This is a genomic window from Pelagibius sp. Alg239-R121 (assembly GCF_947331435.1).
Taxonomy (GTDB): Bacteria; Pseudomonadota; Alphaproteobacteria; order Kiloniellales; family Kiloniellaceae; genus Denitrobaculum.
On sequence record NZ_CAMZOF010000010.1, the window covers coordinates 230,685 to 285,539 of the forward strand.

At 55.9% G+C, this 54,855-nt stretch carries 60 protein-coding genes (2 of these 60 running past the window's edge); 24 read left to right on the forward strand and 36 right to left on the reverse strand.

Going from position 1 to position 54,855, the window contains the following annotated elements; all coding sequences use genetic code 11:
• The 3 genes from QMZ18_RS29075 to QMZ18_RS29085 all read left to right on the forward strand — a co-directional run.
• Window positions 1-438 carry the final stretch of a TAXI family TRAP transporter solute-binding subunit gene (locus QMZ18_RS29075; protein ID WP_282609907.1) on the forward strand. It extends 576 nt beyond the left edge of the window, so the window shows 438 of its 1,014 coding nt (coding positions 577-1,014); its start codon lies beyond the left edge, outside the window; its stop codon occupies window positions 436-438.
• A gap of 97 nt (window positions 439-535) precedes the next feature.
• The gene (locus QMZ18_RS29080) at window positions 536-2,572 is read left to right on the forward strand and encodes a TRAP transporter permease (protein WP_282609908.1); all 2,037 of its coding nucleotides are present in this window, start codon (window positions 536-538) and stop codon (window positions 2,570-2,572) included.
• A 140-nt stretch (window positions 2,573-2,712) separates the two neighbouring features.
• Window positions 2,713-3,177, forward strand: a complete 465-nt coding sequence (locus tag QMZ18_RS29085) for a cytochrome c (RefSeq protein ID WP_282609909.1) — start codon at window positions 2,713-2,715, stop codon at window positions 3,175-3,177.
• 81 nt (window positions 3,178-3,258) lie between these two features.
• Here the strand turns inward: QMZ18_RS29085 and QMZ18_RS29090 are convergent, their stop codons facing one another.
• The gene (locus tag QMZ18_RS29090) at window positions 3,259-3,948 is read right to left on the reverse strand and encodes a cytochrome b/b6 domain-containing protein (protein WP_282609910.1); all 690 of its coding nucleotides are present in this window, start codon (window positions 3,946-3,948) and stop codon (window positions 3,259-3,261) included.
• Between the two features lie 138 nt (window positions 3,949-4,086).
• A complete protein-coding gene (locus QMZ18_RS29095; RefSeq protein WP_282609911.1) occupies window positions 4,087-4,989 on the reverse strand; it encodes an EamA family transporter in 903 nt (300 codons plus the stop codon).
• Window positions 4,990-5,396: 407 nt separating this feature from the next.
• Between QMZ18_RS29095 and QMZ18_RS29100 the strand changes: the two genes are divergently transcribed.
• Complete coding sequence (locus QMZ18_RS29100) at window positions 5,397-6,152, forward strand: hypothetical protein (protein ID WP_282609912.1); 756 nt, start codon at window positions 5,397-5,399, stop codon at window positions 6,150-6,152.
• Between the two features lie 275 nt (window positions 6,153-6,427).
• On the opposite strand, the gene QMZ18_RS29105 is transcribed toward QMZ18_RS29100, so the two are convergent.
• The 5 genes from QMZ18_RS29105 to QMZ18_RS29125 form a co-directional block, all read right to left on the reverse strand.
• On the reverse strand, window positions 6,428-7,663 hold the full coding sequence (locus QMZ18_RS29105; protein WP_282609913.1) for a serine hydrolase: 1,236 nt from the start codon (window positions 7,661-7,663) through the stop codon (window positions 6,428-6,430).
• A 213-nt stretch (window positions 7,664-7,876) separates the two neighbouring features.
• Window positions 7,877-8,326: a PspC domain-containing protein gene (locus QMZ18_RS29110; RefSeq protein WP_282609914.1), complete on the reverse strand. Its 450-nt coding sequence runs from the start codon at window positions 8,324-8,326 to the stop codon at window positions 7,877-7,879.
• Window positions 8,323-8,556: an envelope stress response membrane protein PspB gene (gene pspB, locus QMZ18_RS29115; protein WP_282609915.1), complete on the reverse strand. Its 234-nt coding sequence runs from the start codon at window positions 8,554-8,556 to the stop codon at window positions 8,323-8,325. Before pspB ends, QMZ18_RS29110 begins: the two co-directional genes overlap by 4 nt.
• Before the next feature lie 5 nt (window positions 8,557-8,561).
• A complete protein-coding gene (gene pspA / locus QMZ18_RS29120) occupies window positions 8,562-9,242 on the reverse strand; it encodes a phage shock protein PspA (RefSeq protein ID WP_282609916.1) in 681 nt (226 codons plus the stop codon).
• A 77-nt stretch (window positions 9,243-9,319) separates the two neighbouring features.
• Window positions 9,320-9,526, reverse strand: coding sequence for a hypothetical protein (locus QMZ18_RS29125; RefSeq protein ID WP_282609917.1), 207 nt, complete (start codon window positions 9,524-9,526; stop codon window positions 9,320-9,322).
• A gap of 202 nt (window positions 9,527-9,728) precedes the next feature.
• On the opposite strand from QMZ18_RS29125, the gene pspF reads away from it, so the two are divergent.
• Both pspF and QMZ18_RS29135 read left to right on the forward strand, forming a co-directional pair.
• Entirely contained in the window at window positions 9,729-10,829 is a 1,101-nt protein-coding gene (gene pspF, locus QMZ18_RS29130) for a phage shock protein operon transcriptional activator (RefSeq protein ID WP_282609918.1), read from the forward strand.
• Window positions 10,830-10,980: 151 nt separating this feature from the next.
• Window positions 10,981-11,625, forward strand: a complete 645-nt coding sequence (locus QMZ18_RS29135; RefSeq protein ID WP_282609919.1) for a TetR/AcrR family transcriptional regulator — start codon at window positions 10,981-10,983, stop codon at window positions 11,623-11,625.
• A 15-nt stretch (window positions 11,626-11,640) separates the two neighbouring features.
• Here QMZ18_RS29135 and QMZ18_RS29140 read toward each other — a convergent pair whose 3' ends face one another.
• From QMZ18_RS29140 to QMZ18_RS29160, 5 genes are all read right to left on the reverse strand, one after another.
• Window positions 11,641-12,483: an NAD(P)-dependent oxidoreductase gene (locus QMZ18_RS29140; RefSeq protein ID WP_282609920.1), complete on the reverse strand. Its 843-nt coding sequence runs from the start codon at window positions 12,481-12,483 to the stop codon at window positions 11,641-11,643.
• A gap of 142 nt (window positions 12,484-12,625) precedes the next feature.
• The gene (gene nthA / locus QMZ18_RS29145) at window positions 12,626-13,297 is read right to left on the reverse strand and encodes a nitrile hydratase subunit alpha (protein ID WP_282609921.1); all 672 of its coding nucleotides are present in this window, start codon (window positions 13,295-13,297) and stop codon (window positions 12,626-12,628) included.
• A complete protein-coding gene (locus QMZ18_RS29150) occupies window positions 13,290-13,619 on the reverse strand; it encodes an SH3-like domain-containing protein (RefSeq protein WP_282609922.1) in 330 nt (109 codons plus the stop codon). The genes nthA and QMZ18_RS29150 overlap by 8 nt, the downstream gene beginning before the upstream one ends.
• A complete protein-coding gene (locus QMZ18_RS29155) occupies window positions 13,616-13,966 on the reverse strand; it encodes an SH3-like domain-containing protein (protein ID WP_282609923.1) in 351 nt (116 codons plus the stop codon). The genes QMZ18_RS29150 and QMZ18_RS29155 overlap by 4 nt, the downstream gene beginning before the upstream one ends.
• 362 nt (window positions 13,967-14,328) lie before the next feature.
• Complete coding sequence (locus QMZ18_RS29160) at window positions 14,329-14,979, reverse strand: hypothetical protein (RefSeq protein ID WP_282609925.1); 651 nt, start codon at window positions 14,977-14,979, stop codon at window positions 14,329-14,331.
• A gap of 387 nt (window positions 14,980-15,366) precedes the next feature.
• Here QMZ18_RS29160 and QMZ18_RS29165 point away from each other — a divergent pair, with 387 nt between their 5' ends.
• Complete coding sequence (locus QMZ18_RS29165; protein ID WP_282609926.1) at window positions 15,367-15,669, forward strand: SCP2 sterol-binding domain-containing protein; 303 nt, start codon at window positions 15,367-15,369, stop codon at window positions 15,667-15,669.
• 39 nt (window positions 15,670-15,708) lie between these two features.
• Here the strand turns inward: QMZ18_RS29165 and QMZ18_RS29170 are convergent, their stop codons facing one another.
• On the reverse strand, window positions 15,709-16,269 hold the full coding sequence (locus tag QMZ18_RS29170; RefSeq protein ID WP_282609927.1) for a DUF962 domain-containing protein: 561 nt from the start codon (window positions 16,267-16,269) through the stop codon (window positions 15,709-15,711).
• A 270-nt stretch (window positions 16,270-16,539) separates the two neighbouring features.
• On the opposite strand from QMZ18_RS29170, the gene QMZ18_RS29175 reads away from it, so the two are divergent.
• Both QMZ18_RS29175 and QMZ18_RS29180 read left to right on the forward strand, forming a co-directional pair.
• A complete protein-coding gene (locus QMZ18_RS29175; protein ID WP_282609928.1) occupies window positions 16,540-17,109 on the forward strand; it encodes a TetR/AcrR family transcriptional regulator in 570 nt (189 codons plus the stop codon).
• 146 nt (window positions 17,110-17,255) lie between these two features.
• Window positions 17,256-18,137: an SUMF1/EgtB/PvdO family nonheme iron enzyme gene (locus QMZ18_RS29180; RefSeq protein WP_282609929.1), complete on the forward strand. Its 882-nt coding sequence runs from the start codon at window positions 17,256-17,258 to the stop codon at window positions 18,135-18,137.
• Between the two features lie 10 nt (window positions 18,138-18,147).
• Here QMZ18_RS29180 and QMZ18_RS29185 read toward each other — a convergent pair whose 3' ends face one another.
• Both QMZ18_RS29185 and QMZ18_RS29190 read right to left on the reverse strand, forming a co-directional pair.
• A complete protein-coding gene (locus tag QMZ18_RS29185; RefSeq protein ID WP_282609930.1) occupies window positions 18,148-18,825 on the reverse strand; it encodes a glutathione S-transferase in 678 nt (225 codons plus the stop codon).
• A complete protein-coding gene (locus QMZ18_RS29190; RefSeq protein ID WP_282609931.1) occupies window positions 18,822-19,853 on the reverse strand; it encodes a rhodanese-related sulfurtransferase in 1,032 nt (343 codons plus the stop codon). Before QMZ18_RS29190 ends, QMZ18_RS29185 begins: the two co-directional genes overlap by 4 nt.
• A 362-nt stretch (window positions 19,854-20,215) precedes the next feature.
• On the opposite strand from QMZ18_RS29190, the gene QMZ18_RS29195 reads away from it, so the two are divergent.
• A complete protein-coding gene (locus QMZ18_RS29195) occupies window positions 20,216-21,838 on the forward strand; it encodes an ATP-binding protein (RefSeq protein WP_282609932.1) in 1,623 nt (540 codons plus the stop codon).
• 40 nt (window positions 21,839-21,878) lie between these two features.
• Here the strand turns inward: QMZ18_RS29195 and QMZ18_RS29200 are convergent, their stop codons facing one another.
• Window positions 21,879-22,334 (reverse strand): response regulator, encoded by a 456-nt coding sequence (locus tag QMZ18_RS29200; protein WP_282609933.1) that lies wholly within the window; start codon window positions 22,332-22,334, stop codon window positions 21,879-21,881.
• Window positions 22,335-22,550: 216 nt separating this feature from the next.
• Window positions 22,551-23,639 carry a lipid A deacylase LpxR family protein gene (locus QMZ18_RS29205; RefSeq protein WP_282609934.1) on the reverse strand — a complete coding sequence of 363 codons (1,089 nt, stop codon included), beginning with the start codon at window positions 23,637-23,639 and terminating at the stop codon, window positions 22,551-22,553.
• A gap of 458 nt (window positions 23,640-24,097) precedes the next feature.
• Here QMZ18_RS29205 and QMZ18_RS29210 point away from each other — a divergent pair, with 458 nt between their 5' ends.
• The 4 genes from QMZ18_RS29210 to QMZ18_RS29225 all read left to right on the forward strand — a co-directional run bounded on the left by QMZ18_RS29210 (window position 24,098) and on the right by QMZ18_RS29225 (window position 27,736).
• Entirely contained in the window at window positions 24,098-25,120 is a 1,023-nt protein-coding gene (locus tag QMZ18_RS29210) for an ABC transporter substrate-binding protein (RefSeq protein ID WP_322097399.1), read from the forward strand.
• A 49-nt stretch (window positions 25,121-25,169) separates the two neighbouring features.
• Entirely contained in the window at window positions 25,170-25,937 is a 768-nt protein-coding gene (locus QMZ18_RS29215; protein ID WP_282609935.1) for an ABC transporter ATP-binding protein, read from the forward strand.
• A complete protein-coding gene (locus QMZ18_RS29220) occupies window positions 25,930-26,739 on the forward strand; it encodes an ABC transporter permease (RefSeq protein ID WP_282609936.1) in 810 nt (269 codons plus the stop codon). Before QMZ18_RS29215 ends, QMZ18_RS29220 begins: the two co-directional genes overlap by 8 nt.
• Before the next feature lie 76 nt (window positions 26,740-26,815).
• Entirely contained in the window at window positions 26,816-27,736 is a 921-nt protein-coding gene (locus tag QMZ18_RS29225; RefSeq protein WP_282609937.1) for a trypsin-like peptidase domain-containing protein, read from the forward strand.
• Between the two features lie 60 nt (window positions 27,737-27,796).
• On the opposite strand, the gene QMZ18_RS29230 is transcribed toward QMZ18_RS29225, so the two are convergent.
• From QMZ18_RS29230 to QMZ18_RS29245, 4 genes are all read right to left on the reverse strand, one after another.
• Window positions 27,797-28,273, reverse strand: a complete 477-nt coding sequence (locus QMZ18_RS29230) for an RT0821/Lpp0805 family surface protein (protein WP_282609938.1) — start codon at window positions 28,271-28,273, stop codon at window positions 27,797-27,799.
• 163 nt (window positions 28,274-28,436) lie between these two features.
• A complete protein-coding gene (locus QMZ18_RS29235; protein ID WP_282609939.1) occupies window positions 28,437-29,864 on the reverse strand; it encodes a sensor histidine kinase in 1,428 nt (475 codons plus the stop codon).
• 4 nt (window positions 29,865-29,868) lie between these two features.
• Complete coding sequence (locus QMZ18_RS29240) at window positions 29,869-30,540, reverse strand: response regulator transcription factor (protein ID WP_282609940.1); 672 nt, start codon at window positions 30,538-30,540, stop codon at window positions 29,869-29,871.
• A gap of 42 nt (window positions 30,541-30,582) precedes the next feature.
• A complete protein-coding gene (locus tag QMZ18_RS29245; RefSeq protein WP_282609941.1) occupies window positions 30,583-30,903 on the reverse strand; it encodes a PepSY domain-containing protein in 321 nt (106 codons plus the stop codon).
• A 130-nt stretch (window positions 30,904-31,033) separates the two neighbouring features.
• Between QMZ18_RS29245 and QMZ18_RS29250 the strand changes: the two genes are divergently transcribed.
• Window positions 31,034-31,519, forward strand: a complete 486-nt coding sequence (locus QMZ18_RS29250; RefSeq protein ID WP_282609942.1) for a hypothetical protein — start codon at window positions 31,034-31,036, stop codon at window positions 31,517-31,519.
• A 123-nt stretch (window positions 31,520-31,642) separates the two neighbouring features.
• Here the strand turns inward: QMZ18_RS29250 and QMZ18_RS29255 are convergent, their stop codons facing one another.
• On the reverse strand, window positions 31,643-32,347 hold the full coding sequence (locus QMZ18_RS29255) for a GNAT family N-acetyltransferase (protein WP_282609943.1): 705 nt from the start codon (window positions 32,345-32,347) through the stop codon (window positions 31,643-31,645).
• A gap of 597 nt (window positions 32,348-32,944) precedes the next feature.
• Between QMZ18_RS29255 and QMZ18_RS29260 the strand changes: the two genes are divergently transcribed.
• A complete protein-coding gene (locus tag QMZ18_RS29260; RefSeq protein ID WP_282609944.1) occupies window positions 32,945-34,588 on the forward strand; it encodes a protoglobin domain-containing protein in 1,644 nt (547 codons plus the stop codon).
• A gap of 16 nt (window positions 34,589-34,604) precedes the next feature.
• Here QMZ18_RS29260 and QMZ18_RS29265 read toward each other — a convergent pair whose 3' ends face one another.
• The 3 genes from QMZ18_RS29265 to QMZ18_RS29275 form a co-directional block, all read right to left on the reverse strand.
• Window positions 34,605-35,795 carry a fatty acid desaturase gene (locus QMZ18_RS29265; RefSeq protein ID WP_282609945.1) on the reverse strand — a complete coding sequence of 397 codons (1,191 nt, stop codon included), beginning with the start codon at window positions 35,793-35,795 and terminating at the stop codon, window positions 34,605-34,607.
• 177 nt (window positions 35,796-35,972) lie between these two features.
• Entirely contained in the window at window positions 35,973-36,539 is a 567-nt protein-coding gene (locus tag QMZ18_RS29270; protein WP_282609946.1) for a TetR/AcrR family transcriptional regulator, read from the reverse strand.
• Window positions 36,540-36,708: 169 nt separating this feature from the next.
• Window positions 36,709-37,626 carry an SMP-30/gluconolactonase/LRE family protein gene (locus QMZ18_RS29275; protein ID WP_282609947.1) on the reverse strand — a complete coding sequence of 306 codons (918 nt, stop codon included), beginning with the start codon at window positions 37,624-37,626 and terminating at the stop codon, window positions 36,709-36,711.
• A 112-nt stretch (window positions 37,627-37,738) separates the two neighbouring features.
• Between QMZ18_RS29275 and QMZ18_RS29280 the strand changes: the two genes are divergently transcribed.
• Both QMZ18_RS29280 and QMZ18_RS29285 read left to right on the forward strand, forming a co-directional pair.
• The gene (locus tag QMZ18_RS29280) at window positions 37,739-38,095 is read left to right on the forward strand and encodes a helix-turn-helix domain-containing protein (RefSeq protein WP_282609948.1); all 357 of its coding nucleotides are present in this window, start codon (window positions 37,739-37,741) and stop codon (window positions 38,093-38,095) included.
• A gap of 76 nt (window positions 38,096-38,171) precedes the next feature.
• On the forward strand, window positions 38,172-38,609 hold the full coding sequence (locus QMZ18_RS29285) for a VOC family protein (RefSeq protein ID WP_282609949.1): 438 nt from the start codon (window positions 38,172-38,174) through the stop codon (window positions 38,607-38,609).
• A 6-nt stretch (window positions 38,610-38,615) separates the two neighbouring features.
• On the opposite strand, the gene QMZ18_RS29290 is transcribed toward QMZ18_RS29285, so the two are convergent.
• The 4 genes from QMZ18_RS29290 to QMZ18_RS29305 form a co-directional block, all read right to left on the reverse strand.
• The gene (locus tag QMZ18_RS29290) at window positions 38,616-39,104 is read right to left on the reverse strand and encodes a GNAT family N-acetyltransferase (protein WP_282609950.1); all 489 of its coding nucleotides are present in this window, start codon (window positions 39,102-39,104) and stop codon (window positions 38,616-38,618) included.
• 281 nt (window positions 39,105-39,385) lie between these two features.
• Entirely contained in the window at window positions 39,386-40,252 is an 867-nt protein-coding gene (locus QMZ18_RS29295) for a phytanoyl-CoA dioxygenase family protein (protein ID WP_282609951.1), read from the reverse strand.
• A 175-nt stretch (window positions 40,253-40,427) separates the two neighbouring features.
• On the reverse strand, window positions 40,428-41,450 hold the full coding sequence (locus QMZ18_RS29300) for a D-2-hydroxyacid dehydrogenase (protein ID WP_282609952.1): 1,023 nt from the start codon (window positions 41,448-41,450) through the stop codon (window positions 40,428-40,430).
• Window positions 41,451-41,491: 41 nt separating this feature from the next.
• Entirely contained in the window at window positions 41,492-42,877 is a 1,386-nt protein-coding gene (locus QMZ18_RS29305) for an aromatic ring-hydroxylating dioxygenase subunit alpha (RefSeq protein WP_282609953.1), read from the reverse strand.
• Between the two features lie 113 nt (window positions 42,878-42,990).
• Between QMZ18_RS29305 and gcvA the strand changes: the two genes are divergently transcribed.
• The gene (gene gcvA / locus QMZ18_RS29310) at window positions 42,991-43,899 is read left to right on the forward strand and encodes a transcriptional regulator GcvA (protein ID WP_282609954.1); all 909 of its coding nucleotides are present in this window, start codon (window positions 42,991-42,993) and stop codon (window positions 43,897-43,899) included.
• Window positions 43,900-43,994: 95 nt separating this feature from the next.
• Here the strand turns inward: gcvA and QMZ18_RS29315 are convergent, their stop codons facing one another.
• The gene (locus tag QMZ18_RS29315) at window positions 43,995-44,444 is read right to left on the reverse strand and encodes a GNAT family N-acetyltransferase (protein WP_282609955.1); all 450 of its coding nucleotides are present in this window, start codon (window positions 44,442-44,444) and stop codon (window positions 43,995-43,997) included.
• A gap of 179 nt (window positions 44,445-44,623) precedes the next feature.
• Between QMZ18_RS29315 and QMZ18_RS29320 the strand changes: the two genes are divergently transcribed.
• Together QMZ18_RS29320 and QMZ18_RS29325 are read left to right on the forward strand one after the other, a co-directional pair.
• A complete protein-coding gene (locus QMZ18_RS29320) occupies window positions 44,624-45,379 on the forward strand; it encodes a tetratricopeptide repeat protein (protein ID WP_282609956.1) in 756 nt (251 codons plus the stop codon).
• Entirely contained in the window at window positions 45,363-45,788 is a 426-nt protein-coding gene (locus QMZ18_RS29325) for a tetratricopeptide repeat protein (RefSeq protein WP_282609957.1), read from the forward strand. Before QMZ18_RS29320 ends, QMZ18_RS29325 begins: the two co-directional genes overlap by 17 nt.
• 296 nt (window positions 45,789-46,084) lie before the next feature.
• Here the strand turns inward: QMZ18_RS29325 and QMZ18_RS29330 are convergent, their stop codons facing one another.
• The 6 genes from QMZ18_RS29330 to QMZ18_RS29355 form a co-directional block, all read right to left on the reverse strand.
• The gene (locus QMZ18_RS29330) at window positions 46,085-46,444 is read right to left on the reverse strand and encodes a hypothetical protein (protein WP_282609958.1); all 360 of its coding nucleotides are present in this window, start codon (window positions 46,442-46,444) and stop codon (window positions 46,085-46,087) included.
• Between the two features lie 42 nt (window positions 46,445-46,486).
• Complete coding sequence (locus tag QMZ18_RS29335) at window positions 46,487-47,773, reverse strand: amidohydrolase family protein (protein ID WP_282609959.1); 1,287 nt, start codon at window positions 47,771-47,773, stop codon at window positions 46,487-46,489.
• A 19-nt stretch (window positions 47,774-47,792) separates the two neighbouring features.
• Complete coding sequence (locus tag QMZ18_RS29340; protein ID WP_282609960.1) at window positions 47,793-48,737, reverse strand: ABC transporter permease; 945 nt, start codon at window positions 48,735-48,737, stop codon at window positions 47,793-47,795.
• 6 nt (window positions 48,738-48,743) lie between these two features.
• Window positions 48,744-49,793 (reverse strand): ABC transporter permease, encoded by a 1,050-nt coding sequence (locus tag QMZ18_RS29345; protein WP_282609961.1) that lies wholly within the window; start codon window positions 49,791-49,793, stop codon window positions 48,744-48,746.
• Window positions 49,793-51,334, reverse strand: a complete 1,542-nt coding sequence (locus tag QMZ18_RS29350; protein ID WP_282609962.1) for an ABC transporter ATP-binding protein — start codon at window positions 51,332-51,334, stop codon at window positions 49,793-49,795. The genes QMZ18_RS29345 and QMZ18_RS29350 overlap by 1 nt, the downstream gene beginning before the upstream one ends.
• Window positions 51,335-51,413: 79 nt before the next feature.
• Window positions 51,414-52,415, reverse strand: coding sequence for a BMP family protein (locus QMZ18_RS29355; protein ID WP_282609963.1), 1,002 nt, complete (start codon window positions 52,413-52,415; stop codon window positions 51,414-51,416).
• A 443-nt stretch (window positions 52,416-52,858) separates the two neighbouring features.
• Here QMZ18_RS29355 and QMZ18_RS29360 point away from each other — a divergent pair, with 443 nt between their 5' ends.
• From QMZ18_RS29360 to QMZ18_RS29370, 3 genes are all read left to right on the forward strand, one after another.
• The gene (locus QMZ18_RS29360) at window positions 52,859-53,248 is read left to right on the forward strand and encodes a response regulator transcription factor (RefSeq protein ID WP_282609964.1); all 390 of its coding nucleotides are present in this window, start codon (window positions 52,859-52,861) and stop codon (window positions 53,246-53,248) included.
• 108 nt (window positions 53,249-53,356) lie between these two features.
• Complete coding sequence (locus tag QMZ18_RS29365) at window positions 53,357-53,752, forward strand: hypothetical protein (protein WP_282609965.1); 396 nt, start codon at window positions 53,357-53,359, stop codon at window positions 53,750-53,752.
• Between the two features lie 2 nt (window positions 53,753-53,754).
• Window positions 53,755-54,855, forward strand: the start of a protein-coding gene (locus QMZ18_RS29370) for a sensor histidine kinase (RefSeq protein WP_282609966.1). Its footprint extends 1,863 nt past the window's final position; the window shows 1,101 of its 2,964 coding nt (coding positions 1-1,101); it begins with the start codon at window positions 53,755-53,757; its stop codon lies off the right edge, out of view.

Here is a 54,855-nt window from a genome sequence, read left to right on the forward strand (position 1 = left end):
AATGCCGCTTCGGAAGCACTGCGCAACGGCAAGATCGACGCCTTTTTCGTGGTCGCAGGCTACCCAACGGGTTCACTGGTTGAACTCGCTTCGGCGGCCGATATCAAACTGGTACCGATCGATGGCGACGGCGCGAAGGCCCTTGCCGACAAGTACGGTTTTTTTGCGCAGAGCGAAATTCCTGCCGACGTTTACCAGGGTGTCGGAGCCACATCGACTGTTTCCGTGGGTGCCCAATGGTTCACCAGTGCCAACGAAGATAACGAACTCATCTACAACATCACCAAGGCGCTGTGGAACAAAGAATCCCGCAAGCTGCTGGACGTTGGCCACGCCAAAGGCAAGACCATCACCATGGAGAGTGCACTTTCGGGTGTCGGCGTACCGCTGCATGCCGGTGCGGAAAAATTCTACAAAGAAGTCGGCCTGATCAAATAGGGCGGCACTAAAAGACCTTAAAACCCGGGCGCTGGAGCAGATTGAGACTCTGCGTTCGGGTTTTTCATTAAGTAAGCACGAGCGGGGGCAAGAAGTGATGGCGGACCAGCAGGACGAGGCTCGGCTTACCCCCGAACAGATTGCGGAGCTTGAGCGAAAATACGACCCCGAAACCGCCTTCCGTTCCACAGGCGCCAGGATCACCCTTCTCGTCACCACCGCGCTTGTGGCCATGTCGATCTATCACTTCTATGCGTCCGGTTTTGGCCTTGTGCGGGAACTTTTGCATCGCGGCATCCATCTGTCATTTGTTCTGGGTCTTGTTTTTTTCATGTTCTCCTTCCGCCGGGCTCAAGCTTCGCAAGTAGCGCCCGCCGCCTGGTACCGCCTGGACGGAGTGAACCTTCTCGATATTCTTTTCGGTCTTGCCGCCGTCGCTGCAGCACTCTACCTGCCGCTCCTCCCGCCCGAAATCGTCGCAGAACGCGTGGGCAACCCCTCACAGTTCGATGTCATCATGGGAACTGCACTGCTTTTGATGACATTGGAGGCGACGCGTAGGTCGGTCGGCCCGACACTTCCCGCGATTGCCATCCTGTTTATCCTCTTTGCGATCTTCGGCCCCTGGGCGCCCGGCGCCTTGAAACATGGCGGAACCAGCTGGCTGGGCCTGATCAACCATCTCTATATGACCAATCAGGGAATCTATGGTGTTGCGATCGGCGTGATGGCGCAATACGTCTTTCTCTTTATCCTCTTTGGAGTGCTCGCAACTCGTATCGGTTTGGGCCAGCTATTCATCGACTTGGCCATGGTCATTGCAGGCCGTTATTCCGGCGGCCCCGCAAAGGTCGCCATCTTCTCCTCCGCCTTCATGGGCACGATCTCCGGATCATCGATCGCAAACACGGTCACGACCGGTGCCCTGACAATTCCGGCCATGAAGCGCATCGGATACCCGGCGCATTTCGCCGGTGCTGTCGAAGCAACCGCATCAACCGGCGGCCAGATCACACCGCCCATCATGGGCGCAGCGGCCTTCATCATGGTCGAGTACCTGGAAATTCCGCTGCGGGATATTTTAGCCGCCGCTTTGTTCCCGGCACTTCTGCATTACTTCGGGATCTTCATTATGGTCCATCTCGAAGCCCGCAAACTGGGCCTGCGAGGTCTATCGCCTGATGAACTGCCCAAGGCCCTGATCGTTTTGCGGCAACACTGGCTGTCGATCATTCCTCTGTTCATCCTCGTTTATCTGATCCTGTCAGGACGCACGCCGGATTTTGCGGCCGTGTACGGAATCATTGCTTGTGTGGTCGTCGGATTCCTGAATCCAGTCAACCGGCTAAACCTGCGTGATCTTTGGAACGCGCTCGCAGCTGGAGCCCGCAGCACCCTTGCCGTCGGCGCAGCGGCCGCCACCGTGGGTATCGTTGTGGGTGTCGTCACACTCACAGGTGTGGGCTTCAGGTTAGGATACGTGGTGCTGCAAACCGCCACTGATATCGGCGCCGTTATGGGTTCGGTCTGGCCTTTCAGCTACTTTGCGGTCGCGCAATGGGCTCTGTTCTTTTCTCTGCTTTTGGTCGCGTTTTCCTGCATTATCATGGGTGCCGGCATTCCGACGACTGCAACCTACATCATACTGGTTGCTGTTGCAGGTCCTGCTTTGGCTCAGCTTCAAGTGGAACAGTTGGTTGCCCACTTTTTCGTATTCTACTATGGCGTTCTCGCCGACATCACACCACCTGTCGCACTGGCCGCCTACGCGGCGGCGGGAATTGCCGGGTCGAACCCGTTTAAAACCGGAAACACAGCTTTCCGGCTTGGGATCGCCAAGGCGCTGGTTCCATTTGTTTTCGTCTACTCGCCGGCTCTGTTGCTGGTCGCGGACGGTTTCACTTGGGCCGCCTTCTCCGTCACCCTGCTTGGTGCAATGCTGGGTATCAGTTGCCTGGGTGTCGCCTTTTCAGGCTTTTTGGTAGCGCCGCTCAAAACGCTCGAGCGTTGGTGGATCGGCCTGGTATCCCTGCTTTTTATCGCACCGGGCATCACGACGATGCTGTTCGGCTTTGTGCTTCTTCTGCCCGTCCTGCTGATCCAGTTCGCAAAACGAAAACAAGCTATACGCTGACGAAGATTCGTTTTTTTTCGACTTTGACGAAAAAAATTCCATAGATCCGGAATAAAGCCGCAGCGCCAAGTGTTGTTGTTTAGCCGGCGTAGATTCGCGGGCGGTTTTTCGTGAGGTTGGAAATATTTGGAGGGAGAGTAATGAACATTTTTAAAAGCATTATCGGCGTATCGGCACTTGCCGGCAGTGTATTGCTTGCCGGCAGCGTCTGGGCGGAGACGGAGCCCGATGCAGCGATTCAGTATCGTAAGGCATTGATGGGTACGGTCGGCGGCAACATGAAGGCGTCCGCATTGATCATCAAAGGGCAGGTCGAGCACAAAGATGCGCTTGCCGCACACGCCCGTGGGATCGCCGCAGCGGCGACCCTGGCACCAGCGGCTTTCAAACAGGATACCCATGGCAAGGGCAGCGAGAAAACCACCTCCAATGCCAATATCTGGAAAGACTGGGACAAGTTCTCGGCAGGCTTGAAAGCCCTCGAGACCGAGGCGACTAAGTTGGCTGACCTAGCGGCCAGTGGCGACATGGAAGCAGCCGGCAAGCAGCTCGGTGCCGTCGGCAAGACCTGCAAAGGTTGTCACGACGCCAACCGCGACAAGTAAAATCTGGACGACGGATAATCACTGGGGCGCGGTCAACGAACGCGCCCCATTCTTTTCCTCGCCTCTACCCGAATTCGGCATTCATACAAGGGTTACAATTGCCCAAACCGCCGCCGCAGCGGCCGCCAGGCTTAAGAGTGCAATAAAGGAACTGCGCAGAACAAACGAGAATCCAGAATCGGCACCATGCCCGGATTTTCGGCCGTTGATCATCGGCAGGATCAGGTTGTCTTTCTTTACGACGAGATAAAAGATCGCAGCCGCGACATGGAGTCCGACACAGATCAGCAAGGCATCGAACAGGGTTTTGTGAATCACCGTAAGCCAGTCCGACGTGGACTTCGTCACAAGATGATAGAGTGGTCCCTCGGTAAAGATATCATCGTTGGCGAAGAGACCCGTGCCGGTCTGAAACAACAACAACGACAACAACAGCACAACCATCCAGCCACCCAGCGGGTTATGCCCGAGGTAGGTGCGTGCCTTTCCCGAGATCAAATCCCGTGCATAGTGCACAGCTGCGGCCGGTGGTTTGACAAACTGCGCAAAGCGCGCGGTCGTGCTGCCGAACACGCCCCAAAGAAGACGAAACAACACCAGAGTCAGGATGGCAAAACCCGAACGCATATGCCAATCCATTTCACCCAGTTCACCTGTCAACCAGGAAGTCCCTACCAGCAGCACAAGACACCAGTGGAACAGCCGCGTCGGCATATCCCAGACCAATGTGGATTTGGAAGTCTCGGCAGCAGCCTTCACGTCGTCCTTCATTGCAATTCACAGCCTTTCAATCTGCCGCACGGTACGACAGCAAGTAAGCAGGAACGATGAGTTTAACCAACCGTCCCTTTTCTTTGCGCCAGAACATGGCATGACAGATGCCTAAAGAAGCATTGTGGGTGTCTAGCTTTACCCCAAGAGTAGAACAAGCACGCCCCCTATCAACAGAACGATACCCACCACTTCGACGATATTTGGACGTTCGCGAAAGAAGAAGTAGGAGGCGGCAAAGGTGAAAACCAACTCGACCTGCCCCAACGCCCTGACATATGCGGCATTCTGCAGAGTCATGGCCGTGAACCAGCAGGCCGACGCCAACATACCGCTCAGCCCCACCCCCAAAGCGACCCGCCAGGTTCTGATGACGGCCGTGATCTGACCGGGTTCGCGCAAGCGCAGATAGATCGACATTGCCAGGGTTTGCATAACCGTCACACAGGCCAATGTGAAAGCGGCCTGAATGATTACCCCCTCCCCGCCCAGTGACAGGGAAGCGGCCCGATAGGATACCGCTGAGATTCCGAAAAAAGTCCCTGACGCAATCCCGATCAATGCCGTTTTCTTGAACCAGCTGAACAACAACGTCTTGAGATCGAACGCCCCCTTCGCCAGCGACAGCGCAAAGACACCAGCCAGACTGATCAGAATTCCCAGCACTGCCGCCAAGCTTAAAGGGTCGCTGAGAATGACAATACCAATCAAAGCTGTCTGAACGGTTTCCGTTTTGGAATAGGCGGTGCCGACCGCAAAATTCCTTAAAGAAAACAACGATACCAGCAGCGCGGTAGCAAAAATCTGAGCCGCACCGCCCATCGCTGCATAAGCCCAGAATGAAAGGCCCGGTGATGGCGTCTCAAATCCACCGATAGTTGTCAGTCCGGCGGCATAGAGAATTGCAAAAGGAAAAGCAAAACAGAAACGTGCGTAGGTCGCGCCGGATGTCGACACACGCTCCTTCATATGCTTCTGCAGGGCTGACCGGAGGTTTTGCAGGAATGCCGCAGCAATGGTGATCGCAACCCAGGCTTCCATAGAGGACTTTTCCCAACTCCTAAACTGACGGCGCACGTGCGCTTGACCGGTCTTCTCAGCCCCTAAGGCAAGCGTGAATCAGATTTATTTTCAACAGGTTAGAGAGCGGCTCACGTTGCTGATCACTTCAATCAAGAACAGCCGCCCTCAAGTGAATGCGCGAAGACTGCCCGTTGGCGTATGGCGTTGCAATCAATAGCTGACACTGAAAAGCAGCTGTCTTCACTTTCTTTTACAAACGAGACCGCGAGTCTCTCAAAGTAACTTCACAAATCTTTATCTCTCTATGCGTGTTTTTTTTCATAGTTTTCTACCAAGAAACACTCTTACTCTCGCCAAAATAGCAGAATAAGTTTCTATGCAGCTCGAAAATAGAAATATCGAGCCTAAACTCAAAGGAGAAAATCATGACAACAGGTACCAACAACATCCGCACACAGATCAATCTCGAATTCGGGCCTTTGAAGCTCCTCGACCGCTTCTTTGCGGCAGCCGAGGAAACTGCGGACGACCACAAACTCCAACTCACGATCGAGCATGATTTTGAGGCTCTACTTGCCTTCAATAAAACGCAGACAGATTCGTGGTATCCCCTCACGCCGATGTACGATCCACGAGTCAACAGCATGACTCCCGAGACATCCTTCTGGATTTCGGGGCGGGATCGCCATGGGGACATCGTCGCAACGCAATGCGCGCGCTTCTACGATTGGACCGGGACCCATTTCAAAGCCGAATACGAATCGCTGAGACTTGCCTACGAGCATCCGGATGCCGCCATGTTCCCGGAAGAACTGGCAATTTGCGAAGCGCCTTCGGGTACCCGGGTTTCGGGACCTGTTTGCTTCAGTGGTGCCGCGTGGTACCGCCCCGACTATCGTGGGACGGGCCTATCCGGATTCCTGCCGCGCATATCACGGGCATTGGCCTATACCCGCTGGAACACGCGCTACACCTACAGCTTTATCGAACCCAAACTAGCTGCAAAAGGCGTCGCTGCCCGATACGGATATACCAACATCGAACCCGGTGTTGAATGGCTGAATTCCTTCAGGGGCAGTTGTGAATTCTGCCTTCTTTGGATGGACCGGGATCAGTTGCTTGCCGATATGCAATGGTGGCTTCGCCAACAGGCAAAAGTGGAAGAGGCTTTGTTCGCTTAGAGCCAGGCTTAGATCGGGCTGGTTTCTTGGAGCGCATTCACTACTACCACTTCATTAGTGATGCAGGTTCGCGTTCCGCATAATTGAACGACAAGCGACCAAGCTCTAAAATATTGAAAAACAAGATAGAATAAAAACAACGCGGCACGAGAACCGGAAAGACCATAATGGGAACTCAAGCGAAAACTGTATTCCGCCGTCAGGCGAAAATTCCAGGTAGGCTCAAGACGTTTTTTTCGTAGTATTTACAGGTAGATATAAAACCTAGCGGCGGCTTATTTTTCTCGACGCGCATTCGCAACTAGCAACATAAGTTTGGCAAATTCGCGATTAAGAGTGAAGCGATGCTCAAGACAGAACTCACTCGTTCTGAACTTCTGTTCTCGACAGGATAGCGCAAGTCTTTCCAAGGCCATTTGTGGCTCCATAGCTTTGTCCCGGATCAACCCAAAAAACCGTTTCCGAAACTCCTTCGTATCGGATTGATGCACGATCACCGTTTGCCAGGCGGGTATAACAAAAAGTGCTTGCTGGCCGAATCCCCAGGCCCAGAACGTGCCGGCTGGCAGACCGCTTTGCGGATCTGGAATCCACCAGAGATAAGAATGCCCGCTTCTGAGGCCAACTTCACCCGTCTCAATAAAATCGGCTGCAACTCGATCAACCCAAGACTCAGGAAGAACGCTGTTGCCGTTCATCACGCCGCTGTTGAGATAGAGTTCGCCAATTCTGACGAGGTCACGCGCCGACATGTGAAACATGGCGGCCCTGTGTTGAGACAGCTCAGGTGCTTCTATGTAAGAGACGTCCTCACGCGTAAAGTCCTGCATTCCCAAGGGCTCCGCCAACCCGATGTCAAAGGCTTCCCCAACACCGATTCCGGTCCGCGTTTCGAATATCGTCGTCAGGGCATTGTAGTCCCAATTGTTATAGGCCCAGATCGTTCCGGGCACGTTCTCTTGCCTTCCAAGGCGGCGGTTCTTTTCAGCCGTCAAACCTGCTTCCGCGGCGGCGGCGTGATTGATCCCCGACATACTTTTAAGCAGGTGCCGGACTGTTGCTGTCTTTTGCAGAGGCGTCAGCGGATGCGGTGCATCATCAATCCCAAGTTCCAGCAAGTTATCGTTCAGGTTGATTTGCGCTGTACCGGCACCAAGGTGCTGACCGACCAGCGCACTCAGCAATGCCTTGCGAATGGAATGAAGGTGGTAGGGCTGCTCGATATCGCCATAGGCTCCGACCAGCCTGCCCTGCGAAACAATAACGAAGCTATCGGTGCTTAGGGACGCGGTATATTCGAACACGGCTTGCAAGCGGACGGGATCCCACCCAAGGCGGCGCGTCTCAGACGCACTTAAGCCTTCAACTTCAACCGGCCTAGGCTCAGCACTGACTTCCGAAAGTAATTGCCGTCCCGTCAGCATCAGATAGGCCAGCGTGCAGAACACAACAATTAAAACGACGCGCAGGGATAGACGCCCGTAACGCCCAACAGACTTAAATTTTGGCATAGAGGAACCCTCCTCATTCGCGAACACTGCGGTGGTGTTACGGCTGAGCTGCCTTAGAATCCGGCCGGACCAATAGCTTCAGGCTGTTGTTCGTATTGCTTGAGGTTGGATCTCGTTCTTGACCGCTTCCGTCAAGAACGATCGGACTTTAGAGTCTGATCGTTTTTCACTGTTTTAGTGAAAAGCGTGAACCAGCCTCAATTTTGCAGCCCTCTAAACTCCTGGCCCGGAATCGCGTAGATCGCGATCCATTCGATAGCCTGGCGAGGTGACCTGCGCCTCAATTCGACGCAGTCTCTGCTCCATGGAACGGAACTTTTTGTCGAGACTAGAGAGTGTCTGCGCAGGTGCGCGGTGTACTGATTGCCAGAACTGCTCCTGCTCAGGACTGTCGTAGAGGTCTTCCGGCTCGCGGTCCAGCACAAGGGTTAAGAGCAGGTACCCTGAGATCGTCGGCACCGTAAAGAAAACGCCGCTGATCAGCGTTGCCAGACGAATCCAGAAAGCGGAGATACCGAAGTAGTTGGCAATTCCGCCGCAGACTCCCAAGAGACGCGCCTGTCCGCCTGACGTGCGATAGAGACGAACCCGGCTGTAGGCTTGCTGCTGCCCACCCGACGTCCCCTGCCTGCCGTGGTAGGGCTGATGCCATGCGTCCTTCATTGCCTGGACCTCCAACCTGGCGACTCCGCATCGAGAATCTGCTCCAAAGTATGGATCCGGTCCTCCATCTTTGCGGCAGAATCCCATAGCTCAGAAAGGGTTTGCTCGTCATCGCGAGACAAGGTTTTTGCCGATCTCCAGCGAGTGAAGTAGTGCACCACGATCCAAACCGGTGCAACGACGGCCAGGAAAATGATCAGGGGCGTGCGAAGCAGTTCTACCAACTCCATCGGCCTTATCCCTTTTTCTTCGCGCTCTTCTTGGCCATGCGGTCCTTCAGGGCCGCCATCTCTGCATCGATCGCGTCTTCAACTTCGAGTTCGACTATTTCCTGCGCCAAGGTTTTACGCTGGCCTACATCGAAAGACTCCACTCTTCCCTCTGCCTCGTCCAGCTTCTTTTCCAACTGTTCGAAACGGCCCAGAGCATCGTCGACACGTCCATCATAGAGTGTTTGGCGCACTTTAAGTCGCGAGGCGGCAGAGTCGTGCCGTGTCGTCATACCTTTTTGCTTCGCCTTGGCTTCGGCAAGCTTTGCCTGAAGTTTTGCAATATCTTCATCGCCGCGCAGGAGCGCTTCTTCAATATGCTCCAGGTCTTCCTTCATGACCTCGATGGCTTCGATCAGCTTGGCTTTTTCAAGCAGCGCACCTTTGGCAAGGTCTTCCCGGCCTTTCATCAAGGCAATTTCAGCACGCCGCTCCCACTCCGATTGCGCATCGATAAGCTTTGCCAGCTTCCGCTCTACCTCTTTCTTATCGGCAATACTGCGCGCGGCACCACTCCTCACCTCGACAAGCGTGTCTTCCATCTCCTGAATGATCAGCCGAATGATCTTCGCGGGATCTTCGGCGCGATCCAGAATCGAGGTGATGTTAGAGTTGATGATGTCGGTCAGACGGGAAAAAATACTCATTGATCCACTCCACAGATTTTCTTTTTGCTTTGCGTCCGGCCGTTTCCTGCACCGGATACCAGATTTATCAGGAACAGCTAGCCGAGAATCAGGCCGACAACCACACCGGCAGCAAATATCATCCAATGCTTGCTTCCACTCGGCGTCATTGCCTCATTCGCCCGCCGCAAGGTACGGCGGCAAAGCCCGCGCAGGTCGTCGTCGGCACCGTAGCGATCGCTCTGCCGCGAATAGCGGCGGCGTGTGCTGTAATCTGACCCGCTCGAATAATCCTGATATGACATCCTGGATGTCCCTCTTTCGATAATTGACTATTGCCCAATTACACTGCAGAGACCGTGCCAGTTTGAAAAATTTTGCATAACCTATTGTTTTTAAAAACGAATTTGGAAATTTCAGAACATACATCAAGCCACTAAAAGTATCGTTTTAATCGAATTATCATATTTTCTACTAATTTTTAGCGATTTTTGCTATTCTTGATTTATGAAACATGAGCTTCCTTCTCCAATTGGCCAATCCCGGGCATTTCTGGAGGCGATCGAACATCTTTCCCGCGTAGCGCCCCTGGAAAGGCCCGTGCTTGTTGTGGGCGAACGCGGTACCGGCAAAGAGCTGGCAGCTGCCAGGGTTCACTTCCTGTCCAGCCGCTGGGATGCCCCCTTCATTAAGCTCAACTGTGCTGCACTCGCCGAAAACCTGATCGAAGCCGAATTGTTCGGCTATGAGGCCGGCGCCTTCACTGGTGCGGTCAAGCGGCGTATCGGTCGTTTCGAAATGGCGCATCAGGGCACTCTGTTTCTGGATGAGATCGCCAACGCAAGCCTGGCGGTACAAGAGAAGATCCTGCGGGTAATCGAATATGGCCAAATGGAACGAGTTGGCGGAAGCACGACTCTGGAAGTCGATGTCCGCGTCGTGGGGGCCACCAACGTCGACCTGCCCTCGGTGGCCGCCGAAGGCCGTTTTCGGGAAGACCTTCTCGACCGACTGGCTTTCGATGTCGTGACTCTTCCCCCGCTTCGCCACCGCGACGGCGACATCCCGATTCTCAGCACTCTATTTGGCCGGAACATGGCGCAGGAACTCGGCTGGGAGAGCTTTCCGGGTTTCAGCGATTCGGCCATGAAACTGCTTGAAGCACATCATTGGCCCGGCAATATCCGTGAATTGAGGAATGTTGTTGAGCGCGCGACATCCCATGGGACCGAAGGGGAAAGGGTCTCAACAGTGCTGTTGGATCCCTTCGACTCGCCTTTTCGGCCGGGAACAGCCAGGACCACTCTCCCAGACAACGCGTCGCAGACCCGCCCCACGGGGCAGACAGACGCTGCTGGGCGGCAAGCGGCGACCGGACCTTCGAAAACCAACAGTCAGACCGTTTTGGACCCGCAAGGCCCCTATGACCTCAGAAGCAAAGTCATGAACTTCGAGAAGGAACTGCTTCTGGCTGCGCTCGCTCGGAACCGTCACAGTCAGAAAGCGACCGCAACGTATCTCTCCTTGAGCTACCATCAACTCCGGAATACCTTGAAAAAACACGGTTTGATCGAGGCCGGACGGGATTTGAAAGACAAAGCGGTTTAAGTGACCGCCTGCAGCATTATAAGAATAGAGAGAGTCAGGGAATAGATCGCAGGAGCTTATTAACTGGAGTGCGACCGCACTCTATCACTAAGAGACGAAGGCCTCTTTTGTTGAACCAACTGCTGTCGCAGCAGTGATCAAAGTCTGATACATGGATAGTAAATCAAGCCGGGCTTCAGCAACTGCCGCTGTAAGCAGCCCCACGCTCCAGCGCTCCGATAACCGGCGTGCCCAGGTCATAGCGGCAGCCGCACGGCAACTCCGTGAGAACGGCTATGCCGCGACCTCCATGCGTAAAATCGCGAGCGAGGCCGGGATCCTCGCGGGGTCCATCTACTATCACTTCCTGTCCAAGGAAGACCTGATGTCGGCGGTTCACGACGAAGGGCTCAAGCAGATAAATACATCCGTCCGCCGGGCGATGGAGAAGGAAAGCGATCCCTGGCTTCGGCTCGAAGCCGCCTGCGCGGCGCACATGGGAGCCATATTGGAGGCCGATGATTTCGCCGGTGTGGTTTTAGCCGATATCTCGCGCGTTTCCCCGGATCTGCAGAAATTGCTTAACGATCAGCGGAATGGCTATGAAGAAGTATTTCGGCAGCTGATCGACGACCTGAATCTACCGCCCGCCGTTGACCGCAGCCTGTTCCGCCTCAGCCTGCTCGGCGCCTTGAACTACGCCCCGCGCTGGTACAAGGCCGACGGACGGTCGCCGGCAGAAATTGCCCGCACGTTCCTCGCCATGTTGCGGGGCGGCGTGAGCACCTCACCGGCTGGGCCAGTTTCAGAATCCTGACAATTACGCTCAACGTTACGGCGGCGGCATATCGTCTGGGACGAAGAAATCGGGCATAAGCTGATCGTCAGGAACATCGGCATAGCCGGAAAGATCGGTAATTCCCGCTGACGCCAGAACCAAGTCATCCAGACAGAAGTTGCCGGTGAACTCGCGGGATGGACGAGTCAGAATAACGTGCGCGGCGTCAGCAAGAATCTCGACATTGCGGCAAAGCCGCATGGCATCGTCGCCGCCCAGGATATTTTGAACAGCAGCCGTTCGGATCGCGGTTCTGGGCCATAGTGCATTAAAGGCAATGCCGTCCTTCCTGAACTCCTCGGCCATACCCAAGACACACATGGACATGCCGAATTTAGCCATGGTGTAGGCAACGTGGCCGCCGAACCATTTCGGCTTCATATCCAAGGGCGGCGACAAATTCAAAACATGCGGGTTTTGTGCCTTTTTGAGGTGAGGAATACAGGTTTTCGAAACCAGAAAAGTTCCGCGCGTATTGACCCCGTGCATGAGATCGTAACGCTTCATGTCGGTGTCCAATGTGGAGGTCAACTGGATCGCGCTTGCGTTGTTGATGCAGATATCCAGGCCACCGAAGGTCTCAATTGTCTGCGCGACCGCCGCCTGCACCTGATCTTCGTGCCGGATGTCGCAGATTACAGGAAGTGCCCGACCACCGGCAGCCTCTATCTCTTCAGCCGCCGAGTAGATGGTTCCGGGGAGCTTAGGGTGCGGCTCCGCAGTCTTGGCAGCGATCGCAACGTTGGCACCGTCCTGAGCGGCTCGCTTCGCAATTGCCAGGCCAATACCTCGAGAGGCGCCTGAGATGAAAAGCGTTTTCCCCGAGAGATCCGACATATCGTTTTGTCCTTTTCAGCGCTCCAGCGGCCCCGGCGCGCGACGACGTGGGATGATCACCACGTCAACGGCGCCAAGGCAGAAATATGGACCCGTTTTACAACGCTGTCGATCAATCAACAGTGCGCTGCCTCCATCTTCGTCAGTTTGACTTTGGAACAGCCGTTCCAATCATGCAGTCGCGCGTGACAAGCGCCGCCAGTGCCTCCTCGTCCAACGCTTCAGTGCCTTTGGGGCGTGCCGGCAGAACCATATAGCGAAGGTCGGCCGTACTGTCGTGCACGCGGACCTCCATATCATCTGGAATACTGGTTCCGAACTCCTCGAGGACGGCCCGCGGTTCACGAACGACCCGGCTCCGATACGCACGCGCTTTGTACCAGTCCGGCGGCAGGCCGATCAGCAAACGTGGATAGCACGAGCACAGCGTGCAAACGATGACGTTGTGAACTCTGTCGGTATTCTCAATTGCTTTGATAGGAATACCACCGGCATCGATACCCAGCTCGTCAGCAGCGGCAATCACATCATCAAGCATCCTCGCCTTAAAATCCGGATCTACCCACGCCCGGGCAACCATGCGGGCACCGAATGCAGGTGACTTGGAATCGATGGATTCAACTGTCTTTCGAAGCTCTTCCGACGTGATGACGGCTTTCTCCAAAAGCAACTCCGCCACAGCTTCGGTCATCACCTGATAATAGCTGTAACCGCCATCCTCCAGATCCGGTTGAAAAGGATGCCGATGCGAATGGTCATGAGCGTGACCATGACTGTGGCCGCCGTCCTGTTGATCGTTCCCATTCTCAGACATGCGCGCGCTCTCCCTTTCCGGCCGCCCCTTCCGAGGCGTCGGCTTCCTGTAACCAATGTTCAAATATATCGACAACCGTCGTATCCCCGGCACCGCCGGCATAGTCGGGCCAAAGGTCTTGCTGGAGGAAGGTCACTCGAAACAGGGTGCGCGCCGGAAGGCCATCGCGCCCATAGGCCAGTTCTTCTGGATTAGGAAATTCGCCGGCGACTTCAGTAACGATCCCGGTTTTACCGCGAACGAAAAAGGGTGTGCGGACATGCCCCGGCGGAAACGAACTCGAGACCGAAACTCTCGCGCCGATAGGAAAGCGGTGTGTCATTGCGCCCTCTCTTCCTGGCTGTTCTTATGCGCCGCCCGATCCGCATCCCAGCGAGCCTCGACTTCAGCCATTTTGCGCCCCAGTTCTTCAACGGTCAGCGTACCTTTTTCAACGAGGTTGTTGGTTACGGAAGCGATCCAGCGCTCGTAGTAACTCATTTCGTCGTAAGCACCCGGCCCCAGCTCTTCGATGCCGCGGCGTAGCTCATCGACAGTGATCATGCGCCGCCCGGGCGCCGAGAGCAGACGCAGGATAGCGTCGACCCGCTTTTCCCAGGGTGCGTAGTCGTGTTCATTTTGCTCCACGGGGCCGGCATCGAGCCCTCCCATATCGTGATGACGTCTCATAGCCAACTTTCTCTTTTGTCGCCGTTACCTGCTCGATCCGTTTGATCCCTGCAAGCGCCAGACCGCGCGCAATCAATCGGAACCGGATAGAGTAGATACAGCTTAACAGGAGAACATGAAGTCGAAAACACGTGGCCGATCACAGCTGCGCCAGTGGGCTGGCGCGCTCAGCCTGTAAGACGGTTTTTGAAGGGGACTTAAGTCTATTTTTAGCGAAATCCGGGCTTTAAACTCTCGGTGACATTCCCGTGCAACACTCAGTGACTTGCTCAAATCTACCCCTAGTTTGAGCTCTATTTGAGAAACTGCCCCGCCCTTTAACCGGCGGGGCTTTTTCGCAAAAAACAGCTCAATCGAAGCGTTTATCCCTCCTTGCGGGTCAGGAAAGCCTCCAGCAGTTTCAAGTGTTCGCCGGCACGGTCACGTGAATAGACCAATGTCATGCCCTCGTCGGTCAGCGTCCGGTCGTAGATCTGGATCTCGTAGCCGCCGTCTTCGGCAACGACAACGATAAAGATCGAGAAAGTCTTCTCCTTGATCCGGCCCCAGAGATACGGCGCGGTCCCCCGCGGATCGCGCGGGAAAAGGGGTGTTGGAATTTCGGGTTCGGTTTCTGCAGCAGCCTCTTTCTGATCCTGAACATCGTCAGAATTACCGATGTCGTCGGTATCGCCGCTGGACTCGACTGCAACGAAAATCGTTTCCTCCCGATCGGCCGGAACAAAAACTGCATCGTGGGTTTTCGATTTAAAGGATCCGTCTGCACGCTTTGTCAAAGTCGTCCAGGACACCGCGACACCCGCGATGCTCGCCCCCTCTCCGTCCGCAAGCGCGTTGGGAACCGGACTGATGGAAACGGACATGCCGCGCTTCTTGGCCCCGGTGGCCGTCAGGAATGTCGTCTCACCCTCAAAGACGCCGAAGAAATCCTTGATGGGCGCGTCTTCGGCATAACTTGGTGCCGCAATAAGCAAAAGCAGGAATCCCAGGATCAAGCATCTCAGCTTGGTCATTGGACGAAAACACAACATACCGGCTCTTGCCTCCCTCTGACTTCTTGTCCCCGGCTTATGGCAACGCGCCGGTTGGTTTAGCTTGAGCCGTGAAAGCTCTACGCTTTTTTGTAATTGCCGTGCGTTCCGAGCCCTTGGTTATGCCTCAATCGCACAGTCGTCTTGACCGACATGATCGTAAACGAACATCCGCGCTAATGTGGGTGTTCCAGGTCTGAAAATCAAACCTCCAATCACGGGCGGCCGGCGGAAGCGCAACAGACCCTGGTGTAAAAAAGGAACTTTTACTATATCTAGGGTGAAGTTCAGGGGTTCACTCAATTTCAAGACAGCATCATTAGTGTGTTTGAAGTTGATTGTGTTGGTGATCGTTTAGGGAGCGTCCGAGTGACTTTAGAGGAATTGACCAGTCTCATTAAAAGCCGGGCCTCGGAAAACCTTCCGCTGGGCTACCGCGTGAAATTCGATATCAATGATCTCGGCGTTATCTTGTGGGACGGAACCGAAACCCCAGCGATCTTCAGTCACGACGACGAAGACAGCGACGCCACCGTAGGCCTGACCGGCGAAAACCTTGAAAAGCTGATGAACGGTAGTCTCGACCCAACGCTTGCTTTCATGACCGGTAAAATCAAGGTCAGCGGATCGAAAGGCGTGGTAATGAAGCTCAGCAACATGCTCGAGAGCTAAAGGCAGTCCAACCTCGGCTGCGTGCCTTGTGTTAAGACGTTATATTGGCTGCGCCGAATCGGCACCATCGGAAGCGGACTCGACATAATCGGGATAGCGTTCCGCGATAATCTCTTCGATCTTTCGCTTTAACTTCAGCTTCAGACCTAGCGCAAAAAATAACTCGGCAACGAGAAACATCGGCCCGATCAATGCCTGAAAAAGGTTACTGATCAGCGCTGGGCGACGCCCCTCATAAACATGCCCCCATAGCTGCAGAATCCAGCCGCCGACAAAAAGACCGGCAAATATGCTCCACACCACGGCAGGCGTCAGGTTTGCCACCAACCATTCAGCGAACAGTAGGGATGGTAAAAGGAACAACAGCATGGCCGACCCAATCGCAAGGTTGAGACACGCCCAGAGCAGCGACACGGCTGCTGCCACCACCAGGGCAAGCGAAAACTCAACACCCGCCACGTGAACCTGGACAAGGGCCAGGACAATGAGCAGTGATACCACGATTGCCGGTATACCAAAGAAGTGCGTCATGCGATTGCGCGGATCTCTGTGATAGGTCGTGTACATCGCCATCTGAGATTCAAACAGACTGATCGACATTCCATGCCTTCCTTTCGCCCGCACCCTGGATCCTCTCAGATCAGGCGCTCTCTCATAATTTAAAGGCCGGGCGGATAAAGTCTATAGGCTTCCCAAACCGCCGCTGCTGCCGGTCGCCGATAGGTACTCAACAATTCGGGTTCCTGGCCTGTTTCGGATCAATAGAGCGAAAGTTCTCAACCTAATTCTCGCGCCCATTCATCTATTGCCTTACCTGAAAGAATATTACAGTTTGGCGGCGAGCTGCGCGGGCGGCGTGGCAGGTGGATTATGGCGCGAACCAAAGAATTTGATATCGAACAGGCACTCGAGCGTGCAATGACTGCCTTCTGGAGTCATGGCTTCGCCGGCACCTCGGTGCATGACCTGGTCGAAGCCATGCAGATTCAACGCGGCAGCCTCTACGGTACCTTCGGCGACAAACGGACTCTTTTCCGCCTGGCATATGAGCGCTACGACGAACGGCGACAAAAGGGCATGGATAGCAAAGCCCCGCCAACCCAAGCCATAAGGGCTTGGTTCGCTAGGCTGGTGGACGAAGGTTGTGCGGAAAACGGCACTCGGGGTTGCTTTATCGTCAATACGGCACTCGAACTTGAGATGCACGACGATGCCATGCGGGAGACGGTGGCAAAAAGCCTGCAGAGCATAGAAACCTTCTTCTTCGACAACATCGAGGCCGGCCAGCGAGACGGTAGCATCAACACCGGTGTCGATGCCCGCAAGACCGCTCAGTCAATGCTTTCGAGCGTCATTGGCCTGCGGGTTTTGTCCCGCTCCCGTCCCGAACGCCCGCTGCTTCAGAACATCGCCGATTCCGCAATTTCGCCTATTCTGTGAAATAGGTTCCGGCAGCTAACGAGCGCTCATTTTTCATTTGCTCAGAAAAAACAGCCAGGCTCCCACTGCGCGCGCAGATGTGATCCCTGGTGATCCGGCTGCCAGTTACACTGTCTTCTGCTATGGGAACAATTGGAGCCATTTGAGTGCCGTTTAGGAATACCGCCACAAAGGCCTTCGCACGATGGCTCCCGGGCGCGCTCCTCGCGCTCGTGCTGTCCGCCTGCCAGCAAAGCCAAGCCGACTCATTCTCGCCACCGACGATTGACGTGCCCGCTGGCAGATTTATTGCCGGTTCAGACGCCGCCGAGCGTGAATTGGGTTATCGTCTGGACGAATCCGCGTACGGGCATAGCGTCACGCGACAGAACGGCTGGTATGACCGTGAGCGGCCACGTGGGGAAAAAACGCTACACGGGTTCGCGATAACGCAAAGCACTATCACCAATGCGCAATACGCCGCCTTCGTTCGCGATACGGGTCACCGGGCACCGGAAGTAACGCCAGAAACTTGGAGCGGTTATGGCCTGATCCACCCCTACGAGCGCACGCGCCGGCACGCCTGGCGGAACGAGAACCCGCCAGTTGGGCGCGAGAACCATCCGGTCGTGCTGGTATCTCATGCCGATGCGCAGGCCTACGCCGCCTGGCTATCACGAAAATCCGGTAAATCCTGGCGGCTGCCAAGCGAGCTCGAATGGGAAAAGGCCGCACGTGGCACCGAAGGCCGAATCTTTCCCTGGGGTAACAGCTTCGATCCGACGAATCTCAACAGCCACGATAAAGGCCCCTTCGATACCCTGCCTGTCGGCAGTTTTCCCGCAGGCAACAGTCCTTACGGTCTGCAGGACGCCGCCGGACAGGTTTTTGAATGGACTTCAAGCCCGGGCAATCCGGGCCGCTTTCTGGTCAAGGGCGGATCTTGGGACGACAAAGGCTGCGGTGTGTGCAGGTCGTCCGCGCGTCACGCCCGCCCTGCAGACCTGAAACACATATTGATAGGCTTTCGTCTGGTCCACGATCTTTGAGAGATGATCGCTAAACCGCTTCCTGCTCGACCGCGTCTTCCAGGAAGTAAGTGACCGAATCACCGGAATGCCAAGCATCGTGCTTGCGCATGATCGAATTAAACAACGAGCCTGTCTCCAGTTCGCTCAACCAGCGCCGAAGTTCGCTATAAGACGTACTTTCGAACCACTCCATATCGACGCGTGCGAACTGACGTATAAAGGGAAAAATCGCGATATCGACGAGTGAAGGGTCGTTGCCGAAGAGATAGGGCGAATGTGTCAGGCGCAGTTCCAGCTTGTCGAGAAACGGCTCGGTCAAGCTCCGATAGACACTGGCGTCCTGCTCAGGATATCGGCCGGCGTATTTGTAGCGATCCAAAGCGAATTTGAACGGGCCGTCATTTTCCTCGATCAGACCATAGGCGGGGGCGCGCGTGGTCGGATCCTGCAGTGGCCAGGACCAGCGGCGTATGTTTGCGCGCTCCATGGCCCAATGAATGATATCCATGCTTTCTTCAAGAACCTCGCCATCGGGCAGCAACATGACGGGCACTGTTCCCTTGGGAGAAACTTCAAGCATGGAGACAGGCTTGTCCCGAAGGACCACTTCGCGCAATTCGCACTCGATATTGGCGATCACCAAAGCCATACGTGCCCGCATTGCATAGGGGCAACGTCTGAAACTATAGAGAATCGGCAGATTCATGACGCCTCCGGGTCTGGGCTTTGTTCCAGGTTGCGAATCTCCGCACCCTGAGAAGAGCCCCCAAATTGAAGCAAAGACTGTGTTTGCGGCTCTACCCGGTCCCGTCTCTCGGGCTTCGGATGCGGGCCAAAATGGCTTTCGTTTCGCTCCGCGGCCAACATAACCTGCCGCTGACGCTCGCGATTCCGCGCGCGCTTCTCATCGGTCAGTTCATGGTAGCAAAATGAACAGGAAATTCCACGTTCATAGAGCGGTGAATTGCGGTCAGCGGACGAAAGCGGCGCTCTACAACTGCGGCATTCTGAATAGCTGCCTTCGTTTAGTCCGTGGGTCACCGCGACCCGGCCGTCAAAGACGAAGCATTCGCCTTTCCAAAGACTCTCTGACTCCGGTACTGATTCCAAATACTTAAGGATCCCGCCCTTCAGGTGATAAACTTCATCGAAGCCCTGTTCCAACATAAAGGAGGAAGCTTTCTCGCAGCGGATACCTCCCGTACAGAACATGGCCACCTTGCGATGCTTTTTTGGGTCCAGATTGTGGTTCACATAGTCAGGAAACTGACGGAAGCTCTCGGTCTTTGGGTCCTGCGCGCCCTCGAAGCTCCCGATCCCCACTTCGTAGGCATTGCGGGTATCGATCACGACAACGTCAGGATCTGAAATCAAGGCGTTCCAATCTTCGGGCCGGACGTAATGGCCAACTTTGCGGTTCGGATCAACACCGGCCACGCCCAATGTCACGATTTCCTTTTTCAGCCGCACCTTCATCCGGTGAAACGGCATCTTCTCGGAACGGCTTTCCTTGTGCTCCAGGTCGGACAAACGGCTATCCGCCCTTAAATATGCCAGGACTGCATCGATACCGGTGCGTGTGCCGGCGATGGTGCCGTTGAGGCCCTCTTCCGCCAACAGAAGTGTCCCCATGACCGCATTTTGCCGGCAGATCTTGACCAGAGGTTCACGCAGCGCCACGAAGTCGGGGAGCGGAGCAAACTTGTAGAGCGCGGCGACGACAAAGTCAGACATATTTCATATGCATACATATTTTAAGAAGCAAGCCAGTGCTGATTACCACAACCCAGGGCAGCCAACCAAAAAAATATAGCTCAGCGCGCACATTAATGTGCTTACTCGCCCATTGGTCTGTGTCGAAGCGTATTTATGCTATTTTTGAGGGCAACATCTGCCGAAATGCCGCGCCAGTTTCATGGCACCCTGATTCTCCCTCTACGGGAAAACTCTATTCGATATTGAACCGAATAGCGCAAAGCTTTTATTGCCAGCCGTTCTCCACGGTTTCTCTGCAGAGCGATCGCACTCTAGTTATTTCTTAACCGGCAGGCTGGAATACTGCGGACTTTCATTCCTTATGCTGTGGGAGCCCTCCATTGTCTGATCAGGCAGTTCTCGCCGGCTACGTAACATCAATTGTCGGCTCTAAAGTATTGGCAACACTGGTCACTGCGGAGAGCAGCGGATCACCTATGGATGCCGCACAGGTGGATCTAGCGGTACAGATCGGCGCTTTGGTGCGCATCGATACGCCGCGATCCAGCGCTTTTGGTGTCGTCAACAGGTTGGATGCCCAGCAGGCTTCCTCCCCGCCGCGGCCGGACCAGGAACGCCTGGTCGAAATCGACCTTTTCGGCGAAACGCCTTGGGACGGGCAGGATGACACAGTTCTGGATTTTCGGCGGGGGATTTCAGTTTTCCCGACGCTGGGAGCCCCCCTCTATTCCACTACCGACGCTGAACTGAGCAAGATCTACGCCCGGCCCGATGCCTCGAACGTCGTGATCGGCAGCCTCTACCAGGACTCACGTATTCCTGCCTATGTCATGACCAACGAACTGCTCGGTAAGCACTTTGCCATTCTTGGCACGACCGGGTCAGGCAAATCCTGCGCCTTGTCTGTGGTGCTGCATTCCGTGCTGGAAGCCCACCCGCATGGCCACATCGTTCTGCTCGACCCGCATAATGAGTATTGGCCGGCTTTTGGCGAGGAAGCCGAGATCATCCGTCCCGCCGACCTGCAGCTGCCGTACTGGCTGTTGAATTTTGAGGAGATGATCGAAGTACTTTGCAGCCCGGACACAAACGCCCGCGACAGCGAATCGGCAATCCTGAAAGACGCCATCCTCCACGCAAAACGCGCCTTTGTGTCGAACGAGGAAGATAGCCGCACTCTCACCGTCGACACGCCGGTCCCCTATCGCCTGAGCGCGTTGATCGAACGCATTGACGAAGCGATGGGCGATCTGGGTAAGCCTGATCAAATGGCGCCCTACCTGCGCCTCAAACTGCGGATCAATGACCTTCGCGACGACCGGCGCTTCGGGTTCATGTTTGCCGGCCTCACGGTCAAAGATAACATGACCGATGTGCTGTCGCGGATCCTGCGTATTCCTACGTCAGGCCGCGCCGTCTCCATCTTCGATCTCTCCGGCGTTCCCTCAGAAATCGTCGATGTCGTGGTTTCGCTGCTGTGCCGAACCATTTTCGATTTCGCACTCTGGAGCCCGCCGGAGGATTCAGCGCCGATCCTCATGATTTGCGAGGAGGCTCACCGCTATATCCCCCGCGATCCGCAGGATGGTTTCGGGCCGACGCGAAAGGCCATCGCCCGCATCGCAAAAGAAGGCCGGAAGTACGGTGTCTCACTCGGACTTGTCACGCAGAGGCCGTCGGAATTGGCCGAAACGATCCTATCCCAATGCAATACGCTCTTTGCCCTAAGGATGGGCAACCAGCAGGACCAGGATTTCGTGGAACGCGCCCTGCCGGAAAGTGCAGCAGGCATGCTTTCCTGCCTTCCTTCATTGCGCACGCAAGAGGCTGTCGTGGTTGGTGAAGGCGTGCGTGTTCCGATCCGCATCCGCTTTAGCGATCTTGAAGAACGCAAGCGGCCACAAAGCGATACCGCCAACTTCGCACAATCCTGGTTGGAAGATTCAACATCACGGGACACGATCGAACGGTCTATCGACCGCTGGCGCCGGCAACAGCGCTAAGTGCATTCGTTACATTTGAAACCGTTTGCTATGGTAATTTTCAGGCTGCCTTGCCTGACGACGCCATACGGACCAGAGAATTCAGGCGCCCCTGGGATTCGAGGATCGTCACAACCTGTTCCTCAATTCCACCAGGCTTGACCGGTTTGGTCATGAAGGCGTCACCGCCGGCCGCCAGGATTTCGTCCTTCACTTCGTGTTCACCGTAACCGCTCATCACCACAACGGGTGTTTTTGCCAGTTCGGGGTCTTCAGCAGAACGCAAAGAACGCAGGAATTCCAATCCTGAAACAGGAGTCATATTGAGGTCGGAAATCACGATATCGACGGGATTCTGTTTGAGCACGTCGAGCGCTTCTTCGCCATCAGCAGCCATCGAGACGGAACCAGCCCCAAGAGCCAGCAATGTCATCTCCATCATCGCCCGGATGACGCCGGCATCATCTGCGACTAGAAACGATAGGGCTCCCCAGCCATCCCGTGAAAGCACGGTCATTCGACAATCCTAAACCACGTAAAATCAGGCACTTCAGCCAGATACTTAATCAAAATCAACGGTTAGAGCCGGATCGTTTCGCTTTAATTTGATCACGGATAATCACGCATTAGGTTGTATAGGCAACCCTGCAATTTAAACCGCTGACTCTTAACAATCCGTGAGAACGGCCAAGCGCAAAGGGCTGTTGGCTCAGACTTAGGATCTTCGGGACCGCTAAAACCGGAAGGATACGCTGATGGCCCCAAACTGATCGATACTGTCCTGGGACTTGAATTCCTTGGAGCGAATAATGTGAGTGTAGGCGATCCGGGCCACAGGAAAGATAACCGCTGCGCCGAACTGCAGGTCGCCCACCAGAATTTCCTTATCGACATCGCGGCTGTCTTCGAAGGTATTTCCGTCCAGAAAAATATTGCGTGCAACGACCCGGCCTTCCGCCCCCGCGAAAAGATACCAGCCCAGAAGGTCGACCGGGTCGAAATAGGCCGAGCCCGGCAGGCTTGGGCGAATTCTTTGAGGCCCGCCGAGGTCGTTTCGTAAATCTTCCCCGAACCGCAGTGTCGCACCGGCAGCGCCATAGGTCAGAACATTTCCGACCGCACCGCCGATATGCGGCGTAACATCGATCCCCAGGCCCGGCCACAAGCCAAGCAGTCCGATATCCTCTTCGTCGAACTGGATCAGCGAACGCCACTTGCGCTCATAGGTCAGGAGAATACCCGGTTCGTTCTTGATCTGCGTCCCCCAACCCAATGGTTCGGGAGATCCGATGAATTCATGCCAGGTCTTCTGTGTTCTCTCGGCCAGGGACGCTGGGCCGACCATACCGATGTTGAGATCCAGGGAATCGATCTGATCGTCACTCTCTGAAACAATGCCAACACCTGCATACAGCCAACCGGCATAGGGCCGCGTGTCTTCCGGCGGCGATGGATCGCGGATGTCGTCCGGCGTGAAGATGCTTTGACCCGCGGAATAAGAGACCCTGAGGCTGCCACCTTCGGGAAACATCGGCAGGAAGCCAGCGACATCATAAGCAACCTCGGGCGCACCGTTACGCGGCGACAGCCATGACATCTTGGATCCGTGCGTGTAATGGCGGTCCCGGCTACTGCCGAAGAGATCGTTTTCGGCAACAAAACTGAGGGTGCCTTTGGCATCCCGCTCAGGCTTCGGCTCTGCACCCGACTCGGCTTTCGGCTCACCTTCAGCTTCGTGTTCCGACCCTGCTTGCGCAATGGCGGGCTGAAGAGTGAGGCAAAGGATGAGGGGTAAGATATTATAAAATTTCACAAAAGACATCAATCGATTCTCGAAAACCGCGATATGGTGGCACATCAGTAACAATTAAAAAAAGGCGATTTTTGGGCTTTTCTTCTTCACTGAGTAGCTTTTGGAATGGGGTCTTTTCCAGCCCTTTCTCGCGCTGAACAAAGTACAGTTAGGCGAAAAAGGTTAGAAAGTCGAAAACCCGAATGAGAATCTTCATCCAACACATCTTCCCAGTGCATGATCCTACAGCAAGCTGTCAGCGCCAAGTGCCTCAGACTTTTCAAGCGAACCGAGACGAGACAGCCGATAGGGATAAACCTTGTCGCGCAGCGACTTTCCCCTAATTATTCGCATAATTTCGAGAACACCGACTCGCTATGTGCTGCAAGAAAGCCTGCTAAGAGATTTCAATTCCACAATCTTGAAGCCGATTCAAGCCTGAGGCAGCACCTTAACAAGCAGGTGATGCATACCTAAGGGAGACGATCATGTTAAAGTTAAATCGCCGGAAGGCGTTGCTGTTGATGGGCGGTGCCACTGCCGCCACCTCGCTCGCGAGACCTTCCTTCGCAGCCTCCGACAGCAAGAAAATCAAAGTAGGCGCCCTACGCTTTACCAGCCATTCCGCAAGCTTCGTCGCGTTTGAGCGCGGCTATTTTGCTGATGCGGGTCTTGATGTGGAATTCAAGTTCTTTCAGGCTGCGCAGCCGATGGCCGTGGCAATCGCATCCGGCGACATCGACTATGCCGTTACCGCCGTCTCCGGTGGTCTGATATCCCTGGCACAGAAAGGTGCAATCAAGATCATCGGTGGCGCACTCTCAGAGGAAGCGGGTATCGACGGCCAAAAGATCCTGGCATCGAACGCCGCCTTCGACGCCGGCCTCACGGCGCCAAGCAAGCTGGAAGGCAAATCCTACGCAGTCACGCAGTCCGGTTCGTCCTTCCATTATATGGGCTCGAAGATCGCAGCCGCCGAAGGTGTCAGCGTCAAATTCAAACCCTTGCAGAAGGTCGGCGCCATCATCGGTGCGATGAAATCCGGGCAGGTTGACGCCTGGTCGATCGTGCCTCACATCGCAAAGGGCCTTGGCGGTGCGGGTGCTGTTAAGATTATCGGAGATGTCGCAGATTACATTCCCGATTATCAAGTCACTACGGTCTTTACCTCAAGCAATAACGCAGCCAATGAAAAGGCACAAACGGGCGCCTTTATCGAGGCCTTCAGCCAGGGTGCATCGGACTTCAACGCAGCCATGGTCGATAAGAGCCAGGACGAGTCTGCAAGGGATGCGATGGTCGAGTTGATCCATAAATACGTCTACGCGGACCGTCCGCTCGAAAAGGCCGCCAAGAGCATCATCAACGGATCCATGCGCATCAATCAGGGTGCATCGCTGAACGCGACCTCCATTGCGGATCAGCTTGCATGGTTCCAAAGCGAGGGACTGGTCGATCAGTCGATTACCCTGGAAACGCTCATCGACGGCAGCTACGTCAAGGTGACCTGAACAGGCACAGGGCGCGTGCTTTGACTCTGGCGCGCGCCCGACAACTTCAATGAAATTGCATCTTAATAAGATCGATCACCGCTACGGCGATATGGCGGTCCTCCAGGGGATCGACCTGGAGATCCCTTCGGGCCGAATTGTCTGCCTTGTCGGGCCCTCGGGCTGCGGTAAATCCACCTTACTGCGGATCATCGGCGGGCTGGAACGTCCGACGGGCGGCGAAGTGCTGCAGATGGGAGAGCCATCGTCCGACTGTCTGAACCCCCTCACCTACATATTTCAGGACTTTGCCCTCCTGCCCTGGCGCAGCGTGGAAGGCAATATCAGCCTCGTTATCGAGGACCATGGCATCCGCGGCGCACAAGCGCGCGCAATCATCGACGATGTTCTCGCCCGCACGAAACTGACTGATTTTGCGAAGGCGCTTCCTAAGCAGCTTTCCGGAGGTATGAAGCAACGCGTCGCCATCGCCCGCGCCTTGGCGGTCAATCCGGCCGTGATGTTGATGGACGAGCCGCTTTCCGCTCTGGACAGCCAAACACGCGAACTGCTGATGGACGATCTCATTGCGCTCTGGACCCGCACGCCCTTCACCGCCGTCTATGTCACCCATAACCTTGCTGAGGCCGTGAGGTTGGGCCACTCCATCGTGGTGCTTTCGCGCCGACCCGGGCGGATCAGAGAAATCGTGCACCTGGACAAACCCCTTGCGGAGCGGAGTTTCGGCGACGCAGATTTGGAGGCACAGCAAAAACACCTCTGGACTCTGATGCGCGATGAAGCCCGGGCCGCCGATGCGGAATTGTTGGATGCCTGACCAGTCAGCGCAGAAAAAATCCCGAAGAGTGGATTTCCGCGGCGGCGGCTTTGCTCCGAAATCGCGACGCTGGACCGGTGCCATTGTCTTCGCTCTGATCATCATCGCCGCTGAGGTCGGCACCCAGACCGGTTTTGTTTCGGCGTTGACCCTACCAAAGCCGTCAGATGTGCTGGAGACCTTCCAGGACCTCTATAGTTCGGGCCTTTTGTGGAAACATCTCGGCCTCTCGCTCAGCCGATTGGCCATTGGCGCCGCCTTGGGGGCCAGCATCGGGGTCAGCGTCGGCATTCTGATCGGTCTGTTCTCTTATATTCGGGCCGGACTTGTTCCCTTGGTTGCAGCGATTTTTCCCATTCCCAAAATCGCGCTCCTGCCCCTCTTCGTAATCTGGTTCGGCATCGATGAGGGCTCCAAATACGCGCTGATCGCCTTTGGCACTTTCACTCCCACCGTCGTGGCCACTTATGGCGCTGTCGACAACGTCGACCGTACGCTGATCCGCATGGGACAGAGTTTCGGACTCTCTTGGCTATCGATCGTCCGCAAGATTGTGCTGCCGGGTGCGATGCCCGGCATCCTGTCAGGCCTCCGCATCAGTCTGGCGATCGCAATCATCCTGCTGGTTGCTGCCGAGATGCTGGGCGCAGAGTTCGGAATCGGTGCTTACATTCTGGAAGCCGGATCGCTCTACGACTTAGAGAGGCTCTTTGCGGGAGTCGTCATCCTGTCACTTCTGGGCGTACTGGTCAGCGCTATAATAACGGTCATCGAGCGCAGGCTTTTGGGTTGGCGGACATGATTTACGCTCCTCTAACGAAGGCTAATTTATCACTGAAGCGCTTGATTCGACCCCAGTTAAGACGTCAAAGTTAAGGATGAACCTTTTGATCTTGCAGTTCAAGACACTGGCGGGAGGGATGCTGACCTCCGGGATTGCGCTTATCGCAATTGTGTTTTCGGCCCCTTTTTCAGCCGAAAGTGCGCAATCGTCGGATGTCGTCAATTGCTATGATGCCGACCGCGATCAGGTTCAGGTAAAGCTGAAATCGGACTGTACCGGCGAAGCGGTCAGCAAGGCTGAGGCGGAAGCCATCAAGCAGCGCCGGATCGATCGCATCCGCAGAAAGCTGCAAAATCAGACCAAACCTCTGGAACCGGGAAAACGTCTTGTCAGCGTCGGCACGGGTTTCTTCGTTGCCCCAGGCGGCATGATTTTAACGAACAACCACGTGATCGCCCGCTGCCCGAAGGTGTCAATCACAACAACCGCCGGCCAGCGTCTGGAGGCAACGATCGAGGCGACCAGCCCCGCCTTCGATCTGGCCTTGCTGAAAGCGGAGGTGGACAGCCACATCCACGCGATATTTGCCCAAAAAAGCGACCAGCTGACGGACCTGCCTATTGTCCTTGTCGGTTACCCCAACCAAGGTATTGCACCGATCAAGCCGCTGCTCACCCCGGGTAGAACCCTGAAGCGTTACCAGATCTCCAAGCTCGGCGTGATGGTGCCGATCCAAGCCGACGTCCGAAAAGGCAACAGCGGCGGCCCCGTGATAGACGAAAGTGGACGGGTCATCGGCGTCGTCACCGCGAAGATCGATACAGTTTCGACCTACCAGCAAACCGGAAAAATCGTGCGGGATGTAGGTTTTGCTGTCAGCAACAGCGTCGTCCTGGGCTTTCTCGGGAATAACCACGTAGAGGTCACGACAGCAGATGTTGGCGAAAAGGCAAGTGAAGAACAGCTTTTCGCCGATGCCAGGCCCTATATCGTAAGGGTCGGATGCTGGCAGTAGTCCTGCCTGCAACCGACCCTCAACTTGCGCCGATAACCGCCGTAATTTGCTTAATTTGTGTTAGCCAACCACTTCCCAAGATCCATCCGGCTGACGACACGCCCGTCCGTAGGCATCCTGCGGTTCGCCGCCAACATAGACGGTATGGGTGTATTCGCGGCAATAGCGACCTTCAGTGTTCTGGTAGGTCTCCACCGGCTTAATCGTACCGTAGTTGCCGCTGTCAGGATTGCGCCAGGTCACTTCGTTGCCTGAAGGCGTGTGTTCCAGGGCATCCTGTTCGGCCCGATAAGCGTACTGTTTATCGGCGCGATCAAGACTCTTGCCTGCCTGATTACCGATGAAGGCACCAATGAGTGCACCTGCGGCGGTCGCGGCAAGCTGTCCGGAACCACTGCCGAACTGTGCGCCTGCGACAGCACCACCGACGCCACCCAGTAAGGTACCGACGGTTTCCTTCGTGCCATATTCATTGTTTGCGCAGCCGGCCAGCGAAATGCCCAGGACGGCGACGAGGACGTATTTCAAAGAAGTCATTGTTGGTCTCACTCTGTTTCAGTGGGTCGGCGCAATGGATCCCATCGATGCCGTGTGAATATGAGAGCGATCTTACGGTTTTCTGGTTGAAACGATGCTGAACGCGACGTTCATCTCCCGTTCAGGTTTCTCAAAAGACAGAATAACATTAAAAACCAATCTGTTAATCTATTTTTCTGGCTCCCGGCAGCGTCAACGCAACCCGCAATCCCTTCATCGGCGACTCCGACAACGCGAGTTTTCCATCATAGAGTCCGGCAATATCACCAACGATCGAAAGACCGAGTCCTGAGCCAGGAACCGATTCGTCCAGGCGCTTGCCCCGTTGCAGGACTTCTTCACGCCGCTCCGGCGGCAACCCGGGACCATCGTCGTCGACGAGCAAACAAAGCTCGCCGTCACGAAGGGTCACGCCAACAACGACCTCTGTCTTCGCCCACTTACAGGCGTTATCGAACAAATTACCGATCATCTCCTCGAGATCCTGGCGTTCGCCCCGGAACAACAGATCCTCGTCACACTCGACGTCGATTGCGATGTCACGCCGTGCATGGATGCGAAGAAGAGTCCGGCGCAGATCTTCGAGCACCTGGCCGATTTCAGTGCGTACGCCGAGCACGCCGCTGCTGGCCGCAGTCCGTGCGCGCACCAGATAGTGATCGACATGCCGCTGCATCAGGACCGTCTGCTGACTCACGGTATCGGCCAGAGGTTCCGTCGACGCCGCCGATTCGTTCAGCAGTACCGAGAGCGGGGTTTTCAAAGCATGCGCCAGATTGCCCACGTGTGTCCGGGCGCGCTCGACGACCGCGGTATTGTGTTCCAAGAGTGCATTAACTTCATCGGCCAAAGGCTCAATTTCGCTAGGAAATGGCCCGCTTAAATGATCATCCCTGCCGGATCGTATGTCGGCCAACGCAAATTGAATACGGCGCAGCGGCTGCAGGCCGAAACGCACCTGAAAGAACATCGCCAAAACAAGCCCCGCTCCCAAAAGCCCAAGCGACCAGAAGAGGGTCGAGTTGAAGCGCGCAATGTCGGCAACGATTTCAGCACGATCTCCGGCGACGACAAAATCCAATGGCAGGTCGACGCCGGCCAGGGTGATTTCCCTCGCGATCATCCGCAGGGTCTGCCCGTCCGGGCCGGGGATATTTGCGCTGCGGAGTGCCTGTTCTGCCTTAGGAGCCGGCCCCGGCAAGGCCCAATCCCAAAGTGACCGCGACCGCAGAGGCTCAGACAGCACAGGTTCCATCACCGATGTCTTTGTTTCGGCATCAGCTAACTGATGTGAACCGACTTCATGATTCGCCCGGAGCTGAGAGATCTGCCAATACCAGCCTGAATAGGGTTGCTCGAATCTGGCCTCTCCGAGCACGGTCGCAACCTCCAGGCGTCCCTCGGCATCGATATCGCTTGCGGCAACCACAGATTCCAGCAGTACGGTCAGGCGGGTGTCAAAACTCCGCTCGACGTATTCGCGAAACAGCGAAGACAGGACAAGCCCGCCGACCACCAGCCCGGCAACACACCAAAGGGCCGCCCCGGCGATGAGACGGAATGCGAGGGATTTAGAACCGTTCCTGATCATCCGCCTAGGCGTCGTCTTCCGGTTGGGCCAGGCAATAGCCCAACCCGCGTACCGTCTGGATCAGATTGACTTTGAGCTTCTTTCTAAGGCGTCCAACGAAGACCTCCACGGTATTGGAATCCCGGTCGAAGTCCTGATCATAAAGATGTTCGGTCAATTCTATGCGTGAGACGACTCGTCCCTTGTGATGCATCAGATAGGCAAGCAGGCGGTATTCCAAAGAGGTCAGCTTGACGGCCATTCCGTCCACCGTCACGCGCGCCCCCCGGGTATCGATGAGCAATGGCCCGCATTCCAATTCGCTCGAAGCATGTCCCGCCGCCCGACGTAAAAGAGCACGCAACCGCGCCAAAAGCTCCTCCATGACGAAAGGCTTGGCCAGGTAGTCATCAGCCCCGGCATCAAAGCCGGCGACCTTTTCACTCCATCGATCTCGCGCCGTCAAAATCAGAACAGGCATGCTGCGCCCGTCCCGGCGCCATCTTTCGAGCACGGTCAGGCCGTCAATTTTCGGCAGTCCAAGATCCAGCACAACCCCATCATATGGTTCCGTGTCGCCAAGGAAGTGTCCATCTTCGCCGTTGTGGGCGGCATCGACCACATATCCGGCATCCTCCAGCCCGGTCTTTAGCTGACGGGCGAGGTCCGGATCGTCTTCAACGACCAAGAGCCGCATCGCATTCCCTTCTCAATTTGTCACTTTTCGCAACCATCCTGGCTATTTCAGGATGCGGCCGCTTCGGGCGTCGACGGTCACACGCCGGACCTTGCCCTTTTTGTCCAAAATCTTGATGACGTAGCGATACTTACCGCCACTGCGCGTGAGTTTGGCGTCCAAAAGACGGCCCGGATAACGCGCGCGCACCTTTGGCAGGATTGCATCCAATGGTTGAGCTTGACCGCTCGATACCGCGTCTCGCGCCTTGTCGTGATCCTTAGCCGCAGCCAGGCCGGCAGACAAAGCCATCACGGTCAGTGCCAGCGCTAATACAAGCGCTCGAGGCGTTCCGGTCAGAAGTTTGACAGCTACCTTAATCATGAGCCCAGTCCTAGCCTGAAGAACCTGAACAGCGAATGAACAGCCCATCCAGCTTCAGTTCAGCGGGACTATGGCAGTCTCCATCATCATCGTCCATCCCACCCGGATGCAACTTGGTTTGGAGGCAAACATGAGAAACCTAATTTTAGCAATCAGCGCCGTAGGCCTGATCCTGATCGGTGCAACCGGTGCAAAGGCAGGCGAATATCACGGCGGTCACCAGAGCCACAGCTATAAGTCCTCACCCTATTGGGTCGGGGCCTACATCTTCGGTGGTCATCACGACCGAAGCCATAGAGCCTACGACCGGCGCCATGATCACCGTTCGGCACACAAGCACCGCCATGGAAAACACAGCCATTACGACAGGCATGACCGATACGACCGTCATGGCCACTACAAGAAACACAAGCATGGTCACAAGTTCCATAAACGCCGGATTTTGCCGATCAAGAAGATCGTCAAGAAGCTGCGCCGCAGGGATTACTACGACATCTCGAAAATCGTCCTGAAACGTGACCGCTATAAAGTCCGCGCCTACGACTACAGGGGGCGGCCGGTCAAGCTGGTCGTCAATGCCCACAATGGCCGCATCCTGAAAAAGCGCTATCGTTAACGCTGGCTGCCTAGCCTAAACCAAAAGAGCCAGGATGCACACAGGCATAAACAGAGATATAAAAACCGCGGCGGAAGGATACCCGTCGCGGTTTTTCGTCTGTTCCGCCGGCTGTTCGGCCGGCTATCTGATTTTTGAAAGACTTTTCAGTTGGCGACAATGAGCGTCAAAATTCGCTGGATCCAACCAGGTCTCCATGCGCCCTTTTATCTCCGGCCAATCCTTGTCCGTGATGCCAAACCAAGCCGTGTCCCGATTGCGGCCTTTGTACATCGTAGCCTGGCGGAAGATACCCTCGAATTGAAATCCGAGCCGCGCCGCCGCCGCGCGGGATCCGGCATTCAGGGCATCGCACTTCCATTCATAGCGCCGATAACCGAGCTCATCGAACACCCGGCGCATCAGCAGATACATAGCCTCTGTGGCCGCCACGGTCTTCTGAAGCGCCGGCGCATAGTTAATGTGCCCAACTTCAATCACGCCGATTGAAGGTTCGATACGCAGATAACTGGCGACGCCGGCAGCTTTACCGCTCGCCTTGTCGATCACTGTGTGAAAAAGGGGATCTGACCCAAGACAGGTTGTTGTCATCCAGGCCCGATAATCATCCAAAGAGGCGAATGGTCCGTAAGGCATATAGGTCCAGATTCTAGCATCCGTGTCCTTACGGTTTGCGTCGTGCAGTTCAGCAGCATGACGGTCCGGGTCAATCGGTTCGACGCTGCAATAGCGTCCTTCCATCACCGTGTTTGGCGGCGCTTGGCAGGCCATCCATCCATCGACTGGAAAACCTATCGGCAGGCCAGTTTCACTCTCAAATTCGGGCATAATGTCTCCATAGCCGTGCGAGCATGATCCCGCGGCGCCAAGTAGCGCAGAACAGAACATCGCTGATCATATCGGTGTGAAGAAGTTCGCAAAGATCCAGTTTCGCTCTGCTCAGGGCGCCATTTATTGGAGCAAAGCTTATCGCCTGCACCAGCACCCCCATGACGCCAAGTCATATTGGCCGTGTCCAGCAGACCTGTTTGAGTCTTGCTGTAACGTGGCTACGGTACCCGCATTGGATGAGCAAGGTAAGTTTCGTCTTAATAGAGAACAAACAATCCCCTGAAAGTAGTGTTCAGGTGTTTTTCCACTATAACGTCACCATTTTCAAAATGAAATCACAGACGAATTTCGGCAGATGCAGCAACATATTTCTGCACCCAAGAACGCACATCCCTCATCTTCAGTGATCGTACTTTTCCGTGCAGCGTTACATTTTTCCTATATTTTTCAACAATCTACCTCTAAACGAACTTGTACCATGAAGTGTATGAAACCTACAGTTTTAACTTCATGATTGTTTAATTTTATACACTTAATAACAGTGAATAGAGATTCGCAAGCGTTCGAAGAGATTACATCTAGGGGTAAGAAGCGATGGACAGTAGCAGCGACAGAAACAACCGTTTGACCTTTGCCGGGCTCACCCCCGATGTCAGAAGTTCGCTACCGGAGGTCTACTCACACCTGGAAAGTGAGCTATCGAACCTGATGGACGACTTCTATGAGCTCGTCAGCAACTGGGATACCCTGTCGGAACTGACGGACAACGGTGCACGTGTTCCTGCCCTTAAGAACGCTCAGCTTAAGCATTGGAAACTCCTCTTTTCCGGCCGCTTCGACGACGAATACTTCGAGCGCGCGAACGCGATCGGTGAAGCCCACCGTAGAATCGGTCTGACACCGAACTGGTACGTCGGGGCCTATGGGTATCTGATGTCCCGGATGAATAAAATCCTGGTCGAACGCTTTCGGCGCAAACCGGAAGAGCTGAACAAAGCGCAGAATGCCGTCACCCGTGCAATCCTGTTCGATATGGAACTTGCCGTATCGGTCTATATCGAGGCCGGTCAGCAAAACCTGCAGCAAGAGTTGTCCAGCCTTGCGAACAGCCTGGAATCCGAAATCAACGGAGCCATCGATATCGTCGCTGGCAAGGGCACGGAGATGAAGGAAACCGCGACCAAAATGCTTGCAGCTTCCGAACGCTCCGGCTCCAGTGCAACCGCCGTCGCCTCGGCCTCCGAAGAGGCTTCCGCCAACGTTGAAACCGTGGCCGCCGCGACCGAAGAATTCACGGCAACGGTCAAGGAAATCGGCCGGCAAACCGATCAGGCAAAGGACGTCACGCAAAAAGCGGTCAAGGAAGCAAACGACGCCGGACAGATCATGAGCCAGCTGGACGGTCTGTCACAGGAGATCGGCGATATCGTAAAGGTCATTTCGGATATTGCAGCTCAGACCAACCTGTTAGCGTTGAACGCGACCATCGAAGCGGCCCGCGCGGGTGAGGCCGGTAAAGGCTTTGCCGTCGTCGCCGGCGAAGTTAAAAGCCTTGCCAACCAGACGGCAAAGGCCACTGACGAAATCGCTTCGCAGGTCTCCAAGGTTCAGGAATCCACCAATCATGCGGTCGGCGCGATCAAGTCGATCAGCGAAATCATCGAGAAAATGGATCAGGTTTCAGCGGCGATCGATCAGGCAGCCGAACAACAGAACGCAGCTTCGGATGAAATCGCCAACAATATCCAGGAAGCCGCATCCGGAAACCGCGAGGTTGCCGTCAACATTCAGACCGTCGCCACCGAGGCAGCCGAAGTCCTGGAACTCTCCAACGAGGTGCAGGCGGGAACGGATAGTACCAGTGACGCCGTCGCTCTGTTGGGCGAACGGGTCACCAAGATCCTCGGGCAGCTCCGCAATCACGAAGCCTTCGACCGCCGCGAGCATAAACGTGTCGAGGTTTCAGCGGACACTGCCGTCTACATCATCATCGGCGGTGCCCGTCATAGCGCGCGTCTGCGAGATATCAGCGAAAGCGGTGCCGCGGCCTTTGTCGACGACCTGCATGATCTTTCGGCAGGTACTACAATTGAACTTGCTATCGAAGGCAAAAACTTCCCTGCGAGCGTAATCGACTTCAGTAACGGCATAGTCAGAATCCGCTTTAATAATGCCGCTGAGCACGCCGGAGATTTAAAACAACTGCTGAGCACGCTCAACATCCGAGCAGCGGCTTAAAGCAATATAGGGGGCGTCAGGCCTGTTCAATTTCCTGACGTCCCAGGCGGCGCAGCAGGCAAAAGTGTGAAACCATCATCTGCATCAGTCCGGCCTCTTGATAAGGCTTTTGAAACTCACTTGCCGTCTCGCGAATGATCCCGGTTATCGCCACGTAGTGAACGTGACTTACATTCGGAAAGAGATGATGGGCGGCATGGGCGTTGGCGCCACCTGCCAAGAAATTGGCAAGGCGGCTGTTGGGTAGCCAGTCCATGGAGGTCACCAAGGCATGGTCGGCCCAGCTGTGTGGCAGGTACCCCTCTGAATTGACCACAGGAAACGATGTCTCTTCGGTAAAACGCGTTCCAATCAGCATGAACACGAAGACCAGCGACTGCGCTGCCGTGACAAGAAGATAGCCGATCAGAACCTGCCACCATGCGAAGTCCAACAAGACCATCGGAAGCCCCAGCATCAATCCGAAGTACAGCGACTTTGTGGCCGCGAAAAGGATGTACTGGTGCCGCGGATGACGAATGTCCGTTAAATTCGCGAGTCGCTTCTTGAACAGATAGATCAGGTCCTGAACAAAGATCGAATGAAGCGCAACCAACGCATAAACCAATGGCGCGTAGAGGTGCTGATATGCCTGATACCAGCGGCCAGGGTGGTTCGGTGACAGACGGATAAAAGGGTTTTCGTCGATGTCGACGTCGCATCCGTTCACATTTGGAAAATTGTGGTGTGATTTCACATGCCGCAGCCGCCAGAGATAAGCGTTGGATCCAAGAAGACTAAAAATCATCGTGTGTACGAAGCGGTCGAACTTCTTGTTGCCGCTGAGTGCATCATGGGCAGCATCATGGGCGATATTAGTCACCAGCAAGAGCACAAAAAGACCGCAGGCCGTTGCCGATAAAAGAGTTCCCAATGCACCAAAACGGCCTGACAAGGTCAGCACGTAAAGTGCTACTGCCAAGACACCATAGAACAGGCCCTTGGCGAGAATCCGCCTGCCACCGGTCCGGGATTGCCCCGTCTCCTGAAAATAGGTTGTGACCTTCCTGCGCAGAGTCGGAAGGAACCGGTCTTCGGCTGAGTTCGTGAACTTGATCGGCCGGCTGCGCGCAGACCGGGAAAGCTGTCGCGCCCCATGAACGGAGACCGGGACGGGACGGACCTTGGAACCGCCGGCTGCCACATCAGATAAAACAGGCAATGCCATCTAGATTTCTCCTATTATAAGTGAACATTCACTTACTTAAAATTCAAAAATTTTGACCGCCTTTTGCAGCCGTTTACAACGCCAGTCCACATCAAAGCAGCGATCCTAATTGCACCGCTAACGGCCGCTGCCATCCAGCACTTACTGCCCTCTGATCTATCGAACGTGGAAGAAGACTTAAGCCTGAGCAACTCGAAGACAGACTGCGGTGAGTTCTTCCGACAGTTCAGAAAGCTCCTGGTCAATCCGGCCATAAATTCTGGCGGTTGCCACCTGCAGCACAACGCCCAGCAGGCTGGCGGCGACCAATTCCGGATCAGCAGGCGGAATGTCCCCCCGTTCCATCCCATCTATGACGCATTCACGCACTGCATCGACGGGAGTCTTTATGCTATCGGGCAGTTTCCCCGATTCATTGTGCTGAACCAGGAGCAGGTAACTGAAAAGCTCCTGGTCATCGTCAAAAAACCGGCAAAAAGTCTCGACCATGGCAGTTATCTGCGCGGCAAATCCGTTACGTCCGATCCGCGCACGGGTCAGTTCGGTGGCAAAGGAGATGTAGTTTGTCGAGAAGAGGTCCCAGGCCAGCTGTTCCTTGGCGGAGAAATGACGGTATAGCGCGCCTTCCGTAATGCCGACTGCGGAAGTGATGTCCCGAATGGAGGTCTCCGCAAAGCCTTTCTGGACAAAGAGCGTCAAGGCCGCCCGCGTAATCCGTTCCTTGGTTTCCCTGCCATCGCGCATCGCTATTCCCCAATCGCGAATGAATAAGTGAATGATCACTTACTTTGGAAGGCCAGCTGCGATTGTCAAGCCAACGCCTGGGCCTGGCACAAATTAAATCAGTTCTTTGAGCCTGGCGCAGACGTCTGAATTGCGCTCTTGACTGTAACCGCTGGGAGGCGACCGCACTCTAGAAGGTTCTAGCACCTGTCGTCGGCAGTAACACCCGGTAGAGGCTGGCCGTGGCGGTGATGAAAAGCTGATTGAGTTTTGGACCGCCGAAGCAAAGATTGGACACCCGTTCGGGCAGCAGGATCTTGCCGATCAGGCTGCCGTCCGAGTCGTAGCAATGCACGCCATCGCCGGCACTGGTCCAGATCCGGCCTTTGGTGTCCAGACGGAAGCCGTCGAAAAAGCCATTACTGCATTCGGCGAATATCGCCCCACCGGAAAGTCTGCCGTCTTCGGAGACATCAAAAACCCGAATGTGATGCTCACCGCTGGCGTAACGGGTTCCGCCGGAGTCGGCGATGTAAAGCTGGCGCTCATCAAGAGAAAAGGCCAGGCCGTTCGGGCAGGTGAAATCGTCGGTAACGCGGATCACCTCCCCGCTTTGCGGATCTATGCGATAGACGTGCTCGCCATCCTGCTCTGCTTCTGCCTGAAAACCTTCGTAATCGGACTCGATGCCATAAGCGGGGTCGGTGAACCAGACCGATCCGTCCGATTTCACCACTACATCGTTCGGACTGTTGAGGCGCGTGCCGTCATAGCGATCCGCCAGAATGCTGTAGCTGCCGTCGTGCTCCCAGCGCACCACCCGACGAGTGCCGTGCTCGCAAGCAACGATCCGCCCTTGCCGGTCCAATGTGGCGCCGTTTGTGTAAGTTCCAGCATTGCCATGAAACACCCCGACCGCGCCGGTGGTTTCGTCCCAGCGCAGGCGACGGTCGTTGGGAATGTCGCTCCAGATCACCGATCTATAGGCCGGTACATAGACTGGCCCTTCGGTCCAACGCCCCTCTGACCAGATACAGTCCAAATTTTCGGTCAGCTTGACGCTGCGCCGGAAACGCTCGTCCAGAATTTCGTAACGCGTTTCACTCATGGTTTTCTCCCAAGGGGCAGCGGAATTCAAAATGCTATCTTTTTCATAGCAAACTCACTATTCTATGCCAAGAAGAATCTGCTATGTTTTTAATAGTGATGGACTGTAAGCCGTGACGACGATCCCCCTGCCCGGCTCTCCCGTACGCGGCTCCAGAAGCGGCGCACCTGTCATGGCACTCCTCGACCTGCTCGGCCGCCGCTGGGCCATGGGCGTGCTCTGGACTCTCTGTGAAGGCGGACCCGCCACCTTCCGGGTTTTGCAGGAGCGCTGCGAAACCATTTCGCCCGCCGTACTAAACTCGCGCCTAAAAGAACTGCGCGAAGCAAAACTGGTGGAGAGAACTGCGCAGGGTTATGCCGCGACGAAACTTGGTGAACAACTTTACGGGCATCTCGAACCTCTCGGCGCCTGGGCGAAGATCTGGGGAAAGTCGGTGAAAAGCAGCACGACAGCGCGAAAAAAATGAACGGCCCAGAACAAATACGCAGTGACGACCGACGCCGCAAATTTGAAGTCTGCAACGGTTATTGAGGAGTGAGCAAATGCCCAGCGATTCAGAACTGACTCCAGGACTGGTGATCCCTACCCTGCGCTATCGCGATGCGCCGTCGGCCATCGACTGGCTATGCCAGGCCTTTGGTTTCGAAAAGCATATGGTGATTCCGGGAGAGGACGGAAGCATCATCCATGCACAGCTTACGCTCGGGAATGGCATGATCATGCTGGGGTCGGTTCGAGACGAGGAGCAGCGCGATTACGACCGCTTGATCACACAGCCCGACGACGTCGGCGGCGGCAACACACAGGCCGCCTATATCGAGATAGAGGATATCGATGCGCACTATGAAAGGGCTAAAGCTGCCGGTGCTAAAATCGTCATCGACATCGCCGACCAGGACCATGGCGGACGGCTCTACACCTGCAGAGACCCCGAAGGGCATGTCTGGAATTTTGGTTCCTACAATCCCTGGCAATCGTAGTTTCGATCACCCCAAAGCCTCAAAGGCGGCTGCATAGCGGATCCTGCCACTGCAGCTCTCCAGCGCCCCCTCGCTTAGCTCCAAGACCATGGTCGCCTCTTTCGGATAGTCGGTGCCGAACCTGGCGGCGGCTTCGACACTAAATCCGAAACGCCGGTAGTAGTCCGGGTCGCCGAGCAGAAACACGGCCTTCCACTCCGAATTTACGAGCTGGGCCAGGCCCTCCCGGATCAAAGCGGATCCTACCCCTTGTTTCTGATGTTCGGGAGCGACCGCGACCGGTGCGAGGGCAAGACAGCCTTCCGGCGATTGCAGCTTGGAAAAGAGGACATGTCCGACAATCGTGCCCTCCCGCTCCGCTACCAAAGACAAAACACTGTCGCCAGCGGCGTTCAATGCCTCAACCAGATCAGCTTCCGCAGGCTGTCCGAATGCGGCCGCCTCCACGGCATGGACGGCTGTAGTGTCGGAGGGTGTTTCTTTTCGGATGATCATGGGTGAGTGATGGTTGCTCAGCAGGACGCTGTCAACGCTCCATTGCGAATGGTTGGTTGTGGCAGATAAACAGAGTCAATGACCTCAGACCGCAAACTTGTAGGAATCTCCCCCGGCCTTGTTCTTATATCGCTACATCTAGAATCTTCCCAACCAGCCAACCGCACATCGTTGTTTTGCAACAATGACTGAAGAACCGGCCACTCATGATCCACGGCACCAAAGTTCGCTATTCCCCCAACACACTCGAGAAAATTAAACCAAACTTTTAGACTCGTTGCCTAAACAGAACGCACCAACGGAAACTTGTCGCAGTCAATTCTGTCGCTCGTATTCAGGCCTGCGTCGCGGTAAGTGGCGATAGCAGGTACATCTTCATAAGTAACATCGTCACCGACCCAGTTGACGGAGAATGCGGCTCGTCTGCGATCCAGCTCATTACCGGGCGCCGAATGAAAGGTGTGCGAGTTCCAAATCAGCATGTCGCCAGGCGCCAGCGCCGTTGCCAAAATTTCGCCATTAGGATCATGATCAATATCGGGTATGGGCGGCCGTTCATGCCGAAGGTGTTTATAGTCCTCGGAAGGCCTTTCAAAATTTGCGGCCTGATAGACGATGCCAGGTGTATGGGATCCTCTCCAGAAACGCAGCGCAGTCTCAACGGGGATAGGGTCAAGTGCCGTCCAGCAGTTGACAACCTTGGTTCCCTTTAAAGGATAATAGGCCTGGTCCTGATGCCAAGGTGTCGCCGCCCCGCTGCTGCGGGCCTCTTTGACAAGCAGGAAGTCGTAAAACAGTGTCAGCGTATCCGACTCTAAAAACGGCCAGCAGAGGTCGGGAAGCGGACTGTCAAAAATGAATCGCCTGAAAGGTTCAACCTGCTTCCATGCCTGGGAGCTGAAAGAAAACCGCCCTTCGTTACCGTCTATTTTGACAACATCGAAATCGGTACTGGCACCAGACAGAGCTGCCTCAATTCCCTCCTCAATCACACCCAGCCAATCTGCACTGACGACGTTTCGGAGACACACCACGCCGTCCTGCCTGTAGGCCGCAACGGCATCATCTCCCTGGCCTGCATCTGAAATGAAGAACGACGCGACCTCCCCGCTTATTCCTTTAGTTTCAAGTGCGACTGTATCCCGCATGAGTGATGCAAATTCCCCGTTGAGTTCACAAGACCCTCAATCGACCTCAAGCAGACCCGGATGATCGAAAATCGAGGGGCAGGCATTAGCCAAATTGGGCGGCAGAAGGAAAAGCCGTGTAATCATGACATTGAAACGTGACGAGATCTTCAAGTTTCCTCCTGAAATGCTTTTCTCAGTACCCCAGCTCCGGCCGTACAACGTTTTCCAGCGGCTGGCCGTTTATGTAGCGCCGTAGATTGTTGAACAGGATATCGAGGGTGATGGGCACGTAGTTGTCCCCGTCGTCCGCCGAAACATGCGGGGTCACGATCAGATTGGGCACGGACCAAAGCGGAGAATCCGCCGGTAACGGTTCGGGATCGAACACATCGACGATCGCGCCCGAGAGATGGCCGGACCGCAACAGGTCCGAGAGCGCGTCGTAATCCATGGCTGAAGCACGGCCGACGTTAATGATCCCGGCGCCGGGCTTCATACTTTCAAGGCGTTTCCGGTTGAAGAGTCCCACCGTTTCCGGCGTCGCAGGCAGCGAGATGAAAACGTAGTCGGCCCGGGGCAACAGCCTGTCGATCTGATCGGTGGCAACCATCTCGTCCACTGCGGGATGCGGGTTGCCACTGCGATTCACACCCAGCACCTCCAGACCCAGCGTTTTGAGTTGCTTGGCCGCGCCCCCGCCCAAACTGCCCACACCAACGATCAGAGCAGTCTTGCCCGCAATCGGCGAGGAAAAAAGAGACTTCCAATGAGCACTTTGCTGATTGGTAACGATTGCAGGAATGTGGCTGTGCAGCATCAAGACACTCATGAGGCCGAATTCACCGGCTTTGACGGAATGGGCTCCCTTGTTATTCACGACCTGCACACCGTCGGGCACCCAATTCATGGGGCAAAGATGCTCAACGCCCGCTCCCAGGATATGGATCCATTTCAGGTTAGGCGCGACCGCAGCCAAATCCGCCGTCGGGAGGTCCCAGCAAAAGAGCACTTCCGTATCGCGCATGGATTCATTGAAATGGTCGCAATCCCAATCGATGAAAACATCGAGGTGCTGGGCGACGTCGGGGTGACGGCGCGCTGCGTCGTCCCAACGTTCCTGAGTCGTTGTGAAAACAAGCTCACCCTCCGCTGTTGAAGGAAAGGTGTCCGGCGAAGCGTGATTGTTCTTTACGTGCAGCTTTATCTTTCGGTTCAAAGTATCGCCTTTCCTGCTTCTCTGGCTTGATGGCGCTGTCATCAATCCGATCGCGTTGTTTCTCCGTAGAGCATTTCATCCGTTTCTATCTGTTTCAGACAGGCGACAACCTTTGCAACCCGGTCTGTCTCCGGAAGACCCTCTGCCTCGAACTGCACCTCCATGACCGCACGGCCGATGTTTCGCAGCGTAACGGCATCGTCACCGCCATTCTTAGGCTTTTGCACGACAGTGTCTCCACCAAAGGTCGGGATGGGTCCATCCTGCCAATCGTCCGTGGCATGCGCCGGTTCCTTGCCGTCCTGGAGGTCCCGGATGAGAGACCGCAATCGTCTGCGGTACATTACGATGCCCTGATCGCTCGCAACGAGATGCTCCTTATTGTGCTCGGTGATAGGCCCCATGCCTTCGGTCGCTTCGGCGTCGGCAGGACAGCGCTGCTTTTCTTCATAAGAACGGTCAAAGACTTCACCCTGCTCAATCAGCTCCGGTCCCTCAGGCGTATTGTATTCGTCCGGGTCCGCCCGCTCGCCGAAAACCGCCCAGGCGAAGCACAGTGTCTCTTCGTCGTCGATCGGCACCACCCAGCGAACGAACGACGTCCGACTGTAGTAAAGTTGCCTGGTGCCGTCCGCCGAGAACGCGGCGCCGGCCTGGGTAAAGTTCGGCAGTACCAGTTCGTTTGTTCGGACCCAGACATTGTCGCCGACCCGCCGCGCCGCGGTGCCCAGAAATGTGGTTCGGCGTTTATAGAACTTCATCTTGCCGATTTCACCAAAGCCCTCGGAGAACTGCTCGCGGCTGATACGTGAGTGAAGGAAGGCGGTATGAATGGGATCGACGATCGCATCCAGAACCTGGAGCCAATTACAGTGGAACGGCGCCGTGTAGGGAACCAGAGTCTGGCCGGGTAAATCAAATGTATCGTAGACCGGAAAGACTGGCTTCAGGCCCGGCGGTCCCATATAGGCAAATATCAGACCCTTGAATTCCTTGACCGGATAAGCGCCCAAAGTCACGTTTTCGCAGATCTGCTTTTCCACCTGGGCAGGCTGTCCCGGTGCTTCGAGAGTTGTGCCATCTACGTCGAACAGCCAACCGTGATAGCAACAGCGGATTCCTCTTTCTTCGGTAACGCCGAATTCCAACGAAGCACGCCGATGCGGACAGCGCCGGTGCACAAGGCCGACGCGTTCGCCCTTATCTCTGAACAAGACAAGATCCTCGCCCAGAATCCGGATCAGTTTCGGACGCTCGCCGAGGTCCGAAGTCATCGCCACCGGATGCCAGAAGCGCCGGAGGTATTCGCCACAGGGCGTATTAGGCCCAACACGGGTCAGTTCGTCGTCGCCCTGGCCGGTCCAGGACTGATGATAACCGCTATAGGGAAGGCTTTCCTTCGATCGAGTTTCAGTGCTCCTGTTCATTCCTGCAGCTCTCAAATTACCATGTGATAAGTCACATTGCGCAACAGCAAGATTGACAACAATCGATCAATTCTTACAGTCGCTGTTAGAAAAACTAATATGCATAAACTGCCATGATGAACCGAAGCAACCTTCCCTTGAACGCTCTGCGCGCCTTTGAAGCGTCAGCGCGCCACCTGAGTTTCAGCAAGGCAGCCGAAGAACTCTGCGTCACGCACAGTGCGGTCAGCCAGCAGATTAAGCAGCTCGAAGACCTTCTGGGCCTCCAGCTCTTTCACAGAACCAACAGCGGTGTCCAACTGACGGAAGCGGGCCATAGGCTTTTACCGCTGCTTATCGAGTTTTTTGATCGTATCGGCGAGACGCTTGATGAATTGATCAAAGGCCCCAGAGAGAACACCGTAAATGTCACCACAACGCCAACCTTCGCCGTCAAATGGCTCATGCCACGCTTGCGGCGCTGGCATATGGAGCATGAAGACCAGTCTATTCATCTGGTGCCAACACTGCGGATGCTAGAACTGGGAAGAGGTAAGGCGGATATTGGCATTCGCTGTGGTTTGCCGCCCTGGCGCGGCCTGAAATCCGACCTGATACTCCCCATACATATGACACCTGTCTGCAGCCCTACCCTGCTCGAGGAGTCAAAGCCGCTCGACGCGCCACAAGATGTGCTGAACTATCCTTTACTACATGCCGACGTGGGGTCTCACGAGCGCGGGGAGGAATGGCGCACGTGGCTGGCGGCAGCCAAGGTCACAAATTTCAAGAGCATTGACGGCCTTTCGTTTCACGACCCGGGTTTGTCTCTTCAGGCCGCTATCGACGGGATGGGCATTGCAATAGGATACACCGAACTCGCGGAACCTGATCTTCGGTCCGGCCGCTTGATCCAGCCATTCGAGCTCACGGTGCGTCACTCCTTTTCCTACTACATCGTCTACCCGGAGTATCGGCAGGATGACCCGCAGATACAGGCATTCCGTGACTGGCTGATTTGGGAAAAGGAAAAACCTCTTTAGCGTCTATTGCGTAATCCAATCACAGGAGTTCATTTGACCGGAAGTATTTCCCGTTCCGGCGAGGCGTAGTTGCGGCGCCCATCCTTTTTCGTGACTTACGTTTGCGCTGCCGTCGTGTAGACATCCGAATTGTGTCGCTCCATGAATTTCTCCGGCGCCCTTAAGGGCGTGAAACCGAACTTCCTATAGAGCTCATGCGCATCGGCCGTGGCCAGCATCCAACGGCGCAGGCCCAGCAGGTCCGGATGCGACAGGATGCACTCCATCATCCATTTGCTGAGGCCCCGGCCGCGATAATCGTCGCGGATGAAAACATCACCGAGATAAGCCATAGTCGCGAAGTCGGAAACCACACGCGCAAAACCGATCTGATGCTCTCCATCAAACAGGCCGAAAGAGAGTGAGTTGCGCAGCGCCTTGTCAAAGGTGCTCCGCGGAATACCACGCGCCCAGTAGCTTTCCTCCGAAATGAAACGAAACAGCACGTCCATATCGAAGACTGTTGAGTCCGTTGTCAGCCAATATTCGTCCCTGCGCCAATCCATTGAGATCATTTCCATTTTCTAAAAAATCTGCAGGTAATCGATAGCAGCTTTTGCAGAGCTTTTGGAGCCAAACGCGCTATCTTTTACAAGTGGATAACAAGTAAAAATTGAGTTGTAGGCTCGGTAACGCATGGCTAGGTTTGGTTCTTCGATATGGGGTGAATGGAACTTTCGGCGATATGAAACAGGTAGTTTTTTCAAGTCTCGTAACCCTTGGGCTGCTGTGCCTTGGCTCGGCCCCAGGCAAAACGCAGGATCCGCAAGCACTAAAAGAGGAGTGCCTGAAAAGGATTGCCAATCCTGAGCAGCATCAGGCTCAGGACGGCACTCAGGCGCCGGTCAGCTTCTTTCCACAAAGTCCAACCGGGCCTTATTCACGGCAGACACTGCGCATTTGCGATCAGGCCGTGACTGCCCTTCCGCAGGATGTCGAACTCAACGCGCAGCTCGGAGCCATTTATCTGGGATTTGGTAGCTTGCAGCATGGGCCGAGGGGCACGGCTCTCACGAGAACCGCAGCCGAACAGGGGCATGTGCCCTCCATGACCGTGATGGGGTCTCTCAATCTCAGAACAGGCCTTGTCTTGAAAAACGAGGCTAGGGCCAGAGAGTGGTTTTCTAAGGCCGCCGAGGCCGGAGACCCGCTCGCTCAAAACCTGCTGGGTGTGATCTACCTGGCCGGTCTGGGTGTCAGCGCGGACAGAGAGAAAGCCGAACTCTGGTTTCAGCGTGCCGCCACTATCAACGATCCGGAAGCGCAAACGAGACTGGCGACCCACTTTCTATCGAATGAATTCTTGACCCAAGACCCTCAACGCGCCGCCGAACTGCTCACCTCAGCAGCTGAAGCCGGTTTTGCGGCTGCACAGAGAATTCTTGGTCAGCTCTACAATAGCGGCGCGGGCGTGGAACTAGAGTGTGCAAACAGCCTTTAAGTGGTTCCAGCGCGCCGCCGAAAATGGAGATAGCGAAGCCTCGTTCTTCATCGGTCATATCTATTTGCTCGGCCAAGGTGTCGAGCAGAACAATGCAGAAGCCGTCCGTTGGTTAACACCAGCAGCCGAAGCCGGAAACCCGAACGCCCAGAACTTTCTGGGAGCGCTATATTATTCTGGGAGAGGTGTCGAAAAAGACTTCGACCGTTCTTTCTTCTGGACGGAAAAATCGGCAAAGCAAGGTGTTGTCAGCGCACAATACAATCTCGGTTTTGCTTACGAAAACGGCATTGGCGTCACTGTCGATAAGCGACGGGCGCTGCGCTGGTACACCGAAGCCGCCTTTGAGGGGAATGAACGCGCAATAGAAGGTCGCAATCGCCTTCTGTCGCAGGGGATCAGGCCCTGACGAACTGCATGCGCACGCTGAAGTCTGTTCGCGCACGAGGCGTCAAGCCGCATCTCGCCACCAGTGACTCCAGAAGCCCATTCGATGCTTAAAAACGAATGGTTCAAGAAGCTCCTGCTCTCTCCACTGCTGATCTCCCTATCGGTGTGTCTGACCATACCTACGGCGCTTTGCACAACGTCCCCATTTATGCTTTTGCGCCGCACTACTTTGAATACTCAATCACGCGTCTGACCTTTCATGGTCTGACGCAACTTGCATTGGCCACTGCGGATGGATGGATCTCCCTTTTCATCTCAAGCCTCCCCGCCAGTATCATTCTGTGCATCTGTGGTGTCTTCGCTCCCACGGCAAAGCAGCTTTTCCGGCTTCTCCTGCAGGCTGTAGGCCTGCTGATCATCGTCTCTCTTGCAGTCGAAGTTGTTATGTTTCTGACCTTCGACTATTGATTCGCAGGACTGGGTATCGACAGCAATCCAAAAGCAGAGCCCAACCCGGAAGAAAACGGCGCAGTCAGCTACTGGAAACTTCGTGTTGTGCAGAATATAGGTATCCTTGCCGGCACGATCTGCAGCTGCGGCTTCCTCGTCTTCAAGATCTACCGGCTTTACAAAGCTGACTGACGCAGTCCAACCGAGTAGTCCGGAGTCCGGCATCACGATGCACCGAAATCATACCCTGACTGGATCGGAGAGATATTAGCTGTTGACCCTGGATAACGAGAAATCCACCTCATGTGCTTCGCCGTCCAGGTCCAGTTTCGCAGTCGCCGGCGGCATTTCGGAAATCACCTTGCCGCGCCGGATGACCTGGAGCCGGTTGGCTTTCAGGCGCAGGGCTTCGACCTCGTCGCGCGCCTGCAGGATGACCATGTCGGCATTGCAGCCTTTCTCAAGGCCATAGCCCTCGAGATGCAGGGTTTCCGCACCGCGCTGCGTGACAGAACGGAACATCTCACGCATCTGGTCCATGCCGGTCATCTGCCCGACGTGCAGCGCCATGTTGGCGACCTCCAGCATGTCGTGACTGCCCAGGCTGTACCAGGGGTCCATGACACAATCGTGGCCCAGCGCGACCGGCACGCCCGCTTCAATGAGTTCCTTCACCCGGGTCATGCCGCGTCGCTTGGGATAGCTGTCGTGACGGCCCTGTATGGTGATGTTGATCAGCGGGTTGGCGATGGCCGTAACTCCAGCCTCGGCGATCAGGGGAATCAGCTTGCTGACGTAGTAATTATCCATGGAATGCATGGAGGTCAGATGCGATCCGGCCACCCTGCCCTGCAGGCCCAGACGCTGGGTCTGAAAAGACAGAGATTCTATGTGGCGGGAATTGGGATCGTCGGTCTCGTCGCAATGCATGTCGACCAACAGGCCACGCTCGGCCGCGAGCTCACACAGCTGGCGCACGGATTCCGCACCGTCGGCCATGGTCCGTTCGAAGTGCGGAATACCGCCCACCACATTAACGCCCTTATCCAAGGCGGTCTTTAACTGCGCCTTCGCATTGGGATCGCGCAGATAACCGTCCTGCGGGAAAGCAACCAGTTGCAGATCGATATAAGGTTCGACCTCCTTTTGGATCTCCAACAACGCATCGACGGCAAGCAGGCGCGGATCGCAGATGTCCACATGGCTGCGGATCGCCAGAGTGCCGCGCGCGATCGACCAGCGGCAGAGTTCCCAGGCGCGTTGTTTGATCGCTTCAACAGTCAGGTGCGGTTTTAGCTCGCCCCAAAGCGCGATACCTTCCAGCAGAGTTCCGCTTTCGTTGACGCGCGGCAGGCCAAAGCTGAGGGTCGCATCCATGTGGAAATGGCTGTCGACGAAAGGTGGCGCTACCAACTTTCCCGCTGCATCGATCTCGCGCTGTGCAACGGCATCGAGCTTTGGTCCGGTCTCGACAATCTTGCCGTTCTGGCAGGCGATGTCGGTCTCATCTTTACCGCCGGGGAGCTTGGCGTTCCGGACGATCAGATCCAGCATGACTTCCGTCCTCTCCTTCTTAAGCCCGGTCGCCGCGCCGGAACGGCGCCAGCAATGCCTTGGGATAGGCCGCGCGGCGTGCCATGACAACCATCGCCAGGATACTTAAAACATAAGGTGCCATCAGGAAGAACTGATAGGGGATGGCGGCGCCCGAAACCTGTTGGACCCGCACCTGAAGCGCATCGATACCCGCAAACAGCAACGCGCCCAACAGCGCCTTGCCCGGCCGCCAGGACGCAAAGATCACCAGCGCGACGCAAATCCAGCCGCGTCCGTTGACCATGCCGAAATAAAACGCGTCGAACGCCGACATGGTCAGGAAGGCCCCACCCACCGACATCAGGGCCGAACCGACCATGACGGCACCGGTCCGGACAGCCAGGACATCAATCCCCTGGGCCTCGACCGCCAAGGGATGCTCGCCGGCCATGCGCACGGCGAGACCCACCGGCGTCCGGTTGAGGCCATACCAGATCACCACGACACAGATCAGCGCCAGGTAGGTCATGGGAGTCTGTGTGAAGACGGAAGGACCGAGAACCGGGAGGTCCGACAGGAGTGGCACCGCGTAGGGCTGAAAGGGTTCGATCTTTGGCGGTGTCGTTGCATCCGGCAGCAGCATGCGAAACACGAAGTAGCTGAGCGAGGACGCCAGCAGTGTAATTCCGATTCCGGTGACATGCTGGGAAAGGCCCAAATAGACCGTAAACCCCGAATGCAGCAGTCCGAACAGCATGCCGATAAAGGCCGCAAAAGCCAATCCGCCCCAGAGGTCACCACCCTGGTAGACCCACATCCAGCCGGCCATGGCCCCCATGGTCATGATGCCTTCGATGCCCAGGTTCAAAACGCCCGCGCGCTCGCAGATCAGCTCACCGAGTGTGCCGAAAATAAGAGGGGTCGCAATCCGAAGGGTTGCAGCCCAGAAGCCGGTCGTCAGGAGGATTTCGAGAATATCCATTCTGGGTCAGCCTCTCCGGATCCGGAAGCGGACCAGCATGACGCTGACCAGGACTGCGAGCACCGACGAGGCCACCAGGACATCGGCCAGATAGGTCGGAATATTCACTGCCCGACCCATGGAGTCCGCACCAACATAAATGCCCGCCAGGAAGAACGCTGAGACCACCACGCCGATGGGATGGAGTTGCGCGAGCATGGCAACTGCGATTCCTGTGTATCCAAACCCCGGCGAAAGATCGAGCGTGAGGTAACCTTTCAAGCCAATTACCTCACCAACCCCGGCCATCCCGGCAAGCCCACCGGAGATCAAGGCCGTGCGGATAATGGTTCCATTGACGTTGATGCCGGCAAAGGCAGAGCCTCTGGCGTTCAATCCCACCGCCTTGATCTCATAGCCCCAAACCGTAAAGCGCATCACGAGCCAGATCGCGATAGCCGCAACAATGGCGATGACAAAACCCAAATGCAGCCGGCTTTTCGCCAGAATTTTAGGCAGGATTCCTTCGTCGACAATCGGGGCGGCTTGCGGCCAACCCAGCGACATAGGGTCCTTCAAGGGGCCTTCGAGCAGATAATTGACGAATAGCAGAATGATGAAGTTGAGCAAGAGCGTGGTCACGACTTCGTCGACCCGCAGCTTGTTCTTGATGAGCGCTGGTACGATCAGGACGGAACCACCGGCCAGTGCGCCAGCCACCAACAGCAACGGGATCAGCAGAAATGCCGGCAGATCGAGCGCGCCGGTCCCCAGCCAGGTTGCCGCGAGTGCTCCCATGTAAAGCTGCCCTTCGCCGCCAATGTTCCACAGCTTCGCGCGGAAGGCGACCGCCGCCGCCAGACCGGTCAGGATCAAAGGGGTCGCCCGAGTCAGGGTCTCTGCCAATGCAAAACGGGACCCCACCGCGCCTTTGACCAGAAGCGCATAAGCCTCCAGCACCGATTCTCCGGTCCAAACAATCAGGCCGGCGCAAAGCACCAGTGCCGCTGCCACGGCCAGCACCGGTGCCAGACCCGCCAGCCAGATGGGCGGCGATTCTCTAAGTTCCAATCGCATCAGGCGGCTGCTCCCCCGCTGCCGGTTTGCTCTTCGCTGGGGTCGTGACCGGCCATCATCAGCCCCAGTTGCCGCGGCGTGACCGTTTTGGCGTCCAGCGTCGCCGACAAACGCCCCTGATAGATCACGGCCACCCGGTCCGAGAGCGCCAGAAGCTCTTCCAGGTCTTCGGTAATCAGCAGAACCCCTGCCCCACGTTCCCGCGCCGCCAGTAGCTGGCCGTGAACATAGGCGATCGCGCCTTCGTCGAGGCCACGGGCAGGTTGATTGGCGAGAACAAGCCCGGGTTCACGCGATAACGCACGGGCGAGGATGAGCTTTTGCATATTGCCGCCGGACAGCAGCCGGGTTTCGGCATCCGGACCCGGGCAGCGCACGTCGAAGCGCTCAATCTGCGCCTCGGTCCGCGCTCTTGCCGCGGCATGATCGATCAGGCCGCGGCGCGAGATGGGCAGAGCGCGAAGATCCTCGCTGATCATATTCTCCCAGATCGACATCTCCCCGATCACGCCTTCAGCATGGCGGTCCTCCGGGATCCGGCCGACGCCCAGCTTGACCACCTTCGCAGGGGTGGGGTTGGCGATGGTTTCGCCGAACAGAGTCATGCTGCCGCTCTCGGCGCGGCAGAGGCCGGAGATCAGCTCCGCCAGCTGGACCTGGCCATTCCCGGAAACGCCGGCGATGCCCACCACCTCATGAGCGTGAACCACAAGATTGACGTGATCGAGCGCAACGCCGCTGGTTGGGGCGCGCAGCGAAACGTCCTGCATGGCAAGCACCGGGGCTCCCGACACCATGGACTCGGCCTTGGGTCGCGTCACGGTATGTCCAACCATGGCTTCGGCCAAAATGTGCCGGTCCGCGCCCGAAGTCGGCATTTCGTGGACGATCTTGCCGCGGCGCAGGACCATGACCCGGTCGCTGATCGCCAGAATTTCGTTGAGTTTGTGTGAAATGAAGATAATCGACAGTCCGCGTTCGACCAGGCGCCGCAGGGTATCGAACAGAACCTCGGTTTCCTGTGGCGTGAGCACAGCCGTCGGCTCGTCCATGATCAGGATCCGGGCGTCCCGATAGAGCGCCTTTAAGATCTCCACACGCTGGCGCTCACCGACCGACAGATCACCGACGCGGGCATCCGGATCGACGGTCAGGCCGAACTCAGATGACATGGTGTCGAGGCGATTGCGGGCCGCTGCCCGGTTTTGCCACGGGCGCCAGAGAGATTCAGTGCCAAGCACCACGTTGTCGAGAACGGTAAGATTATCCGCCAGAGTAAAATGCTGATGCACCATCCCGACCCCGGCGGCGATCGCCGCATGAGGTGCGCCCGGCAACAGCGGTTTGCCTTCGACTTCGACCCGCCCCTCGTCGGCAACGTAATGGCCGAAGAGAATATTCATGAGCGTGGTCTTGCCGGCCCCGTTTTCGCCAAGCAGCGCCAGCACTTCTCCACGGGCCAGCGAGAGCGAAACACTGTCGTTGGCCACCAGGGAGCCGAACCGCTTGGTAATGTTCTCCAAGCGCAGAACAGCTGTCATCGTGAGGGTTTTCCTTAGATTAGAGACTGGTCGTTCCCAGCGGTTTCCGCCAGGAACGACCGTCCTCTATGGGCTTGCCTCAGAAAGTGGACTTGGGTTCTTCGTCGTTGATCTCGACCGTGAACGTTCCGGCCAGGATTTCGGCCTTCAGAGCTTCGACCTTGCTCTTAATGTCGGCAGGGATCTTGTCTTCGAACTCGTAGTAGGGCGCGAGTGTTGCCCCACCCTTGGCCATCATGGTCCATTCTTTGTAGTCGGCGGCCGTGAATTTGCCTGCCTTGACTTCGGCAATTGCATTGTTGATGGCCGATTCCATATGCCATAGCGCAGAAGTAACGACCACGTCCTTGCCGTTTTCTTCCTTGTTCATGTCATTCACGTTGCCAAAGGCGATGATGCCCTTTTCCCGTGCTGCGTCGACTACACCGGCGCGCTCGGCATAGAGCACATCAACACCGGCTTCGATCTCTGCAAAAGCAGCTTCCTTGGCCTTAGGCGGGTCGTACCAGGAGCCGATGAAGGTGACTTTGAACTGAGCCTCCGGATTGACCGAACGAGCGCCAGCCATAAAAGCGTGGAACAGCCGGTTGACCTCGCCGATCGGATAGCCGCCGACCATGCCGATTTTGTTGGTTTTGGTCATGCTGCCGGCAATCATGCCCATCAGGTAGCAGGGCTCGTGAATGTAATTGTCGAAGACCGCAAAATTCTTGCCGTGCGGCTTGAAGGGGTCTCCCATCAGGAACGATACTTCAGGATAATCATCGGCAACCGCCCGCGCTTCCCGGCTGATCCCGAAGGCTTCACCGACCACCAGTGCAACACCGCTGTCGGCGTATTCGCGCAGAACACGGACATAGTCGGTGTTGGCGACTTTTTCGGAAAAGACGTATTCGATTTCGCCGGCTTCCTGGGCTTTGACCAGCGCCTGATGCAGGCGCGCATCCCATTTCTGCTGAATCGGCTGGGTATAGATACCCGCCACTTTGATCTTCTCAGCAAGGGCTGAACCACTCATGGCCCCGGCCACAAAAACCGCCGCTACCGCAACGCGGACGGCGGTAAAAAATTTCCTGTACATTATCGTCCCCTGTATCGTTATTTGTTGAAAACCACCCCGAGCAAATCACAGAGTCCCTTGGAGAGGGTTATTTTTATTGCCCTCTTAGCTCTTGTAATTGCAAGATTATTTCACCAACACCCCTTCTTTCGATAATTAGTGTAACCAAATTCTGACCAATTGGTCAACTTTTTGATCCGAACTGCAGCATTACTCCAGGCTGCTTGGAAGCGCTGCAGGCGACTTGGCATAGACTGATGAACCAGGATAGTCTGTCACTTGGCGACCACCAATAAGTAAAGCGCACAGAGAATAGGGGCGCCAGTGACGGTCGCCGCCGGCTGTACCTGTTGATTAAAGGTCCGGTTCGGCTACTCCTCCAGACTGCAAACGCTCACGACGGATTTAGCCCAGAGCGTGGTTCAGATTCGAGGAGTACAGAGTGGACGAGGAAGGGCGGAGGAATGACCTACTCGGTGCTGGTGGTGGACGACGAACCGAATATCGTGCTGTCCCTTGAGTTTCTGATGGCTCAGTTGGGGCTTGAAGTAGCAGTGGCGCACGATGGCGAGGCGGCATTGGAAGAAATCGCTCGAAAGGCGCCGGATCTGGTTCTGCTGGACGTCATGCTGCCAAAATGCGACGGCTACGAAGTCTGCCGTAAGATCCGTACCAACCCGACACTAAAGGACACGAAGGTCGTCATGCTGACGGCAAAGGGCCGAGACACCGAACGCGAGAGAGGATTTGCGGCGGGAGCGGACGACTACATTACCAAGCCCTTCTCCACCCGCGAGGTCAATGAACGCGTGAGACTCTATCTCAATGAGAAGAACGCTTCGTGCTCAACATGATACAGAGCGCGTCAGAACCAAGTGAGCAGCTACCACCACGTCTAACGGAGCTGCAGATCGGTTCCTTCGGGCTTCTGAGCCGAGCGTGCCGTTGAAAGAGTAGATGTCATGAATAATCCCGACTCCAGAGGTGAGCGCTCCATCGCGCTCTTTCTGCTCGGTATCCTGCTTTTCAACCCGCCGCTTCTGTCAATCTTTGGCACGGATGTCGCCTTTGCAGGTGTGCCTCTGCTCTACATCTACCTCTTTGTAGCCTGGGCAATTTTCATCTTCCTGATCGGCGTCAATTCCGAAATGGGCAAGGAAAGACGGCGCAGCCTGAGGGTTCCGCAACTGCCGGGAAACGACAATCCGGCGGCAGGGGTCGCAGTTCCGCAAGGCTCCCTGCCCCACAGCATCAGCCCCCGTCCCAATTTGACCAATCAGACGGTTGCCGATAAGGCGACAGGCTCTGTAAGCGATCATCCGGCAACGCGACTGCCGACCGAAAGAGAGGACTGGTAGGCATGCTGACGAGCTGGTTCATACTGCTCGTTTCGCTTGGATACCTGTGTTTGCTGTTCGCAATCGCCTATTACGGCGACAAACGGGCCGACGAGGGCCGCAGTTTTGCAGGCAACCCCTATATTTACACCCTCTCCATCGCCGTCTTCTGCACCTCCTGGACCTTCTATGGCAGTGTCGGACGTGCAGCGACGGACGGCATCGGCTTCCTGCCGGTTTATTTGGGCCCGACCCTGACCTTTGCCCTTTGGTGGTTCGTTCTGCACAAGATCATCCGCATCACCAAGGCCCACAACATCACATCGATTGCCGACTTTATTTCCTCGCGCTACGGCAAGAGCAACCTTCTGAGTGGCTTGGTCACCGTTATCGCCGTCGTCGGAATCATGCCCTACATCTCGCTGCAGCTGAAGGCGGTGTCTACGAGCTTTGCCGTGTTGCTGCAACACCCCGAAGTGGTTGCGCCGAACGGCATCAACAATCTGCCCGGACTGCGCAGCCTGCTTGGATTCAGCGAAGTACCGGTTCTGCGCGACACAGCCTTTCTGGTCGCACTGGTGCTGGCGATCTTCTCGATCCTGTTCGGCACCCGTCACATCGACGCCAGCGAGCGCCACGAGGGCATGGTACTGGCCATCGCGTTTGAATCGGTCATCAAACTGCTTGCCTTCCTCGCCGTAGGCATCTTCGTGACCTACGGTCTCTACGACGGTTTCGGCGATCTTTTCTCGCGCGCCGAAATGATGCCGCAGATCAATCCGCTCTTTGGGCAGGGTACCGCAGGCGGTTACGGCGAATGGGTCACCACCACCATCCTCTCCATGGCTGCAATCATCTGCCTGCCCCGGCAGTTTCAGGTAACCGTGGTGGAGAACGTCGACGAGGGTCATCTGCGCAAGGCGGTCTGGCTGTTTCCGCTCTATCTGTTGGTCATCAATATCTTCGTTCTGCCGATCGCACTCAGCGGCGTGATGATGTTTCCGGCGACCGGCAGCGACCTGGCCGATACCTTTGTCCTCACGATCCCTATGGCCGAAAACCAGGAAACTCTGGCGCTCTTCGCCTTCATCGGCGGTCTTTCAGCTGCATCGGGTATGGTGATC

Excerpts from the sequence above, each read along its gene's own strand:
- QMZ18_RS29080 (WP_282609908.1), top strand. The coding sequence starts at position 536 with ATGGCGGACCAGCAGGACGAGGCTCGGCTTACCCCCGAACAGATTGCG.
- QMZ18_RS29085 (WP_282609909.1), top strand. The coding sequence starts at position 2,713 with ATGAACATTTTTAAAAGCATTATCGGCGTATCGGCACTTGCCGGCAGT.
- QMZ18_RS29090 (WP_282609910.1), bottom strand. The coding sequence starts at position 3,948 with ATGAAGGACGACGTGAAGGCTGCTGCCGAGACTTCCAAATCCACATTG.
- QMZ18_RS29095 (WP_282609911.1), bottom strand. The coding sequence starts at position 4,989 with ATGGAAGCCTGGGTTGCGATCACCATTGCTGCGGCATTCCTGCAAAAC.
- QMZ18_RS29100 (WP_282609912.1), top strand. The coding sequence starts at position 5,397 with ATGACAACAGGTACCAACAACATCCGCACACAGATCAATCTCGAATTC.
- QMZ18_RS29105 (WP_282609913.1), bottom strand. The coding sequence starts at position 7,663 with ATGCCAAAATTTAAGTCTGTTGGGCGTTACGGGCGTCTATCCCTGCGC.
- QMZ18_RS29110 (WP_282609914.1), bottom strand. The coding sequence starts at position 8,326 with ATGAAGGACGCATGGCATCAGCCCTACCACGGCAGGCAGGGGACGTCG.
- pspB (WP_282609915.1), bottom strand. The coding sequence starts at position 8,556 with ATGGAGTTGGTAGAACTGCTTCGCACGCCCCTGATCATTTTCCTGGCC.
- pspA (WP_282609916.1), bottom strand. The coding sequence starts at position 9,242 with ATGAGTATTTTTTCCCGTCTGACCGACATCATCAACTCTAACATCACC.
- QMZ18_RS29125 (WP_282609917.1), bottom strand. The coding sequence starts at position 9,526 with ATGTCATATCAGGATTATTCGAGCGGGTCAGATTACAGCACACGCCGC.
- pspF (WP_282609918.1), top strand. The coding sequence starts at position 9,729 with ATGAAACATGAGCTTCCTTCTCCAATTGGCCAATCCCGGGCATTTCTG.
- QMZ18_RS29135 (WP_282609919.1), top strand. The coding sequence starts at position 10,981 with ATGGATAGTAAATCAAGCCGGGCTTCAGCAACTGCCGCTGTAAGCAGC.
- QMZ18_RS29140 (WP_282609920.1), bottom strand. The coding sequence starts at position 12,483 with ATGTCGGATCTCTCGGGGAAAACGCTTTTCATCTCAGGCGCCTCTCGA.
- nthA (WP_282609921.1), bottom strand. The coding sequence starts at position 13,297 with ATGTCTGAGAATGGGAACGATCAACAGGACGGCGGCCACAGTCATGGT.
- QMZ18_RS29150 (WP_282609922.1), bottom strand. The coding sequence starts at position 13,619 with ATGACACACCGCTTTCCTATCGGCGCGAGAGTTTCGGTCTCGAGTTCG.
- QMZ18_RS29155 (WP_282609923.1), bottom strand. The coding sequence starts at position 13,966 with ATGAGACGTCATCACGATATGGGAGGGCTCGATGCCGGCCCCGTGGAG.
- QMZ18_RS29160 (WP_282609925.1), bottom strand. The coding sequence starts at position 14,979 with ATGACCAAGCTGAGATGCTTGATCCTGGGATTCCTGCTTTTGCTTATT.
- QMZ18_RS29170 (WP_282609927.1), bottom strand. The coding sequence starts at position 16,269 with ATGTCGATCAGTCTGTTTGAATCTCAGATGGCGATGTACACGACCTAT.
- QMZ18_RS29175 (WP_282609928.1), top strand. The coding sequence starts at position 16,540 with ATGGCGCGAACCAAAGAATTTGATATCGAACAGGCACTCGAGCGTGCA.
- QMZ18_RS29185 (WP_282609930.1), bottom strand. The coding sequence starts at position 18,825 with ATGAATCTGCCGATTCTCTATAGTTTCAGACGTTGCCCCTATGCAATG.
- QMZ18_RS29190 (WP_282609931.1), bottom strand. The coding sequence starts at position 19,853 with ATGTCTGACTTTGTCGTCGCCGCGCTCTACAAGTTTGCTCCGCTCCCC.
- QMZ18_RS29200 (WP_282609933.1), bottom strand. The coding sequence starts at position 22,334 with ATGACCGTGCTTTCACGGGATGGCTGGGGAGCCCTATCGTTTCTAGTC.
- QMZ18_RS29205 (WP_282609934.1), bottom strand. The coding sequence starts at position 23,639 with ATGTCTTTTGTGAAATTTTATAATATCTTACCCCTCATCCTTTGCCTC.
- QMZ18_RS29210 (WP_322097399.1), top strand. The coding sequence starts at position 24,098 with ATGTTAAAGTTAAATCGCCGGAAGGCGTTGCTGTTGATGGGCGGTGCC.
- QMZ18_RS29215 (WP_282609935.1), top strand. The coding sequence starts at position 25,170 with ATGAAATTGCATCTTAATAAGATCGATCACCGCTACGGCGATATGGCG.
- QMZ18_RS29220 (WP_282609936.1), top strand. The coding sequence starts at position 25,930 with ATGCCTGACCAGTCAGCGCAGAAAAAATCCCGAAGAGTGGATTTCCGC.
- QMZ18_RS29225 (WP_282609937.1), top strand. The coding sequence starts at position 26,816 with ATGAACCTTTTGATCTTGCAGTTCAAGACACTGGCGGGAGGGATGCTG.
- QMZ18_RS29230 (WP_282609938.1), bottom strand. The coding sequence starts at position 28,273 with ATGACTTCTTTGAAATACGTCCTCGTCGCCGTCCTGGGCATTTCGCTG.
- QMZ18_RS29235 (WP_282609939.1), bottom strand. The coding sequence starts at position 29,864 with ATGATCAGGAACGGTTCTAAATCCCTCGCATTCCGTCTCATCGCCGGG.
- QMZ18_RS29240 (WP_282609940.1), bottom strand. The coding sequence starts at position 30,540 with ATGCGGCTCTTGGTCGTTGAAGACGATCCGGACCTCGCCCGTCAGCTA.
- QMZ18_RS29245 (WP_282609941.1), bottom strand. The coding sequence starts at position 30,903 with ATGATTAAGGTAGCTGTCAAACTTCTGACCGGAACGCCTCGAGCGCTT.
- QMZ18_RS29250 (WP_282609942.1), top strand. The coding sequence starts at position 31,034 with ATGAGAAACCTAATTTTAGCAATCAGCGCCGTAGGCCTGATCCTGATC.
- QMZ18_RS29255 (WP_282609943.1), bottom strand. The coding sequence starts at position 32,347 with ATGCCCGAATTTGAGAGTGAAACTGGCCTGCCGATAGGTTTTCCAGTC.
- QMZ18_RS29260 (WP_282609944.1), top strand. The coding sequence starts at position 32,945 with ATGGACAGTAGCAGCGACAGAAACAACCGTTTGACCTTTGCCGGGCTC.
- QMZ18_RS29265 (WP_282609945.1), bottom strand. The coding sequence starts at position 35,795 with ATGGCATTGCCTGTTTTATCTGATGTGGCAGCCGGCGGTTCCAAGGTC.
- QMZ18_RS29270 (WP_282609946.1), bottom strand. The coding sequence starts at position 36,539 with ATGCGCGATGGCAGGGAAACCAAGGAACGGATTACGCGGGCGGCCTTG.
- QMZ18_RS29275 (WP_282609947.1), bottom strand. The coding sequence starts at position 37,626 with ATGAGTGAAACGCGTTACGAAATTCTGGACGAGCGTTTCCGGCGCAGC.
- QMZ18_RS29285 (WP_282609949.1), top strand. The coding sequence starts at position 38,172 with ATGCCCAGCGATTCAGAACTGACTCCAGGACTGGTGATCCCTACCCTG.
- QMZ18_RS29290 (WP_282609950.1), bottom strand. The coding sequence starts at position 39,104 with ATGATCATCCGAAAAGAAACACCCTCCGACACTACAGCCGTCCATGCC.
- QMZ18_RS29295 (WP_282609951.1), bottom strand. The coding sequence starts at position 40,252 with ATGCGGGATACAGTCGCACTTGAAACTAAAGGAATAAGCGGGGAGGTC.
- QMZ18_RS29305 (WP_282609953.1), bottom strand. The coding sequence starts at position 42,877 with ATGAACAGGAGCACTGAAACTCGATCGAAGGAAAGCCTTCCCTATAGC.
- gcvA (WP_282609954.1), top strand. The coding sequence starts at position 42,991 with ATGATGAACCGAAGCAACCTTCCCTTGAACGCTCTGCGCGCCTTTGAA.
- QMZ18_RS29315 (WP_282609955.1), bottom strand. The coding sequence starts at position 44,444 with ATGGATTGGCGCAGGGACGAATATTGGCTGACAACGGACTCAACAGTC.
- QMZ18_RS29320 (WP_282609956.1), top strand. The coding sequence starts at position 44,624 with ATGAAACAGGTAGTTTTTTCAAGTCTCGTAACCCTTGGGCTGCTGTGC.
- QMZ18_RS29330 (WP_282609958.1), bottom strand. The coding sequence starts at position 46,444 with ATGCCGGACTCCGGACTACTCGGTTGGACTGCGTCAGTCAGCTTTGTA.
- QMZ18_RS29335 (WP_282609959.1), bottom strand. The coding sequence starts at position 47,773 with ATGCTGGATCTGATCGTCCGGAACGCCAAGCTCCCCGGCGGTAAAGAT.
- QMZ18_RS29340 (WP_282609960.1), bottom strand. The coding sequence starts at position 48,737 with ATGGATATTCTCGAAATCCTCCTGACGACCGGCTTCTGGGCTGCAACC.
- QMZ18_RS29345 (WP_282609961.1), bottom strand. The coding sequence starts at position 49,793 with ATGCGATTGGAACTTAGAGAATCGCCGCCCATCTGGCTGGCGGGTCTG.
- QMZ18_RS29350 (WP_282609962.1), bottom strand. The coding sequence starts at position 51,334 with ATGACAGCTGTTCTGCGCTTGGAGAACATTACCAAGCGGTTCGGCTCC.
- QMZ18_RS29355 (WP_282609963.1), bottom strand. The coding sequence starts at position 52,415 with ATGTACAGGAAATTTTTTACCGCCGTCCGCGTTGCGGTAGCGGCGGTT.
- QMZ18_RS29360 (WP_282609964.1), top strand. The coding sequence starts at position 52,859 with ATGACCTACTCGGTGCTGGTGGTGGACGACGAACCGAATATCGTGCTG.
- QMZ18_RS29365 (WP_282609965.1), top strand. The coding sequence starts at position 53,357 with ATGAATAATCCCGACTCCAGAGGTGAGCGCTCCATCGCGCTCTTTCTG.